Source organism: Shewanella algidipiscicola, from assembly GCF_003605125.1.
Classification (GTDB): Bacteria; Pseudomonadota; Gammaproteobacteria; order Enterobacterales; family Shewanellaceae; genus Shewanella; species Shewanella algidipiscicola.
Genome location: NZ_QPQT01000009.1, coordinates 57,672 through 115,342, shown reverse-complemented (window position 1 = coordinate 115,342; position 57,671 = coordinate 57,672). Strand labels below are relative to the sequence as shown.

The following is a 57,671-nucleotide window of genomic DNA, read 5'->3' as shown; positions in this document are numbered from 1 at the left end:
GTTTCATCATCAAAAACGCCTCGCTAAAAATGACTTTTACATGGTCTATCTGAGTGGCTTTTTCTTCTATTTGGTGCTGTTTACCCTGCTGGTGTGGTTGGGTTAAGCAGCTAAATCGCCTGTTTTAACTGCTTAACTAAGATGCGGTGCTTATCAGGAATAATGGCTTAAATCATCGGCGCGACAATGATGCCTAACTGGCGTTCTCGTAATGATTGCGCTCACTTGGGTTATCACTTACATATTGGACAAACTCCACTTCAAATCCGTCAGGGTCAATAAAATAGACATTGCGGCGGTGTGGATTGCTCACGCCTTCTTTATCGACAGCAAACCCTGCGCGGTTTAAGCGGTCGATGATGCCATCAAGATCATGAGTGACAAAAGCAAAATGGGCGAGCCCCACTTGATGACCCGTCAAATCGCGATTTTCTGCTTCACCATCATCATTAAAGGCCAAGTATTGGTAGTCATCGCCAAAGTGGATCCAGTGGCGCGGCTTGCCATACCAAGTTGCTTCGCCACCACCGCGGATAGTCCAGTGAGGCAATGCCGCCTGATAGAAGGCTAGGCTGGTGTTGATATCTTTAACGACTAAATTCACATGCTCTAAATGGATCATTGTCAACTCCTTGTGTATATGACTTGAGGCTACATGCCGTAGCTGTATTCCTGCTGTTTGGGGTAAGCTTGATGCTGGTGGTTATGGCGTATGGTGGCTAATGCCAGAGCGTATTGATGCAGCATGTGCAGGCTGTAATCGACTCGCCCCCTCAGTTGTTGTTCTCGCGCATCTTGCGTACCTTGTTGCAGCACATTTTCACTGTTTCTAATGATGAGGTGATCGGGAATGGGCACCAGTTTGTTGTTCTTTAGTGCATTCATTTTGAGCTCGGCAATCGGGTAGGCACCACTAATACCGCTCGATACCGCCACTAATAGCACGGGTTTGTGTGCGGTGTCTTGACCATCACACAGCAGCAGAAAATTCTTTAATATGGGCGATGCCATGCCGCCCCATTCTGGCGTGATAAGCACTAAGGCATCGGCTTGTATGACCTGCTGGTTAATGCTGTGCCAGTCGCTATCGAGTAATGCAGGGCTCGCCCTGTCACCATCCCAAAAAGGTAGCTGATACTGACACAGTTCAACATGGTTAATGGACTGAAATTGAGGACTATGCTCTGCGATATATCGTGCGACATTGGCGCTCTGAGATGGGGTTCTTTGGCTGGCACTGACGATGAGGAGATTCATATTGTAAACCTTTTTGTTTATTTAATATTTTATAAGGTAATCGCTTTATTTAATTTTGTAAAGTATAAAGTAAATAAAAAAGTTTACTTATTGGTTGGCTAGACATGATTGATCGCAGATAATAGTCAGATAGCAGTCTGAGCCAGGAGCCGAGAGTGACCAAGAAAACCAGTGAAAAAATAGTCGATTATATTAAAGTGACTGGGCCGTGCACCGCCAAGGCCTTGGCTGAACAGTTTTCATTAACCACCATGGGGGTGCGCCAGCATCTGCAAGGGTTAGAAGAGACCGGGATGCTGATCTTTGACGATCGCAAGGCCAGCCGTGGTCGGCCGACACGCTATTGGTCTCTCACCAAAAAAAGCGACGCCTTATTCCCTGATAAACATGATGATTTAACTCTCCAACTGATTGAGTCGGTTAAGGTTGTTTTTGGTGATAGTGGACTAGAACAATTGATCAGCCATAGAGAAGAAGCCAGTAAAGTGCTCTATCAAAGTGCATTGGCGCATCATGCCAGTGTGCTCGATAAACTGCATGCACTTGCCAGACTAAGAACCGATGAGGGCTACGTTGCCACGGTTGAGCAGGAGGATAATCACTTTTGGTTGCTGGAAAATCATTGTCCTATTTGCGCCGCAGCCAGCAGTTGTGTCAATTTTTGCCGCTCAGAGTTACAGCTTTTTCAATGGTTATTTGAGGGGGTTGCGACAGTCAGCAGAGAGGAGCACATTATTGAGGGCGCGCGTCGCTGTGCCTATAAAGTGACGCCTGTAACTGGTCTTGCTGGTGAGTCATAATGCAGTCTAAACGGGCAAGATTAGACAGGTTTATTAGCAGCCATACGCAGATACCGAAAAAGCAGATACGGCTAATATTGGCCCAAGGACGGGTGACGGTTGACGGCCAGTTAGCACGTGACATTGATTTAAGGGTCGACCAATTTAGTCATATCGTTTTTGACGGCCAAGTGCTGCAGCAGCGCCGCGCGTGTTACATCATGTTGCACAAGCCTGTGGGGGTGGTGTGCGCCACCAAAGATGAGCAGCACAAAACGGTCATCGACTTGCTCGATGGCACAGATAATAGCGATCTGCATATTGTGGGCAGGCTCGATCTCAATACCTCTGGTCTAGTGCTACTGACCAATGATGGCCAGTGGTCTAAACGTATTATGGCGCCAGACCATAAAGTGGCTAAAACCTATTTAGTGACCCTTAAAAACCCCTTGAGTCAGGAGTATATAGAGGCCTTTGCCCAAGGGTTTTATTTTGCATTTGAAGATATCACCACCTTGCCAGCTCAGTTAACCATAGTGAACGCTGCACAGGGGCATCAAGCATTAGTGACCTTGTATGAGGGGCGATATCACCAAATTAAGCGTATGTTTGGTCGTTTTCGCAATCCCGTCGTAGCACTGCACCGTTTATCGGTTGGCACCTTAGCGTTAGATGAATGCTTGCAACCAGGCCAGAGCCGTGAGTTAACACCGCAAGAGGTGGCGACAATATAGTAGGGCGCTATCAACAGGTGACATGGCTGCTTTGCAAGATAAAGATCGATACCACAATTATCACAAAGGTTAATGTTTTGTTGCGAAAGATGTGATCCCCCCGCTAGTGTGGTGATGAATCGTTGTGCTATAAACATGAGATGACCCACCTAGACAATAGCGCCGATGACCAGTCAAACCTTAAAAAAAATCAGTGAGCTCGATGTGTTCTGCTTGATGGTGTTTAAGGTGATCTTTCAAACCGGACACGCCAACGTCGCCGCCAAACAACTTAATGTATCAGCGCCTAAAATTAGCCGTTGTTTGAATATGTTACGTGCAACCTTTGATGATGAGTTGTTTTATCGGCGTCAACTGGGGTTAAAGCCCACTCCCATGGCGGAGTTTTTATACGAGCCTGTCTGTCAGTTTTGTGATGCGGTCTTAAAAATAGAGCAATCGGTGGCCGATCAAAGTTGTGAGCCAAGCCGAGATAGCCTCAAAGTGGCGGTGATCCCCAGTATTTTAGCCAGCTTATCGTTAGCTTTTTCACAAAGTGAGCATCAACAATTAATGGGGCGATTACAGTTTGTGGCTTGGGACTGTGAATCGGCTGACTTAATCCATAATGGCGAGCTTGATATGGGCATCGCCTTTGCCGCCGATAGCGAGCATGCGCTCAGTATTGAGTCGGTTGGGGGGTTATCACGCCTGTGTGTTGCGGCTCAAGAGAGGCATGCTGTTTGGGAGGTAAGCTCACAACTTACCTTAGAGTCCATCTGCCAATATCCGTTTCTGTGCCTAAATGGCAAGGGCTTTAATGACAAAATCGATCCATTAGAAGTGTTTGCCCGCCAAGCGGGGATCCCTCTCGATGGTATCGACAGAGTCAGCTGTCGAGATGAATGGTATAGTCACCTGCTGACCATGGGGTCTTTGTCATTCTTACCTTACTCTGAGGCGCAGATCTGCAGCGCCTTACCTGGTATCAAAGTGATACCGTTACCCAGTGAACAGGTGCAACGCTTGCATGGCGATAGCATGTCACCGCAATACCTGCTGATCGAAAACGCGCTGGAATATCGGCGTTACTCAATCGAGCAACGTGAGTTAATTATTCAATTACTCAAGCAATTACTTGCTAGTCATCCTGAGTGAAATGTCAGTTCTGTATATTGAAATTTACCGTTGCAGATTTCGAAATTTCCATTCATGAATCTATAAATTGCAGTCACAACTCGAGCACAATTTACTAACAATTTAGTTTCTCTCCCTTATATTTGGGTAACTGCAATAGCAGCAAATACCTAGAAAGGGATATGGCGATGAAAAAAAATAAAACAACATTATTAGCCGTGGCACTCATGTGTGCCATTGGTGTGAGTGCATGTAGCGATGGTGATGATGGTCAAGACGGTGCACCTGGCACCCCTGGTACGCCGGGAACACCTGGAACCCCAGGAACTCCAGCTGGGTCTGTTGTGAAGACGGTCAATTCAGCAGCAGACTTCATGCTAACCTTACAACCTGCCGATATCGTCGTTGTGGGCACAGAGGCTTTTAGCCTTAAATTCGATGTGACCGGCAAAAATGCAAAAGGAGAAGAGGTACCTTTTACTGGCTTAGACAAGATAGCCTTATATGTCACCAATGAAGTGGTCAACACTACCGATGTTGGCGCGCCCATGTTGTGGTCAAACAACGCGTTAGTTAATGAGTTTGGCTCGAGTATGTACTGTACATTGACGGGTAAAGCCACGGCTCGTGGCGGCGCAGAAGTCGATGCGTGTACCTTAGTTGAAGATCCTGCCAACCCAGGTAGCTATACCGGTACTTGGACACACGATGGAAATGCTCCTGTTGTCTCTGCCGCAGGCGATCCTAATAGCCTGTTTAGGGTGATGATCCGTAGCTATGATGTGACTGACGCAAGCGGTGAGGATATCTCAGATAAGTTACTCTCGGCTCCGCTGGACTTCATTCCAGCCACGGGTGAGTTAGCCGTGTCGACCAAAGATGCGGTATCTAATGCCGCGTGTATTCAGTGTCACAGTGAGCTGAAAGGCTATGGTGACAGCGATATGCGCATTGCCAATATTGGTGCTCATCACAACTATCAAAAAGTTGAAAACTGTGTCGCGTGTCATAATCCAGCATATGCCGCCGATCAAAACGATCCTGAAAAAGGTTATAACCCTAACTTCAATGCCATGATCCACACCATTCACGCGGGTGGTCACCTTGCAGATTGGGGCGTGTTAAAAGGGGATGCGTTAGATGAGTTTGGCGAGATCCACTTTCCTGCGGAGCTGAACGAATGTACCGCATGTCATGATAACGGTGAGCAGTGGAATGCTAATGTCTACCGTGAAGCGTGTGTGGGCTGTCACGTTACCGTTAACTTTGAAACCGGTGAAGGCCACTCTGAATATCAATTACCACAAGCAGATGATTCAGCCTGTATGACCTGCCATGTTGGTGGACTCAGCCCAGCAGTTGCCCATAAAGTGGGTGTTAGAGCCATGGCAACCGATTCTATTGAGATTGCAGTGAGTTCAGTTGCTTATACTGAAAGTGCAACGGCAGATCTTGATGAAATAGTTGTGACCTTTGATGTGACTGTCGATGGTACTCCTGTTGCCGATGGCTTCGAATTCACAAATTATACTAAGTATGATGAGATGAAGACGGGTTGGGTTGATGCCGATGGTACTTATTACACTAGTGGTTCGGTGTTCCTTAATGGCGTAGTCGCAGCCGGTGGTAAGCTGGTGGTGACTCAACAAGGAGAATTCAATCTCGATGGAAAGAGTATTGCCATTACGCCTCGTTTCTCTGTCTGTACTGATGCAAAAGGTAAGTTAGCGCCATGTGCAGATGCCTCTACCGCGATAGAGTATCTTGCTATTACTATGGAGCCCACCTACTGGAACCTTGCTAATGCCGACGGAAGTGGTGCAATACCTTCTCGTTTCGCCGTACCAGAGCGCGTGACTGCTGATGAAGCTAAATGTAATGCTTGTCACACATCTTTAGGTATTGCTAAGCATTACGGTAATGAACGCTTCGACCAGTGTGTAGGTTGTCACAATAGTACTTGGGGCGGTTCATATCACCCAATTGTCGAATATAAGAGTGATGAAGTGGATGCCGATGGTAAGCCAATCTTTAAGACTGTTGAGGGATTAAAATATAGTACTCGCGACCTGTTTGCTGTAGCACATAGATTCCATAGCGGTCTTTGGGATGACAACCGTGGCTTCCCCGCCATTCACTTAAACTCTGATTTGGAAACTGTTGGTTACCCTGCCGTTGCCACTGAATGTACTGCTTGTCATAAAGATGGTGTTAGTTTATTTGCCGCCGATGGTGGGTTAGCTTCAGGTAAACGCGCAATTGCTGTTAATGCCGGTGCTACCGAGTTTATTAGCCCAACAGCTGAAGCATGTCGTACCTGTCATGCCCACTCTTCAGAAGCGGCTAAGGCTCACTTCAAGAGTAATGGTGCGACAGTGGATGGCTCACCCGATAATACGGCCAATCTTCCCGTTGAGTCTTGTGCAACTTGTCACGCTGAAGGTAAGACTTATGGTATTGATAAGGTTCATATGGGAGGCGCTCACTAACAGGTATGTGTACCCAAGATAGCCATAACAATAAATCTCGTTAAGTGGGCTCATCCCTGCTAATAGCTCACTGAGATAACGCAGTTTTTGGGGACCTACGCGGTCCCCTTTTTTATGGCTCGTTTTTATAGCCGGTTTCTATGGTTGAAAGTGAGCATTTAGCGTGCGGTAGTTTATGCCTACTCAATTGATTAAGTGAGCAGATATTCACGCATTGGTAATCACTTAATGCGGCGACTTAGGGAGTAATACAACGTAGGGGAGTTGCCGATAAGGTCATGAATATGAGCCCGCGATTTAATTTTATACCCTAGGGGCTGTTGATCTTTTAAGGTTGTTTTGCAGTGAATGGTTGGGTATTTATACAAGGCAAAGGCAGAAGCTTTGTGGTGTAGTTATTCTACATAAAAAAGCTGAGAACGCAGGAGAAATACCCAACAAACGCTGCCCGAAGGGTTCGGCTAAAAACGTTTTACTCTTTGTTAAGTGAATTTTGCTTAGATGACTAGACTGCAATCCACTCGCCTCGATTATAACGTTTTTGTCTCGAACAACATTCAACCCGCAAAGATCAACAGGCCCTAGGTATCATGGCAAAAAATATAGAGAGCCGCTGGGATACTTAGTGAGTAGGAGTGCTGACATCAGTCAGAATACATCGATGAGCTGTGGAGGTAAAAAGGGGCGAATACGGCCCCTTTTTATGTCAATCACAACCTGTAAATCATCAGGTGTGAAACACTTAAACTACTGACTTTGTTGTAATTTAAGTAGCCATTTACCGTAAAGGAAAATCCCCACAGCCGAAATGGTGCCGATTGCCGCGATGATATACCACGCCATACCGATATTGTGAGTGTTATACAGTAAGGTGGTGAGCGATTGCGCCGACTCGCCGGTATAGCTCACCAACGTGGTGAAGGCTTCACCCTGTGGGATCGCCGCCACATCGTTCACACTCATGCCGCGCTCAGCTAATAGCTCTCTGGAGAAGATCTCTTTTGAGGCGTAAATTTCATATAATTTAGGGCCAAAATAGCCTTCCAATCCCCAGCCTATCCCTTGGGGGAGCATCACAAAGCCTAAATACATGGCTTTTTTACCTTCGGGGGCGATGTTGCCCATAAACTCGTTCTTTTTCGGGCTAATCATCATCTCACCGAAAGAAAACATGGCGATGGCCAGTACAATCATCCAGGCCGCATTGGTCGCACCAATAAATACAAAGGCTAAGATACTCAATAAGCAGCCACCTAACATGGCGGTGGTGATACGGTATTTAGCGGTCAGCGCTGCGACTAAGAAGCAACTGGTCATGATCATACCCGCGTTAAGGTTAAGCATGCCTTCTGGCATCACCTTAGTGCCGCTGTTATCGAGCCCGAGCCAGAACTGCAATATTCCGTTTGAGGTGCCCTCAGGGCCAAACAAACTGGTAACAATCACGCTAGTATCGACCCATTCGGCAATGTGGATAGGCAGCACATCAAATAACGAGTTAAACAGAAACCAGAAACCAGCAAACACCAACATATAGTAGATCACTACCGGTTTTTTAAGTTCATGCCAAGCGTCTTTCCATAGGGCTTGTTGCGTCACTTCACCATTTTTTATCTGAAGGTTACGCGCTAAACGCTCATCTTTCCCCGGCTCTTTATAGGCCAATAAAAAGAGAAAGTTGAGCGAAATAATCGCGGCGCAAGCATAAAACACATTGTCCCAAGAGAGCTGGCGCATATGCACGGCAACGAGGGGCCCTAAGAAACCACCGATGTTGACGACCTGATAAAAAATCCCCCACGCCATTGAGGTGTTTTGCCTCCCCGTCGATAGCACTAAGGTGCCTTGAATACCGGGCTTAAAGATGCCGGTACCACCTGCTAATAACATGGCACCAAATAGGAACCCCCAGAAATTGGGGAATAAGGCCATCACTAAATAGCCGCCTATTTTAATTAGGGTGGAGGCGAAAATCGTTTCCTTATAACCGACCCGATCGGAAATGCCCCCGGTAAACACAGGAATAAAGGTTTGCATCAAGGCCCAAATAGAGATGATAACGCCATAGTCGTGCAAGCTAATGCCCAAACCGCCTTCAGACACCGGCGCTTTGGCATATAGGCCAGCACTGGCTTTGACGCCGTAGTAAGCGATACGCTCTACCAGCTCCATGCCGCCGACAATCCAAAAAATATAACTTAAGCTGGCAATGGAGGCCCACATACCCAGCTGTTTCACTTCACGCAGGTCATTATCTGCATAAGTATTGTTGGAATCGCTCATACCTTTCCTTCTTAATTCTTATCCCAGTCCCATTAATGGCGTGCTGTTGACTAATGGCTAAAATGAACGGCTGCGGTATTGTTATTTTCGCAATTAAAATAAAGCGTTATCTTAATGTTTATCGGCTCATTTTTTATCATCAGTAAAGCATGTGTTTATGTAATGTGATGGGCACTCTTTATTGTTGTTTTATACGCAACGATGTTGATATTGCGCTAATGGCTTGTGATGTCGTGGCACACTTTACCTAAATTTCGTCCTAAAAACCAAAGTGATTATCTTCAAGGGCGGGCTAGCTTAGGATTAGGGGCTCTGGTTCAGGGTTTGGTACTGGATTAGGATTAGGCTCAGGAGCCGGTGTGGTAGGTGGGGCGTAGGCGGGATAATACCACCTGTGCCACTGTCTGGTGGGCTAGGGGCGGTGTTTTCTTCGCCACCACAAACCATCAATCCCAATACGAGTAGGGGTAACCATTGTTTCACCATTAACATTCTATGATCATTTAGGCGCCATTCATTTAGGCGCCATTGTGATGGTATTGAAATGATAAAGCAGTTTTAATGTGAATTAACCAATAAAAACAATGCTTAACTGTATTTTTTGACGCTGATTAAATTATTACTGCCGTGATATTTAGGGTTTTTATCCGTCATTAGTATTACTTTTTAGGTATAAAACATTGTTTTTTATGATGATAATTGTTAATAATATTGGGGGGAATTGATGGCATTGCTCTCCCTCCAAGGGAGTAAATACCGCGTGTGTTATGCAGATAAGCCTGTACATACATCATCAGCTATCTGTTATTTTTGAATATGGGTGAGTCGAGGAAAATAGGTATGTCTAGGTTAAAAAATGAATCGTTGCAAGCCACTACACAGGCTACGCCATCTCAAACTCATGGCTTTTTCGAGCGTTTTAAATCGGTTCGCTTTCAATTAAAGCTTAATGTGTTTTTAGTCATCCTCTCTTTTTCTCTATTGGGTTATAAGGGGATAACCGGTATGCAAGATGCGGGCGACTCCATCAGCGACTTATACAGCCAAGGCATGCAGCACAGTATTCGCGCCGGTAAAATTTTAAATGCCTTAGAAGGGGCGCGCAGTGCCTTATTACTGGGGTTTCAGCATGATCCTTCGAGTGAATTTGCTACCATGCACAATCATCCTGCGAGTCAGCATGTTGAAGATAGCCAAGCGATGCTGGCACGCTTGCATGATGTGGTCGATAACGAAATCTTAGCCTCAGATTTAGCTCCAAAAGAGCATGAGTTAGTACAGCAGCTGGCCACCTCACTGGATAAAGTGACGAGTGCGGGTTTTAACCCCGCCATCGCCGCGCTCAGCCAAGGCGACTATACGCAATCGAATCATATATTACTCACCCAAATTAATCCCATGTTGAGCGAGATCACCCGCCAAGCGCAGGCTTTTTTAAACCTGCAAATTAATGAAGGCGAGCTTAGCTATGAAACATTTCAAGACAATATGGCACTGTATATTCTGTTAGTGGTGCTTTTTTCCAGTATCAGTATGTTAGTGATCGTATTCAGTGCCACGCTGATTATTCGCAGAGTAAATCAGTCGGTTGTACAACTTGAACAGACCGCCGATGATATTGCTAGTGGTGATTTAACCCAGCGTATCGCGTTAGGGGGCGATGATGAGTTTGCCCATATAGCCAATTATGTCAATCGGATAGCCGCTAGGTTTCAGCAGGTGGTACAAAATGCCCATGGGTCGACAGCGCAACTGGCCAGCGCTGCTGAAGAAAACTCTGTGGTGGTGACTCAAACCCAGCGTAGTGTGGTTGAACAACAGCAGCAAACCCAACAGGTCGCCGCAGCGATACATGAATTTACCGCTACCGTTCGCGAAGTTGCAGCCAATGCATCCGAAGCAGCCCATGTATCCGCAGCCGCCAATGACGCGGCTCACCATGGTCAAACCGTGGTCAATGAGAGCATGGCGGTGATCCAGACCTTGGCCACCGAGCTTGAAGGTGCCAGTCAGGCGATGACCCTGCTATCACAGCATTCAAATGAGATTGGCAGCGTGATTGAAGTGATCCAAGCCATATCTGAGCAAACTAATTTACTGGCACTGAATGCGGCGATTGAGGCTGCGCGAGCGGGTGAGCAGGGGCGTGGTTTTGCCGTGGTAGCCGATGAGGTGCGCTCGCTTGCGAGGCGCACACAGGATTCGACCGAAGAGATCCAAAAGATGATCCAGCGTCTGCAGCAGGGGGCTAAAGACTCTATGGTGATGATGGAACGCGGCACCGAGCAGGTTAAATTAAGTGTCGATAAGTCGCACCTGGTGGGTAATGCGCTGCAGCAAATTATGCAAAGTATTGAGCAGATCAATGGCTTAAATGCACAAATTGCTACCGCATCAGAAGAGCAAAGTGCGGTAACCGAAGAGATTAATATTAATATCACCAGCATCAATGATATTGCAGAGCAGACCGCCGCAGGCGCCGAACAAAGCAATGCCGCGACCCAAGAGTTGGCAAAGCTGGCCGAGTCGATGGCGCAAGAGATTGCTTATTACAAGGTGTGAGCCTTTTTGGCTCAACCTCTAACGCCATAGCTTTAGACTTAAGCCATAAAGGCGTTAGGCAATAAAAATGTCGACAATAAAAAAGGCAGTCTTATGACTGCCTTTCTTGTTAAGCGGTTATTGCTATCTATGTCTTCAAGTCTTCAAGTCTTCAGACCTTCCAGCCTTAAAACCTTGTAGCTCGCAAACGGGGTTAAGCTTCTAGCTTGGCAAGCTCTGCTTTTTGCTCGGTGAGCTTGTCCATATCACGTTGGTATTCTGCCTGCTTAGCGCGCTCTTTTTCAATCACGGCAGCAGGGGCTTTCGCCACGAAACCTGGGTTAGACAGCTTACCTTCGATACGCTTAAACTCGCCGGCTAGTTTCTCAAGCTGCTTGTCGATACGCGCCATCTCGGCCGCCACATCGATAAGACCCGCCATCGGGATCAGTAGCTCCATGTCACCAATCAACTGCGTGGTTGACATAGGTGCGGTGTCGTCGTCGCCAAGAATGGTCATGCTTTCAAGTTTAGCCAAGGTCTTAAAGAAGGCTTGGTTAGTCTCAATACGGGCCTTGTCGCGCTCGCTCACGCCACGCAGCAGTGCATTAAGCGGCTTGCTTGGTGCGATGTTTAGCTCAGCGCGGATGTTACGTACCGCAGTGATCACTTGCTTCACCCACTCAAGGTCTTCCATCGCAACTGCATCGACTTTGTCCGCCTGATACTCAGGGAACGCTGCCAACATCAAGGTGTCGCCTTCAACGCCTGCCAGCGGTTTAACGCGCTGCCAAATCGTCTCAGTCAGGTAAGGCATCATGGGGTGCATCAGGCGCTGCATCGCTTCAAGGATGGTCACCAAGGTATGGCGAGTACCACGCAGCTGGGCGTCAGTGCCGCTTTGCATCACAGGCTTAGTGAGCTCTAAGTACCAGTCACAGAACTGGTTCCAAGTGAACTCATAGATGGTGTTTGCCGCTAGGTCGAAGCGGTAGCTTTCCATATGCTCGTCATAGGTTTTCACGGTTTGGTTAAACAGACCGATAATCCAGCGATCGGCTAATGACAGCTCCATTTCACCGCCATGCTGGCCACAATCTAATGGCTCGCCTACTGCATCATCTGCAGCATCATCGGCTTGTGCTTCGGTGTTCATTAACACGTAGCGTGATGCGTTCCAGATCTTGTTACAGAAGCTGCGGTAACCGTCGAGACGCTTCATGTCCCAGTTGATATCGCGGCCAGTAGAGGCCATTGATGCCAAGGTGAAACGCAGCGCGTCGGTGCCGTGGGCTTCGATGCCTTCGCTAAACTCTTTGCGGGTGCTCTTCTCAATCTTAGCCGCCAACTGAGGCTGCATCATGTTGCCAGTGCGTTTTTCGACTAAGGCTTCAAGGTCGATACCGTCAATCATATCCAGAGGATCGAGCACGTTACCCTTAGACTTAGACATCTTGTTACCCGCTTCATCGCGGATAAGGCCGGTCACATAGACCGTCTTAAATGGCACTTGTGGTTTGCCATTTTCATCTTTAATGAAGTGCATGGTCATCATGATCATGCGCGCCACCCAGAAGAAGATAATGTCAAAACCTGTCACCAACACGTCGGTTGGGTGGAAGGTTTTAAGCGCCTTAGTGTCTTCTGGCCAGCCTAAAGTTGAGAAGGTCCATAACGCTGAGCTGAACCAAGTGTCCAGTACATCAGGGTCTTGGCGTAGCACAAGGGTGTCGGCTAAGCCGTGCTTAGCACGTACTTCAGCTTCGTCGCGGCCCACATACACTTTACCTGCTTCGTCATACCAAGCTGGAATACGGTGTCCCCACCATAGCTGACGCGAGATACACCAATCTTGAATGTCACGCATCCAAGAGTTGTACATGTTCTCATACTGCTGCGGGACAAATTTGATATCGCCATTTTCAACCGCTTCCATGGCAGTTTTCGCCATTGGCGCAACCGCAACATACCATTGGTCGGTAAGAAGTGGCTCAATCACCACGCCCGAGCGATCGCCATAAGGCACTTTTAATCCGTGGGGATCAATTTTGCCCAGCAAGCCTAAGGTTTCAAACTCTTCAACAATGGCACTACGGGCTTTAAAACGGTCAAGGCCGGCATAACGCTCTGGCAGAGCGTTGTCTAACTCGTTGTTGGCGGTGCCGTCGCTGTTAACCACTTCGGCCGTTGAGCGGATCGCCGCGTCCATGGTTAAGATGTTGAACATAGGTAGGTTGTGACGTTTACCGACTTCGTAGTCGTTGAAGTCATGGGCTGGGGTGATCTTCACACAACCGGTACCAAATTCCATGTCGACGTAATCATCGGCAATGATCGGAATACGGCGGTTAACGATAGGCAGTAGGATAAATTTGCCAATCAGTGATTGATAACGCTCATCATCAGGGTGCACAGCAACGGCACTGTCACCTAGCATGGTTTCAGGTCGCGTAGTGGCCACTTCAAGGTAGTCTTTACCGTCGGCGGTCAGTGCGCCATCGGCCAGCGGGTAGCGAAAATGCCACATGCTACCTTGCTTCTCTTTGTTCTCAACTTCGAGATCAGAGATCGCGGTGTGCAGCTTTGGATCCCAGTTAACTAGGCGCTTACCACGGTAGATGAGCTCATCTTCATACAGACGAACAAACACCTCTTGTACCGCTTCAGACATCCCTTCGTCCATGGTGAAACGCTCACGATCCCAATCAACCGATGCGCCAAGACGACGTAGCTGTTTAGTGATGGTGCCGCCCGATTGGTTTTTCCAATCCCAAATACGCTCGATAAAGGCATCGCGACCTAAATCGTGACGGCTCTTACCCTCTTCGGCTTCTACTTTGCGCTCAACCAGCATCTGGGTGGCAATACCCGCATGGTCGGTACCCACCTGCCAAAGGGTGTTTTTGCCCTTCATGCGCTGGTAACGGGTTAACGTATCCATGATGGTATCTTGGAAGGCATGGCCCATATGCAGACTGCCCGTCACGTTTGGTGGCGGGATCATGATGCAATAGTTGCCTTTTGACTCATCGCCGTGCGGCTTAAAGTAACCTTTCTCTTCCCAGTTTTGGTAGAGGCTTTGTTCGATTGACTGCGGGTTGTATGTCTTTTCCATAGGAGCGTGTGCTTCTCAACTAATTAATTGGTTGTTGGGTCGTCAGGGGGATCCCTAACTGGCGATACTGACGATAGCGATCGCGGGCGGTCGCTTTCATGGCTGCATCGTTAGCAACGAAGTCGATAATCTGGCCAAAGTTTACCGCAAATTGCGGCGCTTGGTCTGCAAGATTTATCAGAAGATGACGATTTTTATTGGGGCCGAGCTTATCAAAGCCAATTTCCACTGGCGCGCCGCCCGTTGGCCCTTCACCTTTTAGGTTGTGGGGCACGAATGCTGTTGGCTCAAATTGCCATAATATTTCGTCAATGGCATAGGCTTGCTGCTGATCGTTGCAATGAATATACACCAATTGCTGGCAAGCAAACGCTTGCTGCGCAAGTTGACACGCCAAACGGTAAACATCATCGAGCGCCGATGTCACCGTAGCTGCTGCGACAGCAGGTTGCCCAGCTTTAGGAAGTGTTTGCGGCATCAGGTAAAACAGGGCGTTTGGCATTATCTGGCTCTATGTTGGCTGAGTCTGACTTGATGATTGACGAAAGGGGAGATTTTACACTAAAAGTGAGTTGTTAAACCAGAGGGGGAGGGGATTTGTCGAATAACAAATTGGGTAATATTGGGGTTTTGTTGGCCAAGGCCTTTTAGGGGTTAGCGAGCCAACTGTTTCGTTAGCTTTCATGGTTATCAATCGCCTGTCCGGCGGGGAATGTGCAGATACTTCTGCTCCACGCCGTAAATCCGTCCGTGGAGGCTCGACGATGGCATCCCTGCCATCAACGTCCGCAGCCGCATCTGCACAGGGTTATTAGCTCTCTTCGATTTACCTTGTGAGAGGTTTTGGAGGCTTTGTTATTGATTTAGTGTGTTTGAAGGTCGCACCTTCGCTGTTATCTATCACCTGCGGTGGGCTTATGTGCAAACACATTTTTGACACGCTACGAGCACGTCCTTGTGAGCTCTGCCTCGGCATCCATGCCTCGGAAGGTCAAAAATGTGTTTACACTGGGTTATCCATCTCTTCGATTTGACCTTGTGGGAGGTTTTGGAGGCTTTGTTATTGATTTAGTGTGTTTGAAGGTCGCACCTTCACTGTTATCTATCACCTGCGGTGGGCTTATGTGTCAGCAACACTTTTGGTGCGGTGAGAGAATGTGTTACTTCATTTTGTTGTTTAAGCATCTAACTGATTCAGCTACTAGGAGGGGCGCTTTAAACCATAGCTTCATGGTTAATCAATTGCTTGCCGCAGGCCTTTCGTGCAGGTACTGCTGTGACACGGAGAGTGAAGCGCTGCTTCGAGCCAACGAACGAGAGGCATGGATGCCGAACTGGCTCTTAAACAGGGATGTTGTTCAAGTACAATCCCTGCAGGCTCTGCCGTGACATCCTTGTCAAGGAAGGTCTAGCCGTAAAATCATTATGGGAAATGCTCTTTTGCCGAGTGTTTACTCTGCCCCACTAATTTTTTGGTAAAAATAACGCCGCCATAAGCGGAGAGTAATAATTGGCTAAAATATGCAGCGAAGCGGAACCAAGCCAACTGTTACGAAACCGACTTGATGGCCTTGCTAGCACTTTTATCAAACATGGTGACGACTGAAAAATCATTGTCATATTGTTTTTCTATAGACTCTATCGCAGAGACTAAATCTTCATTAGAAATCGTTTCGTCTTTTTCTGAAACTATTCTTTGTTCAATGACTACATCTTTTGTTATCAATCTATATCTATCACCTTCAATTTCTTCAACGCTGCCAGTAATAACTAGAATAACTCCAAAAATATGACTACCAATTGGAGTCGTAACCAAAAATATACAGGCGGTTTCTTTACTTGGGTCATATCCGTCACCATTCACTCCAAACTCTACTTTGAATAAATTTGGAGATGAAGCAAGCATATCTTCCATTTGACATATCTGAGTCTCGTAGCGAGAAACCTCATCAAATGAAATATCAACAAGATCTGTGACCTCAAAATCTGACATAATTTTCACTGCACTATCGAGTGCTTTTAGTTCTCTTGAGAAGTCAAACTCCAGATCATTGCAACCAGCTCCAAATTCTAGCTTAGGTAACCCATCAAAAAGCAGTTCGACGAAGACCTTTTTCTCTGATTTACTTATTAAGTTTAGTAGCTTAACTGCATTTCTGAATTTTTTAACTTCCATCCTTATTCCTTCACCAAACGAAAATGAGTAACTAGCTGCGCCAGTAAAAGGGTTGAATTTCAAATCAAAAAACTCTCCTTCAACTCTCATTTTCTTGAGCTCATCTGGAACCATCTGATTAAAAGGGGAATTGTAAAACTTACTTTCGAATGATAATCCAGCAGAGAGCCTATCTTCTTTAAACTTAATTTTACCTTCTGCTGTTGGCTTTAAGTTTGGCATTGCTAGCTTTCCACCATCAGAATCAAATGATGGGTTGCTGGTTAAAATACCAAACCGAGTATCGACACCTCTAAATTTTGCTATTTCTACTTCATCTTTAATACCAAGAGAAACATCTATTAGAGATTTTAAATTTTCTTCTCCCTCGGTTGTAAAAGTAATTTGAGCAAACCCGTCTTCATAGCCTGTAGATTCTAGGTGAGACTTTTTATTTGCAATATATTCAGAAGTGTCATCACCTATATAGCCTAAAAAACAGTTCTTTAAGCTATTGCCATTAGACATTTCAAGAAGATTACTATTATCATAGTGAATTGTCATTGTTCGCTTATTGAAAGCGTTATCCTCTTCGCTGTGCTCAATTTTATGTAGTCGTTTTAAAACCTTTGATATGAGCTCGTTGTCCACATGAACAACATAAGTTCTTTGGGCTACTTCTTTTTTATCGAATTCAATAAAAACAAAAAAAGCAGGCATTTGAGCAGTAATTAGACGCCTTAAATTTGAGAGAGTAATTGGTAACTTTCTACAATTCTTATCTGTGGCTTTAACTTGAACTTTGCATTCAAACGCAGGCTTATGAATTTTTTGGGGAGACAGATCTGAATCAAATGGAAACTCAACAAAAAAATCCCATCCAGTTCTATCAATCTGAGAGCCATTTGGAATTAAACCTACTTCAGCACACCATAGACTGAATGTACTTTCTCCCATAAGACCTAAATCTCTCATACTGAATACCCTGTAGTGTTAACGCGGAGAGTATCGGCGCACTTTAGCGTGTCCGAGTGACGCAAATTGTTATAAACTTTCTTGGACAAACTGCTCAATACTGAGATGCCGTCCCTTACTTTGGTAATGCCCATCTAAGGCGTAGGCCATCTTTTCTAGCGGAGCGTTATCATACCCAAAATCTTGAATCTCTCGAATGTAGCGCTCTATGAAACCTTGAGGCGCGAGCTCACGCCATTGCAGCACATGAACCAATTCATGGAAGTGAAGTCGAAGCTCGTTTGCAGCTTCTTTCTTTACGTAATAGGTATCGTTGTAGGTAATACCATCCACGTCCATGTCAATGAAGCCTCCTAAACCTGCTTCCCTGAGTCCTAGAAAATCAGGCTTCGGGATTTCGTCGGTAACAACGAAAAACGCTGTCTTCAGAAATTCAGGCGAGTAGAAACCGTTGAAATGTTCTTCAAGGACGGAGCAAGACCGACGCACTTCCCTATGTGAGGAATTCACTCGATGTATCCATTTCTCGATCTCTTCGATCATTACTCCTCCTATTTATAACAACTTATTAGTGAGACCTTGCAAGGTACGCTACCTTGTAAGGTTGGAGACCAAGCATGTAAATAAATGGGGTCAGAGTTAACTTTTTAAGGGAGGTGATTGGCGCTTTGTAGCTGGCTTTTTCATTCCCTGAATGGCGTGGTCGATGTTTGATTCGATTTGGCCTAGCTCTGTCCTTGATTGGTGATACTTTAATCTATCCGGCTGGTTGTAATCAACATGTTATGTCACATTTTGGTGTGATTTTTTACGTAAAAATAACAGCTTGCATCAATGCCTAGTAAATGAAGTCAAATCGAAGAGAGTTAATAACCCAGTGTAGATACGGCTGCGGACGTTGATGGCAGGGATGCCATCGTCGAGCCTCCACGGACGGATTTACGGCGTGTAGCAGAAGTATCTGCATATAAGCCCACGGCAGGTGATTGATAACTGCGAAGGTTAACGCTTAATCAACCCTCACCGCAGGTGATAGATTGCCATGAAGGTACAACCTTCAAACACATCCAATAAACAAGCACTCAGTTAAATGTTCGCTAGTACGTCACTCACCTTACCCAATGAAGCTACATCGAAGAGAGTTAATAACCCAGTGTAGATACGGCTGCGGACGTTGATGGCAGGGATGCCATCGTCGAGCCTCCACGGACGGATTTACGGCGTGTAGCAGAAGTATCTGCACATATGCCCACGGCAGGTGATTGATAGCAGCGAAGGTTAACGCTTAATCAACCCTCACCGCAGGTGATAGATTGCCATGAAGGTACGACCTTCAAATCTCCTGTAAATACAAATTAGGCCAAAGATTCCTTCCCAATCGCCCACAATAGAGCCAAATCGAAGAGACGAAATGACCCAGTGTAAACACGATTTTGGCCTTCGAAATCATGGATGATTTCGCAGAGCCCACATGGATGTGCTTGCGGCGAGCCAAAATAGTGTTTGCACATTCCTCGCCGGACAGGCGTTAAGTAGCAATGAAGGTACGACCTTCAAACACATTCAATAAATAAGCACTCAGCTAAATGTTAGCTAACACGTCACTCACCTTACCCAATGAAGTCAAATCGAAGAAAGTTAATAATCCAGTGCAGATGCGGCTGTGGACGTTGATGGCAGGGATGCCATCGTCGAGCCTCCACGGACGGATTTACGGCGTGTAGCAGAAGTATCTGCACATAGGCCTGCGGCAGGCAATTGGTTAAAGCGAAGGTTAACGCTTAATCAACCCTCATCGCAGGTGATAGATTGCCATGAAGGTACGAGTTTCAAACTGTAGTGGCACATTAAATTTGGCCACTACTACAAGGCATGTATCAATACCTAATTTGGCACTACACGTAGGTTATAAGCAGAAAATATTAACCATTGAGATTGAACTCGCTTCATGAAAAACTTCTGTTCTACAACCGTAGGATTTGATTGAGTGTTATATGTGACATTCACAAAGGCCCTTCCGTCGACGGGTTTGTTTTCTAACAACTCAACTTTTTTAATCTCCTTGATCTGTTTATCAAGAAGCTCTTGCACATACCGATCACTATATTCTCTACTTTTAACTAAATAACCCGATAAGGCATCATCAGTTAGCTTACCTGCTTTTAATTTTGTAAATAGCTCTGAGAGCACCTCATCGGGTTGCTTAGCGATCTTATCTATATGACTCTGCTGAAGCTGTTGGTATTTTTCGTTGAACTCGTCGATAGCGAGCAACAGCAAATCATGTTCATTTTGGGGAAGTGGATAAGCGTATAACAATGGATTTTTGGCGGTGCGTTTACTGCGTAATTCTGCCCATTTTTTTAGATACGAAGAATCGCTTGCCATGTCTAACAATATGGGCTTGTCTTTTTCTTCATAATGTCGAAATTCGGGAATATTCTTCAATAAATCAGCGAGTACTGTAGATTGCATATCGACTCTTACTGACTTGCTCCATGGAAAGACGCTAGCTTGCATAATGTTGTTGAATCTAACCCCATCAGGATCAGTATAAATTATGTCAAACTGAGGTAGTGATGCTTGCTTGCTCATCGACATCTTAAAGTTTTGTTCTGCAGTGACTTCGGACGTACATTTGAAACCACTTATTTCTAATGTACCCGAAGAGTCAAAATTGGCAGGCAACCCTACCGAAACATCTACCAGAAAATTTCTTGCCTTCAGACTAGAATGATATTTAACATCATGCTGGCAATCGACAGCCAAAGTATTTGCGCTGATCAATAACGATAGCGTCAATAAGGCATATTTACTGAGCGTATTTTTTTCTATCCTAGAGTTACATTGATGCATACCATTTCCCTTGATATTTAGTAAAGCGTGGTTGTCTTGGCGCTTCGACTTCTATGATTGCCTGAGACTCACCAGTTCTACCGGTAAAGAATTTGATTGAAGCGTGCTCTGCATTCGATAACATTTCTAAATACTGCTGAAACCTTTCATTCTTAACATCAAAGGCTTGTAGCATTTTATTCCATTTTTTACGTTCACCGTTAGCACCGGAAACAACATGAAGTCTTTTTAAGTCGGCTGGTAAAAAATAATTGTATAAGTATGTTTCTGCAGAAAAATGAGTATCTTTGCCATCAGCATATAAGTGGTGTAGCAGGTTGCGTATCTGTGCTTTATCTTCGGTATGCTCATCGATTGATGTTGCGTTGGCTGCATTGGCAACTAACAGTAATCCAAGCATGATAAATCGCATCATATAAAATTCCTTTTTATATCACTTGTAGCTAAATAAGCTAATTAAATAAACAGGGTCAATTAAACAGGGGCAGAGCAAACTTTCTTAGGAAGTGGGATGGCTTTTATTCCCAGAATGGATGGTCAATGTTTGAGTCGAGTTGACCAAGGCCTGTCCTTGAGTGGTGATACTTTAATTTACCTTGCTGCTTGTAATCAATATGTTACGTCATGTTTAAATATACTTTTCCCGAAAAAATAATAATTTGTATCAACCAGTAACAAATGAAGCTAAATCGAAGAGACGTTAGATATAGGTGTAAACGCGGCTGCGGCCTTTGTCTGCATGGCCGCTCTTTGACATCCCTGTCATCGCGGCATTTGTGAATCCATTCACATCAGATGCTGGCGTAGAGCCCACAGGGATTGCGCTTGAACAACGTCCATGTCTAAAAGCCAGTTCGGCAAAATATATCCATATACAAATGCCAGTTCGACATCCCTGTCTCTCGTTCGCGAGTATATGGCTGTCGCCAAGCTCACCCTGTCTCTCGTTCGTAAGCACGAAGCTATGCTTCACTCACCGTGCCGCAGAAGTGTTTGCACAGCCCTCGCCGGACAGGCGTTAAGTAGCAATGAAGTTACGACCTTCAAACACATCCAATAAATACGAACTCAGCTAAATGTTAGCTAACACGTCACTCACCTTACCCAATGAAGCTACATCGAAGAGAGTTAATGACCCAGTGCAGATGCGGCTGCGGACGTTGATGGCAGGGATGCCATCGTCGAGCCTCCACGGACGGATTTACGGCGTGTAGCAGGAGTATCTGCACATATGCCCACGGCAGGTGATTGATAGCAGCGAAGGTTAACGCTTAATCAATCCTCACCGCAGGTGATAGATTGCAATGAAGGTACGACCTTCAAACACATTCAATAAATAAGAACTCAGCTAAATGTCAGCTAACACGTCACTCACCTTACCCAATGAAGCTACATCGAAGAAACGAAATGACCCAGTGTAAACGCGGTTTTGGCCCTTGGCGACAGGATGTCGCCGTGGAGCCTCCCTGGATGGAATCTCGGCGAGCCAAAAGAGTGTTTGCACATTCCTCGCCGGACAGGCGTTAAGTAGCAATGAAGGTACGACCTTCAAACTCACGCCCCTGCCGAACAGGCGTTGTATTAACTCTCGGTCGATGAGATAAGAATATCGAACCTTGGGTTGTCTCTTAGGTTCGCAAAGTCGGCTTCATTGGCGGCTACCTCTCTAAAGGAGACACTGTTCTCGATGGCTTGCTGCAGATCCGACAAGGCGCGATCTTCCTGCCCTAGGCAGGCGAAGGCGCAGGCACGTTGATAGAGGGCATGGGCATTATTAGAGTCGACTTCGAGCACGCGATTACACAGGCTGAGCGCCCAGTTAAACTCGCGCATCTCCATGGCGGCATCGGCTTTGGAAGTCATGGCTTCGAGATCGCCCGGGCGAATGGTTAAGATCTCATTGTACACCGCGATTTTTTGCTCTGGGGTTTGCGCGCCTTGGGCGTGTAACCACAGCGTATGAATTTCATTAATAATTTCAATATCACGGTTGTTCTTGGTGATGATGCGGCTCTTACGTTTAAGCTCGTTTTCCAGTTCCTTAAATTTAGATTCATATTGTTCGGTAATATTATCGAGCTGGTCGGCTGCGAGTTTGGCGGTATTCATTTTTATCTCGCGCAGTGATTGCCAGCCGATAAAGGCGATAAGCGAGGCGACGCCAGCGATAATATAAAAGAAGTAGGTTACGGTCACGTTGGCATAGTTAAGCGACTTGTCGGCAACCGACAGTTCGCGGTCGGTAATGCTCACTATCATGCGACGCTCAAGGTCTTGTTGCTCGCTTCTTAATAGCTTGAGTTCATCGAGAATATAGCGCTCAACCAGAGGCCTATCGAGAATATCGGTTTGGGAGTGAGTCAAAGGGGCCGTTGATGTAGGAGTGTCTACCGTTTCATCATTGTTGGCGGCATTAACCTGTATCGCAAATGTCATGAAAAGCAGTGTGAATAAGGGGAGTAACAGACGTGACATAGGTGATTCCTTTGAGCAAATATAAAGAGGTAGCATCAAACAAGGTTTGAGCGCATCACACCCTAACAATTTCCACAGTCAGATGCCAACCCAATGGCAACAAAGATACCCGTTTAGCTCACATTTATGCGGCGATGCAGTAGATAAAAAAGGGCAGCCCTTACAGGCTGCCTAAATGCAGAGATAATAAACAGATGATAAATATCGACACATTAAACCGTATTTGGTGTATCACCTCCTTTGGGGGCCGAGCTGAAGATATCAGCTGAGCTCTGTTGTTGCGTCTGCCACCCGTTGGCCATCTTCATCTGGGCCGACTCTATTGCGCCAATTGAGGGCTGACTTGTTTTGTTAGGCTGGCAAAACCACCTTTGAGTACTTTGACATTGTCGTAACCCAGATGACGCAGCGCCGTCGCTGCAGCCATGGCGCGAAGGCCCGATTTACACACTAATACCACAGGTTTATCGGTTGGGATCTTGGCGAGATTGTCAGGGGTAAATAGCTCATTAAGGTTAATGGCGCTTTGGTGGTTTATCGTTAGACCAAAGATGCCGCGCTCCTCGGGAGTACGAATGTCGATGGCAAGCATTGGTTTATTTGATTGCGTTAGCTTGATAAAGGCGTCTGGGCCCATCAGGCCGATGGCTTTACCGACAGCGGCACCTTTGGCGTTGTTAAATTGCTGCTGATAGCTTTGAGCCAATGCTGCATCAAAAGCCTGAGCTTGAGCGCTGAGGCTTAATGCAATGCAGATTAAGGCGATATGTAGACCAGATTTCATTGAGTAAGACTTCCTTAAATATGCCATGAAGCTCATGACGTGATCAGACAATTATTCGTGTTATCTATTGCACATTCGCGCCATAAGACAATGACCCTTAGAGGCATTGGCTCTGGGTATAGCGACAAACGTTGTCTCTCATGGAACTCAACCAATACGGGATTCGGCGATGAAAGCGTAAGCGGCAAGGAGTGCATGAGTGGCGTTATTATGAGGCTAGCTTTTTTGACGTATATTGAACTTAATCACACTGTTTTGGCCGCTGAGAAATCAAAAAATATCAATCAAAATATCAGCAATACGCTTGGCTGTTTATCGTGCAATTTAATAAATACTTGGTGTATATCACTGTTGATTTCGCTGACTGTTAGTGGCTTGTTTCGCCCCTTGAGATGTTATGAAACCTAAAGCAGAGATATCGAGGGCATATCAGGATTATTCAATTGTAAAAAAGTGGCTCGAGAGTAAAACAGGGGGCGTTAATGGTCGTGAGCGTGCTTAACTCGTGTTTTACCTTGCGTGTGGCTTACTGTGGTTATGGCTTTTGGGGCGCAGGCAAACGGTTGATTGGTGAGTTGATGGCTCGCTTATGAGAGTAAGCTGAATAGGGTTATGGTGGCGCAAAGGCGCGACTTCATGCCGCGCGATAGCAGACTCACTCATACAGTCCTAACGTTGAGGCCTAACGATGAGGAAGCCTTGGTTGCTCTCTTAATCTTAGATGGCGATTGAGGCGTTAAAATTGTGAAAAGTCGACGTGTGGCAGGTGCTCAAATCCCGGTTTGGCAAACAGGTAACCCTGCATCAGGTCAATACCAATATCACGCAGCCAAACCATCTCTTCGACAGTTTCTATGCCTTCGGCTAAGCAGGTGATGTTGAGCTCGTTAAACATATTAAGGGTATGTTTTACAATCGCTTGGCGCGCAATGTCTTGGTCGATATTGCGGATAAGATCCATGTCGAGCTTAATGATATTAGTCTGAAAATTGGCTAATAACCCCAGTCCAGCATGCCCGGCACCAAAGTCATCGATTGCTGTGATAAATCCCAGCGAGCGGTAGTATTCGACTATGCGCCGAACGTGATCGCCATCTTCGATTTTTTCCACTTCGGTAAATTCAAACATGATTTTATCGGTGGGAAAGCCATACTCTTTGGCGGCGGCAAGAGTGGTGCGAATACAGCGTTCGGGCTGATAAATTGCATTGGGTAAAAAATTGATGCTCAGCATGCTATCAAGCTCAAGCTTGGATGCTAATGCAATGGCCTTCACGCGACACGCTTGATCGAAGGCATAACGATTATTTTCAGTGATTTGGGAGATAATGGAAAAGGCCGATTCATTATTTAGGCCCCGCACTAAGGCTTCATAGCCAAATATCTGCTGTTGCTTAATATTAATAATGGGCTGAAAGGCCATGGTAAAATCAAAGCATAACTGGGTGTTGTTGGCACAATTGCGACAAGAAAATTTGTCGAGATTAAAGTCTGAATTCAAAATGGTATCTTCCACCAAACATCCCTTGTCAGGTCTCATTGTTGTTAAGGTTAGTCGCTTTACTGTACATCTACAAGTGGTTGGAAATGACAATAGATTTTGGTGACTTTTCGCTATCTTAGCATACAAAAAAGTGAAGCTGAGTGCTTCACTTTTGTCTGTGATGATGACCCTGTTACGATGTCAATTACTCGCCTTGTTCAACACCAGCACGATTGATCAAAAATTGGGTGAGCAAAGGAACAGGGCGACCCGTTGAGCCTTTATTCGCGCCACTGTTCCAAGCTGTGCCTGCAACGTCGATGTGGGCCCAATTGTACTTTTTGGTAAAGCGCGACAGGAAGCACGCGGCGGTGATAGCACCTGCTGGGCGGCCACCTAAGTTGGTCATATCGGCAAAAGGGCTTTCAAGGTGTTCTTGATACTCATCCCACAGTGGTAAGCGCCATGCGCGGTCACCACTTTGCTCACCTGCATTAAGCAGCTCGTGCGCCAATGGATTATGTGACGAGAACAATCCAGAGGCATGTTTACCCAGAGCGATCACGCAGGCGCCTGTTAGGGTCGCGGTATCGATCACCAGCTCTGGGTCGAAACGCTCAACGTACGTCAGCACATCACACAATACCAGTCGACCTTCGGCATCGGTATTGAGTACTTCAACGGTTTGCCCCGACATAGTAGTAAGAATATCGCCCGGACGGTAAGCATTGCTCGACGGCATGTTTTCGCAGCCCGCTAAGATGCCGACCACATTGATGGGGAGTTTAAGCTCACACAGAGCTTTCATTGCGCCAATCACACCGGCGGCGCCACCCATGTCGTATTTCATTTCGTCCATGGCTTCGCCAGGTTTGAGAGAAATACCGCCAGAATCAAACGTAAGGCCTTTACCTATCAGTACGATAGGTTTTTCTGTGCTGTCGACCGACCCTTGATATTGCATCACCGTCATCACAGATTCGTTGGCACTGCCACGGCCAACAGCCAGGTATGAGTTCATGCCTAGCTTGGCCATTTGCTCTTCACCTATGGTGCTGACACTTAAGGTGTCGTGGTGCTCGGCAATTTGACGTGCCTGTGAGGCAAGGTACGCGGGATTACAGATGTTGGGTGGCATATTGGCCACGTCGCGGCACAGGTGCATACCCGAAGAGACAGCCATGCCGTGTTCGATAGCACGTTCGCCTAAGGTGAGCTCGCGGCGTGTCGGCACATTAAAGACCAATTTACGTAGCGGACGGCGGGTTTCGCCTTTGCGAGTCTTGAGTGCATCGAAGCAATATAGGCTGTTTTGAGTGGTTTCGACCGCTTCACGGACTTTCCAGTAGGTATCGCGCCCTTTAACATGTAGCTCTGTTAAAAAGCATACCGCTTCCATCGAACCCGTTTCATTTAAGGTGTTAATGGTTTTGGTGATGATCTGCTTGTATTGGCGCTCATCGAGCTCGCGCTCTTTGCCACAACCCACCAATAGTACGCGCTCACTTAGCACGTTAGGTACATGATGCAACAATAGCATCTGTCCTGGTTTACCTTCTAAATCGCCACGGCGTAAAAGGTTACTAATATAGCCTTCACTGATTTTGTCGAGTTGCTCAGCAATACCAGATAGGCGTCTAGGTTCATAGACACCAACGACAATACAGGCTGACCGTTGTTTTTCTGGGCTGCCGCTCTTAACGCTAAACTCCATGAGCTCTCCTAGATTCTTAAAGACAAATTTTAATATTTATTAGATAATGTCTGCTTATGTCCAAATCGGTTCTAAAAAATGGTACACCACTGTTAATTTTATGGGTGTTCTTTTGCCATTTTTAGTTAAGGTTTGGTCACAAAACTACCAAAAGTAGACAGTCTACATGAAAAGTGGGCTGACACCAGCATAAATATAAGTTTAGGGACTGGATCCTGCCTGTGATTGTATTTAGATACTTGATTCGAGAAGTTTTAAAAGCGCAAATGGCGGTACTGCTAGTGTTGTTAGCTATTTTTGTTAGCCAACACTTTGTTCGCGTACTTGCCGATGCATCCGAAGGAGAGTTCCCAGCTTCCTTGGTCATGACCCTGCTTGGCCTTAATCTGCCTTATCTTGCCGTGCTGGTGGTGCCCTTAAGTCTGTTTCTTGGTATTTTGGTCGCGCACGGGCGGATGTACGCTGAAAGTGAAATGGTGGTGTTGCACGGGGTGGGGGTAAGCGAGTGGTATATCACTCGGGTTACCTTGTTGTTGGCATTAGCCAATATGCTATTTACGGGCATATTATCGATTTACGTGACGCCTTGGGCCGAAGAGGCGCAAAACCGCGTGTTAGAACATGCCCAGTCAGAAGCGGGTCTTGCGGCAATCACTCAGGGGCGCTTTCAAACCAGTCCTAATGGTCGGGCGGTTTTGTTCGTTGAACGTATTGGCCGAGACAATCAATTAGATAAAGTATTTGTGGCTCAATTGCCTGATCCAGAAGATGACTCTGGGCAGTCCAACATCGTCGTTGCCCAAGGCGGTAGCGTGGTAGAGGATGAAACTGGGGCACAAAGACTTAAGTTAAACGATGGCACTCAGTACCAAAATACCCCCAATCAGCTCGATTATCAGTTGGTTGAATTTACCGGGTACGAGATGCAGATTAAAGAGCAAGAGGTGGATCAGCGTAGGCGTAAGTTATCGGCTTTACCTATCGATCAGCTAATGGCAACCGAAGGGCCTGGCGCCGTCGCCGAGTTTCATTGGCGTTTAGCCATTCCGTTGGCGATCCCCTTTATGACCTTAATTGCGGTGCCCATGGCACGGGTTAATGTGCGTCAAGGTAAGTTTGCCAAGATGTTCCCGGCTATTTTGCTTTACTTAGGCTATTTTGGTTTGATGATTGCCGGACGTAAGGCATTAGAAGACGAGGTTATTCCAGCTTATTTAGGCATGTGGTGGATCCATGCCTCGGCGCTCTTCTTAGGCATACTGTTGCTGGGTAAGGAGCGACCATTTGGGGCCAAACTTGCCGGTCTTCTTAAAGGTAAGAAGGTGGGCGCATGAGAATTTTAGATTTCTATATCGCCCGCACGTTGATCACAACCTCGGCATTGTGCTTGCTGGTGCTTACCGGTTTATCGGGCATTATTAAGTGGGTCGATCAACTGCGTGTTGTGGGGCGCGGCAGTTATTCCATGGTGGATGCCGGCATTTACGTGCTGTTTTTGATCCCTCGTGATATTGAGATGTTTTTCCCGATGGCGGTGCTACTCGGGGCATTGATAGGCATGGGCATGCTGGCCTCTAATTCTGAATTAGTGGTGATGCAATCAGCAGGATTATCGCGATTTCAAATTACCTTATCGGCGATGAAAACCGCGGTGCCACTGATGCTAATTGTGATGGCATTGGGGGAATGGGGCGCACCAGTTGCCGAGCGTCATGCTAAAGAGCTGCAAGCGGTTAAGATTTCTGGCGGCAGTTTGTTTAAATCGAGCCGCGGGATCTGGGCCAAAGATGGCGATCTGTTTGTTAATATCGGCGAAATACAAAGTATTGATAGTTTGCGTAATATCGTGCTGTATGAGTTTGATGCCGAGCTACACCTAATACGCACTATTGCGGCGCAGCGTGGAGTCTATTCGGGCGACCATTGGCGCCTTTTAGATGTGCGCCAAACGACGCTTAATCAAGATCGAGTCACTTCTACCAATTTAACCCTTTATCGCTGGGAGTCTACGCTCACGCCAGATAAGCTCAGTGTGGTGTCGGTGAAACCCGAAGGGTTGTCTATCGAAGGTTTGGTGGATTATCTGGACTACTTAAAGATCAACAACCAAGATTCCGGCCGTTATGAACTGGCGTTATGGCGCAAAGTGATGCAGCCGGTGACGGTTGCAGTGATGATGTTGGTGGCGCTATCATTTGTGTTTGGGCCGCTACGCACTGTGACTATGGGCGCTAGGGTATTGCTAGGCGTGATTGCCGGTTTTAGTTTTTATATCTGTAATGAGATATTTGGCCCCATGACCTTAGTGTATGGTTTACCGCCTATCCTTGGAGCCATTACGCCGCCGCTGATCTTCAGTAGCTTGGCAATTTACTACATTCGTAAATAGCCTTGAGGCTAGTTTGAAGGCAGGGAAGCTATTAGTGCTTCAAGGCTGAAAGGCTTTAAAGCTGTTGTTAGAAACTTAAAAGCTAGTGCTCTGTAGCTAGCACAAAAAAGGACCATTAAATGGTCCTTTTTTGATACTGGCGTTGAGGGTTAGACCCCACGCCAATTACGCAGTTGGTTGGCTTCTTTAGACAGTACTACCACTTCTGAGCGGGTCATCATATCTTGCAGCGCGAGCTTGTCGCCATTGATTAAAATCCACAAATTACCTATGCCGAGCAGTGACCAGACTAAACGCGCCGCCGCGGTGATCATACTCAAGCTTTGGCCGTTAGGGTGCTGGATCTTAAGACGCCAGGCGCGCATGCCAAGGGTTTGGCCGCCATAACTCCAAAATAGGATATAAAACAGACCGACACATAAGGCGATCCACAGCTGATATAGTCCCTTGTAAAGCGGTGTGCCGTTGAGCAGATCTGAGACATGTTCAAAGCCATTCATCGCCAAGAGTCCCGACGAGCTTAATGCGGTAAAGACGCCAAAGCCGATGGCGCCTGCGATCATATATACCGCCACGGCCAGTAATAAGTCATAAACGATGGCCCCGAGGCGGCGAAAAAATCCCGCTCGAGGAAAGTTAGCGTGTTCACTATTGGACATTAGAGTTCCTACATTTACAGGTTAACTAGGGCTGTTATGCTGCAATGAAAGTCGGATTATTCGACTTCATCGCGAATAAAGTGAATCTTGGTAAAGCCAAAGCGCTCAAACTCTTTTAAGCGATAATCTTTTACGGCTTGTGAACCTTTAGAGGTCATCGCCACTTGGGCTTCCATCGCATGATAACGGGTTAAATCGACGCCTTCGGCGGCGGCTACCGCTTCATACATGTCGTTGTACTTGTCGTAAACGAAGTTGATCTCTTTGTACTGCTTGTTAAAGGTGTAACCGACTCTACGGGCCATATTGCTCTCTTAAATATGTAATTAACTAATTTTTCATCGACTTACAGACCCAGCTCAGGCTAATGGATACACCATATAGCAGGCATCAGCGGGGTAGCCGTCGAGGGATTTGTCGATTATACGCGATTTAAAGCCTAATCGTTGCCAATATGTGTGGGCACCGCCCACAGCCACCAAAGAGATACTGGTCACATTGTGCTGTTTGGCATTATCGATTAAGCGCTTAAACACCTGCTCACCCGCCCCTAAGCCTCTGGCCTTGGATGATAAGGCGATGTCATGCAGATACAGGGTATCGCAGTGGCTAGGTTGGCTTACTACCTGCTCTAATGTTGGCGGCTGATCCAATTGCCAAGGATGGGCGAGGCAATAGCCAATCAATTGCCCGTTACGCTCGATGGCGTAGCAAGAGTCTGGTGACAGTTGTACCTTACTGTGTAGCGCCTGTTGTGATTCGGGTTCGATATTGGGGTAGCACTCATCTTGGATCTGCAATATCACGGGCCAGTCAGCGGTGTGAATAGGACGGATAATCATGGCGGTGTGCTCTATGAATGGGTATCTTTTAATGGATTATTGCTAACGATGGTCTCACAGCTGGCTAGGCTAATCAATTTGGGCATTACCCGCCGCCCCATGATGGCAAGTATAAGGTGATCACGGGGCGGTTTATCTGGATGCCATTACACTAGGCAAATCACCTTAGGCAAACAAGCTTAGGTAAATTACGCTGTGCACATTAGAGATAGCGAGTCATTAAATGCTGCTTAAAGTGCGCAGGGTTTAGTGTCTCGCCAGTAGCGGCAATGACTAACTCATCGGTTGTCAGTAATGCGCCCTTTGACCAAATGTTGTCCTGTAACCATTGGGTCACTAATGTCAGTTCGCCCGCGGCAATTAAGGCATCGATACTGCCAATTTGGTTTTGCATGCTGGCGCTAAACTGGGCTGCATACATGGCGCCTAAGCTATAGCTTGGGAAGTAACCCAGTTCACCCACTGGCCAGTGAATATCTTGCATACAGCCGTTGCGGTAATCCCCTTGGGTGGATAGGCCTAAGAGTGATTGCATCGCTGCGTCCCAAAATTCGGGCAGATCGGCTACCGTTAAACGCCCCTCAATCAGACCTTTTTCCACCTCATAGCGCAACATGATATGGCAGGGATAAGTGACCTCATCGGCATCGACGCGAATGCGCCCCGGTGAGACTCGAGTGAGCCAATGTTGTAGCTCAAGTTCACTGATCTGGCAGCCTAAATGGTGATTAATGCGTTGCTGTAATAGCGGCAATATGCCCGTGCCGCGCGCCATCTGCATCTCAAAAAATAGGCTTTGGCTTTCATGTATCGCCATGGAGCGTGCATTACCTGCGGGCTGGCCGCGCCACTCAAGGGGTAAGCCTTGCTCGTATCTGGCGTGGCCGGTTTCATGGATAGTGCTAAAGAGTGCAGTTAAAAAGTCATGCTCATCGTAGCGGGTAGTGATGCGCACATCGCCCGGAACCCCGCCTGAAAAGGGGTGGCTGCTGGTATCGAGTCGGCCCTGCTTAAAGTCAAACCCCAGTAAGGTCATCACATCTAGATTGAGGGCTTTTTGCTGGGCGATTGTCGCGTGCGGCAGCGCCTTGGTTGGCCACGCTTGCTGCTTGGCCTGTACCTGCTGGATGAGCGAGGGTAGCCAGATTTTGAGGTCGCCAAACACGCGATCAATTTGCGCCATAGTGGTACCGGGCTCAAATTTATTCAGCAGTGCATCGTAGGGGGCAAGCTGCTGCGCCTCACCTAAGATCTGCGCCTCTTCTCGCACCAAGGCGATAACGGCTTCTAAATTTGGTTTGAACCCTTGCCAGTCGTTTTGTTGTCGTTGGGCGCGCCAGGCATGTTCACAAGCATAGGTTAATTGCGTTTTCGCCTGTACCAACTTGCCCGGCAGTGCGGTCGCTTGCCGCTGCTGATAGCGCATTTCACGCAGGTTAGCCTGTTGCGCGGCAGATAAAGGCTCGTCGGCCGCGTGGGCCAAGTGTTCCGCTAGGCTGGGAGCGGTTTTTAATGCATGAATGTGCAAGGCTAATTGCGCCATCGCTTCACCCCGCGCCTGACTGCCGCCCGCTGGCATCATGGTGGCTTGATCCCAGTCACCAAGAGCTTGTAAGTGCTCAAAATGATAGATGGTTTTAAACTGCTGGCACAGGGCATGGTAGTGTGATCTTGATGTCATGGGCTGTCTCGTTAGCTGGCTATCGGGGCTATTTGAGTTATTTGACGAGCAGGGCAAGCGCCGGCTGTCGATTATTAGGATAGAGCTTATAGGCCTTATGATGCTTAATTAAGCTGGCTTTTTTATTACCAGCGCTGAGCAACAATTGATGCTCGGTGGCTAGCTTAGCTAGCGTTTGTTCATCACTGCGCACATAAAGGGTAATAGGTTGTAGTAATTTACCCTCGGCAATATGTTGCTCATATTGCTCCACAGAGATGATTAAGCTGTTGCGGCCATCGCTGTCGAGCTTGAGTTTGCCACTGACTTCGCAATCCACAATCACTAACCAGTCATCCTCGTTGAGAGAGTCGAGCATAGTTTGCAGCGATGCCCCAATGGTGTGGTTGTCCATCGCTGCGCGGTATTGCTGGTCGATACGAGCCAGTAACCCCGGCAGATTAGCTGCGGCGCCCATGCTACGTCCGTCGCGGATCCAGTGATTTAGATCGTCAGCCACCAGTTTTGAAAAACGGCGCTCCTTTAGCGACTGCGCCATCCAACTGCAGATAAAGTGACTCTCGGCCGCGGCGGTCTTAAGGGCGTTGGGGCTGTCGGCGCGTGCTGCCAACGCGGCCAGTCCTGCTTGCGCTAATTCAACGAGGGCTTGATTATAGGTTTGCTCTGTCATGGTTTCTCCGAGCACAAAAAAATCGGGCAATTTGCCCGCAGAGTATATCTTAAGCTGTGGCCAACTCCCTATAGCTACGGCGCTGTGAACAAAGGAGAGAAAACAACCTTGCGTTAAGGGGGGCGCCATAGAGAGCGGTGCACATCTTCGCAGGAGCCCATGGTTGCGATGCATCATTAAGCGCAGCGCACAAAAAAGGCACTGTTAAGTGCCTTAATTGTTTGGTCAATAATTTTGTGACCGTACGTCGATTATTTTTGCTTCTTAATTTTAGCGTTAGAAGAGTTCTTCAACTTGACTCGGCGAGCCCCTAAATTTTTCTCGGCGACAACTTGGGCACCGACATTGTCGCTGCGTTGTTGTTTCTTGGCGAAACTGCGACGCTTCTGCAGCTGTTTAATCAGCAGCTCACGACTGCCCACTTCATAGCCCGGAATAGTGATGCGGCGGATCTTAGTGCCGATCAATTTTTCGATATCGGCTAAGGTGCGCTCCTCTTCGCGGCTTACCAAAGAGATGGCGACGCCGCTACGACCGGCACGGCCTGTACGGCCAATACGATGCACATAGTCTTCGGCGAGGAAGGGCAGATCATAGTTAACCACATATTCCAGCGCTGGGATGTCTAAGCCACGAGCGGCCACTTCGGTCGCAACCAATGCGCGTACCTTGCCCTCTTTAAATTCGCGCAGCGCACGGCGGCGATTGCCTTGGGCTTTTTCGCTGTGGACCACGGCCGCAGGAATGCCGTCAAGGTTGAGTTCTTTCACTAAGGTGTCGGCCGCTTCACGGGTGGCGGTAAACACCAACACCTGTTGCCAGTTTTTCTTACCGATAAGCTCAGACAGTAATTCACGCTTGCGGCGTTGCTCTACCGGATAGACCACTTGGCTGACGGTTACCGCTGTGGTGTTTTGTTTGTCCACACTGATAAGCTTAGGTTTAACCAACATTTCGTTAGCCAGTTGCTTAACGGCATTAGAGAAGGTCGCCGAGAACAGCAGGTTTTGGCGCTTGCTGTTCACCGCTTGTAGGATTTTTTGAATGTCGCTGATAAAGCCCATATCCAACATACGGTCGGCTTCATCGAGTACCAAAAATTCCACATTCGACAGGCTCAAGTTACAGGCTTGGATATGCTCGAGTAAGCGTCCGGGCGTGGCGACAATAATGTCGGCCCCTTTTTTCAGCTTTTGCGCTTGGGTATCCATCTTGACGCCGCCATAAATGGTCAGCACAGAGATAGGCAGATAGCGGCTGTACTCTTTGATATTGTCAGCCACTTGAGCCGCCAGTTCTCGGGTGGGCGCTAAAATTAAGGCGCGGGTGTTTGAGCGTTGGGTTTCGCTTGGCTTATCAACCATCTTTTGCAGTATCGGCAACGCGAAGGCCGCCGTTTTACCGGTACCCGTTTGCGCGCTGGCAAGTACATCTTGACCACGGCGAATAGCCGGAATCGCTTGCTGCTGAATAGGCGTCATTTTTTGATAGCCACAATCGGAGATAGCACGCACAATCTCTGGAGCAAAACTAAAAGATTCAAATCTCATTGGGGTATCCTGTTTTTACCTATTCAACATATCGACAATATAACAATTTAGTTTGGTCTGTTTAATCAGTAGAGAACGCATCGCTAGATTAATGACCGACGCCAAATGGCGGCCGCGGAGTATAGCAAAATTTTTGGTTAAAACCTGCACTTTTATTGTATTGGAGCAAGTGCGTTTAATAAAGTTCGAGCCTTGGATGTAATGCGAGGTAAGCCTTGAGTGAGTTTTTATCAGTACAAATAAAAACAGCACCTAGATTCGGTGCTGTTTATCGATATTTTTTACAGAACAGTGGTCATCACTTGAAGGTAGCTTAAATCGCTTCGGTTGCTTGTAATAGCCAAGCTAGCGCGTCACCTTGCATCAATGGCGATAAGGTGTCACGCACTCGTTGATGGTAATCATTAAGCCAAGTGAGCTCCTGAGTTGTCAGCAACGGGCGCTCAACTAGGCGCGTATCAATGGGGATTAAGGTGAGCGCATCAAACTCATACATCTCTCTTTCAGCCCCAGCCAATGCTTGGCATGGACGAATGGCGACTAAGTTTTCGATGCGAATACCAAACGCATCGGCGCGGTAATATCCCGGCTCATTGGAAAGTACCATGCCGGGTAATAAAGCCACATTGTTGCTGTTTTTGCCTATTCGCTGTGGCCCCTCGTGCACACTTAAGAAGTGGCCGACACCATGGCCGGTGCCATGATCATAATCGAAGCCGTGCTGCCAGAGGTATTGGCGCGCAAAGCCATCGAGCTGTTGCCCTGTGGTGCCTTTAGGGAAGCGCGCTTGATCGAGTGCGATATGGCCTTTAAGCACTAAGGTGAACATCTTACGCTGCTCATCGGTGACATCACCAATGGCGATCGTACGAGTCACATCTGTGGTGCCATCGAGGTATTGCGCGCCAGAGTCGACCAGATAGAGACTGTTCATGGTCATCATTGCGGGCGTGCCATTGTTATGGTTGTAATGGCACATGGCCGCATTCGCGCCTGCGGCTGAAATGGTATCGAAACTCGGCTCGCGATAGCGCGGGTCGGTTAGGCGAAAGCTTTCCAATTTATCGGCCAGTTGGCCTTCATCATAGAGACGTTTGGCGGCCACTTCCTTGTCTAACCACGCTAAAAATTGGCTGACGGCCACACCATCACGGATATGGCTGGCGGTCATGCCGGCTAATTCTGCTGGATTTTTCTGCGCCTTAGGCAAGGCGACTGGATCGTTACCGGCGATAAGTTTAGCGCCATGTTGCTTGGCAACCAGTTGCATCCAAGCGTTGGTGTTGTTGGGGTCAGCCAATAGCTTAACACCATTAAGTTGGCTCAACGCCGTCTCTAATTCGCTTTCAGCGTTAAAGCTGACGCCTGTGCCTACGTGTTCGTTGATGCCCGCGGGCAGTTTATTGATGTCGGTAAACAATACCATATCGCCATTGGCATGCAGCAAAGCGGTGCCCAGAACCACAGGTAGACGCGGCACATCGCGGCCACGAATATTCAGCAACCAGCAAAATGAGTCCAGTGCGGCGATAAGCGCCGCATCGGCGCCGGCTTGTTTAATCAATTGGCCAATGTGGGTGCGTTTATCGTGGCTGCTGGCTCCGGCGCTTTGTTGATCAAATAAAATGATCTCATGGGTCGATGCCGCAGGGCGATGATGCCAATGCTTGTCGATAGGGTTGTCGCTGACACAGACCAGCTCAATGCCTGCGCGTTCGAGCTGGGTCTTGGCATCTTGATACCAACTCAGTGAATGCAAGCGAGCATCGACGCCGACCTTAGAACCACTCGGCAGCTGTGTTATTAACCAAGGGATCTGCGGCGTGTCGGTGAGGCTTTGATATTGAAACAGCGTCTCATCGACTTGTTGTTTAACTTGCACTGTGTAACGGCCATCGATAAAGATGGCGGCGTGCTCTTTTAGTACGATAGCCATACCGGCAGAGCCGGTAAAATGGGTTAACCAGTGTAAACGTTCGTTGCGTTCTGGCACATATTCGCCGAGGTATTCATCGGCTCGAGGGACGATAAAAGCATCGATATTAGCGGTCATCATCTCGGCGCGTACGGCGTTAAGGCGTTCTGAAATCGGTTGGGTCATTATGGCTCCTGTTATTACCACAATCCTGTGGCGTCGGGCTTTAAGTGCAAGGATTATCGCAGTTGCTGGCGTGGGTTGGAAGTGCCGTTAAGGATTTGTACTAGAATGCAACGGCCATACTGGTTTATCTTGTATCGATAATAATGACAACTAAGATAACTGAGCGGGAAGTAAGCTAATGCCGAGAAATGTATGGGTATTAACCTTGGCGCAGGCGTTCGCGATGAGTGCCACGCCTATGATGATGTTGCTAGGGGGCTTAATTGGTGTCGAGTTGGCCCCAAGCCCGGCATTAGCGACACTACCCATCGCCATGATGGTGATAGGCGTAGCGTTATCTGTGATCCCGGTGAGCCGCTTAATGCGCCGTTTGGGGCGTAAAAAAGTGTTTATTTCTGGGGCATTGTTAGGCGCTTGCGCCGGTGTCGTTGCGGCGATGTCCACACAGTTACATTGGTTTGGCTTATTCTGTGTGAGCGGTTTTATGCTGGGCGCTGCCGGGGCCGTGGTGCAGCAGTATCGATTTGCGGCGATGGAGTCGGTGGCGGCCGTTGATGGGGCTAAAGCCGCATCGCGGGTATTGGTCGGCGGGCTGGTGGCGGCGTTTTTTGGCCCCGAATTAGCAGTATTAGGATCTGAGCTGATAAGCCAGCCTTACGTGGGCGCTTTTATCTTTTTAACCTTAGTCTGCCTAACGGCTGCGGTGATATTAAGCTTTTATGAAAATGTCGATGAGCCTATGGGGCGTCAGGTGGTTAAGCGCGGCGACGGTCGAGACTTAAAGCAGATCTTGTTGCAACCCCAGATTTGGACCGCCATCGGTGCGGCCACCATAGGTTATGGCATGATGAGTTTTATCATGACCGCGACACCACTGCATATGCACCATGTTGAGCACCATTCGTTAGCCGATACTAAATGGGTTATCCAAAGTCACATCATTGCGATGTATTTCCCCTCGTTATTCAGTGGTTATTTAATGTCAAAATTTGGTCCCAAGCCTATGATGCTGGTGGGGCTTGCCGCTTATGGGATCACCATTGTGGTGGCCTTGCTGGGGCATGATCTGCTCAATTATTGGGTAGCCTTGGTGTTACTCGGGGTAGGTTGGAACTTTCTCTTTGTTGGCGGTACGGTATTGCTACCGCAGTTTTATCATAGTGATGAGCGTTTTAAGGTGCAGTCATTTAACGATGCCTTTGTCTTTAGCGCCCAAGCGGTGGCGTCACTCAGCGCTGGCTGGGTGTTACATAATATGGGCTGGGAAGTGATGCTTGTGACCTGCATTCCGCTGATCGCCATGCATTTGTTGTTGATGGCGTGGGGGCGAATAACGGTAAGCAAAGAGCAAAAGCTTGAGTCATAGCGTGAGTCTTAACGCGCTTATCGTGTTAATCGCAAGTGTTAAGACACAGTCTTTATTATTGGGGCTGCGGCTTTTTATCTAACCTAGGTTAATAATGGGCCACTCTTTTATTGCTTATTGCGGTAAGTGGGTCAACGGCGGGGCATTATTTGCCATTTAATCGCGGCCAAACTTTTGTATACTTTATGCCAAATAATTATCCCTTCATTTAATCAGATGAGTGGCGCTAACAGGTCTCAGGATAGCGCCGATGCATCAAAGGTAGTGTAATGACAATAACGACGACAAACGGTATAGGTGGTTCAACGCCTGCGCAAGAATTAGCCAAGCTTGTTGATATGACTCAAGGGGTTGAGTCAATAGGCCACGCTGAATATCAGGCGAGAATTGCCAAGGCGCAAGCATTAATGCAAGCGCAGGGGATAGATGCCATCTACCTTAATGCGGGGACTAATCTGTATTATTTTACCGGCACACGCTGGTATGCCAGCGAGCGCATGGTGGGGGCCATCTTACCGGCTAACGGTGCGCTGCAATATATCGCGCCGGCATTTGAATTATCGACCTTACTCGGCTTTATGGTGATTGAAGGTGAGGTCAATACTTGGCATGAAGATGAGAGCCCTTATGCCTTGTGCGCTAAGGTGTTAGCGCAGATGGGCGTGGCGCAAGGTAAGGTAGGTATCGATGAGTCGGCGGCCTTTTTTATCTTTGACGGTTTACGTCAAGTGGCGCCGCATCTTGAGTATGTCAATGCCAAAACCATTACCGCGGATTGTCGCATGATCAAATCGGCTCAGGAGTTAGCCCTGCTGCAACGGGCTAAAGAGATGACCTTAGCGGTGCACCAAGCGGCGGCGCGTATCTTATATGAAGGGATCACGGTAGCCGAGGTAGAAGCCTTTATCAACGACGCACATAAGGCGGTCGGCATCGCTGCTGGATCTTATTTTTGTATTGTGCTTTTTGGTGAAGACACCGCTTACCCCCATGGGGTGAAATCGCCTAAGGCGTTAGCATTAAATGACACTGTGCTTATCGATACTGGTTGCCAGTTACATGGGTATAATTCAGACATTACTCGCACCTATGTGTTTGGCACGCCAAGTGCGCGCCAGCGACAGTTATGGCAGTTAGAGCAAGAGGCTCAGCTTGCGGCATTTGATGCGGCTCAAATTGGTGCAACCTGTGCAAGTGTCGATCGCGCCGCGCGTGATGTGCTGGAGGCCGCAGGTTTTGGCCCAGGATATGACGTGCCAGGATTGCCTCATCGTACCGGTCACGGTGTTGGACTCGATATCCATGAGTGGCCCTATTTGGTATTAAACGATCACACAGCACTGGCGGCAGGAATGTGCTTTAGTAATGAGCCTATGCTGTGTGTGCCGGGTGAGTTTGGTGTGCGTCATGAAGATCACTTTTACATGACCGAGCAGGGCCCGGTATGGTTTACCGAGCCTGCTCACTCAATCGATAACCCATTTGGGTACTAGGGCCTGTTGATCTTTTAAGGTTGTTTTTGCAGCGAATTGCTGGGTATTTATACAAGGCAGAAGCTTTGTGGTGTAGTTGTTCTACATAAAAAGCTGAGAACGCAGTAAAAATCCCCAACAAACGCTGCCCGAAGGGGTCGGCTAAAAACGTTTTACTCTTTGTTAAGTGAATTTTGCTTAGATGACTAGGCTGCAATCCACTCGCCTCAATTAAAACGTTTTTGTATCGAACAAAATTCAACCAGCAAAGATCAACAGGCCCTAATGATTAATGCATAAAAAAACGCGCCTTGGGGCGCGTTTTTTGTTGAGCGAGTGATACTCTTGCTGCTAGTTGTCGATACTGATGAGTTCAACATCAAAAATTAGCACCGAGCCGCCCACAATTTTACCCGTTGAGCGAGTGACACTCTTGCTGCTAGTTGTCGATACTGATGAGTTCAACATCAAAAATTAGCACCGAGCCGCCTACAATTTTACCCGTTGAGCGGTTGCCATAGGCGAGTGTGCTTGGGATAAAGAAACGATATTTATCGCCAACACTCATCAATTGTACTCCTTCGGTCCACCCTTTAATCACCCGATTAAGCGGGAAAGCGATGGGCTCACCGCGCTCAACTGAGCTGTCAAAGACAGTGCCGTCGATTAAGGTGCCATGGTAATGCACCGTCACGGTATCGCTGGCTTTGGGATGGGCGTTACCCTCTCCTTTAGCCAGTACCTGATATTGCAGGCCTGATAAGGTCTCAACCACACCCGGTTGGTTTTTATTGTCGGCTAAAAATTGCCGGCCAATTTCGATATTTTCTTTGGCCGCTTTTTGGTTGTTCATACTGGTGTAGAAATAGAACAGCACACCTGCGATAACGACAACCGCTAATAATACTCTCATAGTCAATTCTTCTAGTGAACCCTGGCGCCATGATAACCAATCTCTTGGGCTAAATATAGTTATCTCATTGGGGTAAGCTATTGAAAAAGGGTTACCTTAGCCATTGCTTGAGCATAGCTTGGCCGTTATCTGTTACCAGCCAGATGAGCAAGGTGCTGTTTAATAGCACCATTAACCATAAGCCAAGGCGAAAGGTGACTTTTTTAGATTTGTGCCTCAATGAATGTTGTCCGAGCAGTGCTCCAGGCCAGCCGCCAATGAGTGATAAGAGCTGTAAACTATTTTCTTTGATGCGCCACTGACCAGTTTGCGCCGCCTGTTTATCTTGGGCGTAAGCAAGGTAGGTGATTAAGCTGGCAAGGAGATAATAGAGTATTAAGCCTATGGGTAAGCGTTGCATTAGGCTGGCAAGGAAGAGGCCGATAAACAAGGCGCTGATCAGCAGTAACCTAACCCCAAGTTGGCCGCTAACGCCTGATGCTGCCTTGCGCTTATGGTGTTTGGCTTTGGTGTTAACCTTGCTTCTGCGCTGATACACGGGGGCGCCCTTATCATCGACGATGAGAGCGCAGCTGCGCCCCTGCTTGTCTTTTGATGTCTGGTAATGCAGCTTTACACCGAGTTTGGGCGTTGTTGTCTGCGGTCCTAAACTACTGATATGTACAAACAGTCGTTCGCTGCCATTGTCGGGTTGAATAAAGCCATAACCCTTGTCGTTATTCCAATTAACGAGTGTGCCTGTTAGTGGTTTCAATGGGGATACCTACATCCTGTATGGGGAGATGGGGCTATGAGTGCTCAAGGTGTATCAGCTCAATAATGAATATCTGGTTAATCCTTGGGAGCAGAGCAATCAGTCGCCTGTATATGGGTTAATCTACTGATAGCGTGCGATTATATCGCGATAACCAACCCGTCGCCATGGTCAGGGTTGGCATCTTTAGCGAGAGCAGCGGGCGCGTGCGCAAGGTGAGTCGTTAGACTATCTGGCCTTGTGGTGATTAATGCGCACCGTGACATAATTACTTTTTTAACAACAGCTTAAGCTGATGATTTGGCTGGTTTGGCCGAGATCCACAGTTTGATATGCCCTTTAACAACGACAACATCATGTTGATCATAAGCGGTTACGGGCACTAATAGATCGCCCTCTACCCATTGCTCGGGTTGTACCACAGCTTCGCAGCGGATATCACTGCCCGCCTTTGCGGTATAGTCGACACTCATCCCCTTGGGGATCCACCTTAAGTGCGCCGGAATAGAGGCCTCAGCCATCACACCCATGGCCATTTCTAAGCCATTACAGATAGCGATAACATGCACGGTCTGAATATGATTATGCACCGCCTTACGTTTTTTGATCAGGCATTGGCAGTAATTGGGGCGTAACTCGGTGATCAACGGGCGTATCGTGCCAAAATAGGGGGCCATGCGCGCCACCATGATGGAGAAAATCTTATTGCCAAGAGGGAGCTTGGTTAGCCTATGGTAGAGGCGCATAACTTTGGTGGGTTTCTGTTTCATTATGAGTGTCTATGATGATATTTATCTGGTCTGATGAGTGACTAGATTAGCCTAATCACAATTAGTTAACAATAGGGGCGCTGTAGCGCGCGACAGTGACGATAGGGATGAATGAAGCAAAGTTCATTTCCACTTGCATCGAGAGCATGGGTATAATCCCCTCATTAGAGGCTCAGAGCCTAAGCGATAATCATTAACATAAGGATTTTGAGTGAAATACCTGCTGACTTATTTAAAGGGCATGGCGATGGGCGCCGCCGATGTGGTGCCGGGCGTTTCGGGTGGCACGATTGCATTTATTACCGGGATTTTAGACACCTTACTAGAGAGTATCCGTCGCATTAACCCTAATCTGATTAAGTTAGTTCGTCAGCAGGGAATTAAGGCCGCATTTGACCATATCAATGGCCCATTTTTACTAGCGGTGTTTGGTGGTATTTTGACCAGCATCTTCACCTTGGCTAAATTGATCACCTATCTTTTGGTGGCTCATCCAATTCCTGTGTGGTCATTTTTCTTTGGTCTGATCATTATCTCTGTGGTGCATATGTTAAAGCAGGTGCAAGGCTTTAGTCTGGTGCGTTTAGCCTTGTTTGCGATTGGCGCTGTATTTGCGTGGGGCATCACCATGCTCAACCCTATCGTGATGGAGATGACCTACTTAAATATCTTTATTGGTGGTTGTATTGCGATTTGTGCCATGCTTTTACCGGGGATCTCTGGCAGCTTTATTTTGCTGCTGCTGGGCTTATATACCTCGGTGCTGAGCGCAGCTAAAAATATCGATATAGCTGTATTGGCGACCTTTGCTGCAGGCTGTATTGTTGGTTTGCTATCATTTAGCCATCTCTTGTCGGCATTACTGCGTAAGTACCATGACGCTACCTTGATTTTTTTGACCGGTTTGATGCTAGGCACCTTAGGTAAAATTTGGCCATGGAAACAAGTACTCACTTGGCGCACTAACTCTGATGGTGAGCAAGTTCCACTGCTAGAACAAAACCTATCCCCTATGCAGTTTGAGGCCATTACCGGCCAGCCATCACAATTAGTGTGGGCGCTTGTCGCCATGTGCGCAGGGATCGGTTTGGTCTGGGCGTTAGAGTACTTTGCTGGACGGAAACGTTGAGATGAAGCATCAGCCATTAACCACTGTTATCTTAATGTTGCTCTCGCTAGGACTATTGATGTTAACTGCTTGCATAAGCCCTATCACTGTTGAAGTTGAACAGGATACTGATGATGTGCCTGTCGAGATACAGGATCCTATGGCGACAGACAATCAGCGGATCATCGATGAGGCGCGTCGTGATGGTCGGCTGTACCAATAATAGGCTTTCCCCCCTAACGCTCAAGGTTAACTTGAGCGTTAGGGGGCCGAGTTAAGCCTTACTTGATTAACCCGCTTGGCGTGATTTGTCGATGGTTTTTTTATCATAGTATTCGAATGGAAATACATTGCGAATACGCTGGGTAATACTATCGCCCACATTGGCTGAGACATGTAAGCGAACCTCGCCGGCTTTTTCTGCACGCACCACACAGGTGAGTTTTTCTGCCTTAGCGATCGCCTTACATTCACGCAGAAACTTTTCGGGGATTTTGCCTTTGTGTTCGGTCATGCGTCCCTGTTTAAAATGCATCTCAAACAGAGTAAGTCCTTTCTTACCACTAAAAATAAGCTTATATATCAATATTAAACCGACAAGAATAAAGATAACTTTGAGTACTGTCGCTGTCATGCTAGCTCCTTTTTGCACTTTTTAATCAAGATACTCCCGCTGGCGGCTTTTTCATAGCGCTGCAGATCAACTTTTTAAAAGATGACTATACTTATTTTTGACCTGCTGGCACCAGTGGCTTTTAGTGGCCAACACCAATAGGTTAAGAGGTGTTAATCGTCACTAAGGCCAGGTACCTGAGAGGTCTGTACTACAATGTTATCGCATCTGTAGTGGTGTTAGCTAAATGGGTGATTATCAGGGATCGATTTATATCAGTTAAGGATGACATTATGCAGCTTTCTAATGCACGCCGCTGGGCGCGTTTATGTGAACAACAAGCTGAATTGGTAGAGCGTTTATCTACGACTTTTCCAGAGCGAAAACAACATCATGAGCAACTAGGGCAGGAGTGGCGCTTACTGGCCGATAAGATCCGTAATGGTGAAAGCCCTAAATTAACCGACTAGTGTCGGCTTATGGTAAATGCGTTACAGGTAAATGTATTGAGTGATAGTTAAAAACCGCCAAATGGCGGTTTTTTTGATGGGCAATGAGTGCTCTGCACTTCATATCAGGTTAAGTGCTTAAAAAGCGTAACTTGCCGAGACTAAGAAAGTGCTGTCATTACGGAAGCTGCCTTCATCAAATTGGTACTCGCTATCGATATCGTTATCTAACCAAGCGGCAGATAAGCCGATGCCAGCAAGCTCTGTTGAGACACCAATTGAGTAGTCGACATATTTACCCATATCATCATCAGGGGCATCGCCAAAGTTGTAGCCTACATGCAGGTCTAGGCTCCAGTTGTCGGCAAATTCCCAACCGTAGTTTAGCTCAGTGTAGTGATAATCTAAGTCGCTCCCACCATAGTCATTAGTATACCAATAGGCTGCATGGAAGTTGGCAAAATAGAAGCCGACAGAGCCTTCAAGGTAATCTTGCGAGACATCATCACCTGGGTAGGTGTAGTAAAGCAAAGTTACGTCATATTCGACTTCTTCACCAATGGCTCCCGCGTAGCCTGCATAGAGATCGACCTCTATGTCGGCACCATTACCATCTTCTGGATCATCAAAGTCGACATTACTGCCCCAAGCGCCAACGAAGAAGCCACTGTCCATGCTGTAATCGATACTAGCTTGTATGGCAAAATCGCCAGCCGATTGTGACACGCCACGAAAGCGGTAGTCGTTAGTGACACTGACTTCGCCAGATACTTCAGCTTGCGCTAATGGTGAGAGTAAGGTTGCGGCTAAGGTCAAACCTGCCACTTGGGCAATCCGTTTCTTATTAAATTTTTTATGCACGGTAATATCTCCATTTCACTTTGTTGACATCGGTATTATTAAACGAGTAAAAATACCAAATTTAGCCAAACAACAGCTGCAATTGCTGAGACAGCATGGCGATTACTCACAATCGAACTCAGTTACTTCGGTTCAAAGATGACGTAAATTTTTCTACATTGTTCAATTACTTTCCACACTCCGGCGAAGCCTGCTGGGATCACAAAGCGATCGCCTTTTGTCACGGTAATGCTATTGCCTAAGCTGTCGGTGATCTGGCTGCTTCCCGCTAAAATTTCGCAATATTCGTGCTCAGTGTAATTGACCTTCCAGCTGCCTTGTTCGCCTTGCCATACACCAGTGTGAAACTGATCGCATGGGCTGGAATAATGGTTTTCGAGCTGTTGTTTTGGGTCACCAGAGATCACTTTCTCTTTGGCCACCTCATAGTGCTCAATCTTTGCAGTATGCTGAGCTAGGTTAACGATGGCATCGACTTGTGTTGTCATTACATCTCCAATTGTTAAACATATACAGGTGCAGTGAGAACTTCACCTGTTTTTTAATCGTTTTATAGGTTTATTTCATTGTCGGCATAACAAACTCAGCCTGCGCCTCTTTCGGTTTAGGCCAGCGAGCGGTGATCGCTTTGCGCTTGGTGTAAAAACGTACGCCATCTGGGCCATGCATGTGCAGTGGTCCAAATAAAGAACGCTTCCAGCCGCCAAAACTGTGGAACGCCATTGGCACAGGGATAGGCACATTGACACCGACCATTCCCACTTGAACGTGATGACAGAAGTGGCGCGCCGCTTCGCCGCTTTGGGTAAAGATGGCGGTGCCGTTACCAAATTCATGCTCGTTGATCAGCTGAAGGGCTTGGGCATAATCTTTAACGCGTACAATTGCCAGTACTGGGCCAAAGATCTCCTCTTTATATATGGTCATTTCTGGTGTGACGTGGTCAAACAGGCAGCCTCCAAGGAAATAACCCTGCTGGTGATCGGCAACGCTCAATTGACGGCCATCGGCAAGCAGTGTCGCGCCTTCGGCCACGCCGATATCAACATAACTGCGAACCTTGTCAAGATGCTGCGCCGACACGAGCGGCCCCATATCCATATCCGTTTCTAGGCCATTACCCACTCGTAACGCCTTAATTTGCGGTAGCAGTTTGTCGACTAATGCATCACCGGCGTCACCTACAGCGAGTACTACCGAAATGGCCATGCAGCGCTCTCCTGCAGACCCGTAAGCCGCGCCCATCAATGCGCTTACGGCTTGGTCAAGATCGGCGTCTGGCATCAGTAACATGTGATTTTTAGCGCCGCCTAATGCTTGGACGCGCTTGCCATGTTTCGAGGCGGTTTCATAGATGTATTGCGCTATAGGGGTCGAGCCTACAAAACTCACTGCCTGAACATCTTGGTGGGTTAACAGGGTATCGACCGCCTCTTTATCGCCATTGACGACATTAAATACGCCATCAGGTAAACCCGCTTCGCTAAGCAGTTCGGCCATGCGCATCACTGAGCTAGGATCTTTTTCTGACGGCTTCATGATAAAGGTGTTGCCTGCGGCGATGGCGATAGGGAACATCCACATGGGCACCATAACAGGGAAGTTAAAGGGCGCAATGCCGGCCACCACACCTAAGGATTGATTCAATGTCCATGCATCGACGCCACCACCCACTTGCTCGGTATGTTCGCCTTTTAAAAGGTGGGGGATACCACAGGCAAATTCGACCACTTCTAAACCACGGATGATTTCGCCCTTGGCGTCATCGAGTACTTTGCCGTGTTCGCGGGTGATCATCGCCGCGAGTTCATCCATGTTGGCTTCGACTAAGGCTTTAAACTTAAATAAGATGCGTGAGCGATTCAGCGGCGTCATCTGTGACCAAGGGCCATGGGCTTTCTTCGCCAGCTCAATGGCGCCGGCCACTTCTGCAGCGCTGGCTAAAGAGACACTGGCTCTTTGTTCGCCGGTGGCGGGTTCAAATACGGCGCTTGAACGCTCACTCTGGTTGCTGTGCTGTCCGTTGATGTAATGGTTTATCTGTTGCATAACACTGGTATTCCTAAAAATGGTATATAAAGATGGATTCGATGGACGCTGGCCGACTAGCCCACCGCAGTGATGGCATCACTGAGCGTATTGACCATGTGGTCTATTTGCTGTTTATCGACAATCAGTGGCGGTGATAGGGCGATGATATCGCCGGTCGCTCTGACTAAGGTGCCGTTATTAAAGCAGGTCTCAAAAATGCCAAAGCCGCGTTTGCCTATGCCTTTTTCGCTTGGGCTAAATTGCAGGCCTGCGACTAGGCCGGTATTACGAATGTCGATAAGGTTGGGCAGCCCTTTTAAGCTATGCACCGCCTGTTCAAAATAATCTTCAAGTGAGCGCGAGCGGGCAAAGAGTTGCTCTTCTTGATAAATATCGAGCGTGGCTAATGCTGCTGCCGCGGCCACTGGGTGGCCTGAGTAGGTGTAGCCATGGAACAGCTCAATGGCACCTTCGGGGGCATCCATGCTGGCATCATAAATCGCATCATCAATCAGCACGGCGCCCATGGGAATGGTGCCATTATTGAGTGCTTTTGCCGTGGTGATCATGTCGGGTTTGACATCCCAGCGCTGGCTCGCAAATGCATCACCTACGCGGCCAAAACCTGTGATCACTTCATCAAAAATTAATAAGATGCCATGCTTTTTAGTGATTTCACGTAGTCGTTTAAGGTAACCCTGTGGCGGTAAAATCACCCCAGCAGAGCCTGACATAGGCTCGACAATCACAGCCGCGATATTTTCAGCACCATGCAAGGCAACCAATTGCTCTAGCACATCGGCTTTTTCTGCTCCGGTTTCGGGCAGTCCTTTGCAAAAGGCATTGGTGTTGATGTCTAAGGTGTGAGGCAGGTGATCGACCCCTTGGAGTAACTGCTGGCTAAAGGTGCGGCGGTTACCGCCGATGCCGCCGACCGAAATCCCACCAAAGCCGACGCCATGGTAGCCCAGCTCACGTCCGATAAAGCGGGTGCGAGTGGCTTCACCTCGGGCGCGATGATAATTGAGGGCAATCTTCAATGCCGTATCGACTGACTCAGAGCCTGAGTTAGTAAAGAACACTTTATTGATGCCAGGGGGCGCGATGTCGGCAAGGCGCTCGGCTAGTTGGAATGCCAGAGGATGGCCCATCTGAAACGAAGGGGCGTAGTCCATTTCGTGGATCTGTTTACTCACCGCCTCAGAAATGGCCTTGCGGCCATGTCCTGCGTTGCAACACCACAGGCCTGCAGTACCATCGAGCACTGCACGGCCGTGCACATCGGTGTAATACATACCTTCTGCTTGAGCGAGTAGTCGCGGGCTCTGTTTAAACTGTCTGTTAGCGGTAAATGGCATCCAATAGTGGTCGAGTGTTTGCCCTGTCTTATTATCGTGTTCCATATCATCTACCTTGATTCGGTTTATTTGTTGTTTTTTTGAGTGGTCGATATTTGCTATGCTATGTCAGAAATAATGAACATGAAAGTGATTTGTGCGTTATTTGTAGCAAAAAATATCTTTTTGTAAAAAATATTGAAATTTTATTAACGAAAGGCGTAATCTAGGCAGCCAGACGCGTAGCTATTTTTAATAGCGCGCTGCAAGTTGATTGCAAACGTTATGATGATTTATCACCCGCTAAGAGGTCAGAATGAGTACTCCCCAAAGTCGAGAACAGTGGCAGCAGATGGCAGATTCGCTATCAATTAATGGTCAGGCATTTATCAATGGCGAATATTGCGCTGCGGTGTCTGGTGAGACATTTGATTGTATTAGCCCTATTGATGGCAAGGTGTTGGCGCAAGTGGCCAGTTGCGATCTTGCCGATGCCGATATTGCCGTGGCAAGTAGTAGAGCCGTGTTTGAACGCGGTGATTGGTCACAGATGGCGCCCGTTAAACGTAAGCAGGTAATGATTCGTTTTGCCTCACTGCTTGAGCAACATCAAGATGAATTAGCCTTATTAGAAACCTTAGATATGGGTAAGCCTATTCGCTATTCCACCTGCGTGGATGTTGCTGGTGCTGCTAGAGCGCTGCGATGGTCGGGAGAGGCGGTTGATAAAATTTACGATGAAATTGCGCCAACGGCTCATAACGAAATAGGCATGATCACCCGCGAAGCCGTGGGCGTTGTCGCGGCCATTGTGCCGTGGAATTTTCCGTTGTTAATGGCCTGCTGGAAACTCGGCCCTGCGCTGGCAACCGGTAACAGTGTGGTATTAAAACCATCAGAAAAATCGCCGTTAACCGCTATTCGTGTGGCACAGCTAGCCATCGAGGCTGGGATCCCTAAGGGGGTGCTCAATGTGTTACCAGGGTTCGGGCACACTGTGGGTAAGGCATTAGCCTTGCATATGGATGTTGATACCTTAGTGTTTACAGGCTCAACTAAAATAGCTAAGCAATTAATGATTTATGCTGGCGAGTCTAATATGAAGCGAGTCTGGTTAGAGGCGGGGGGCAAGAGTCCCAATATCGTCTTTAACGATGCGCCTAATTTGCAAGAAGCGGCCATTGCCGCAGCATCGGCCATTGCATTTAATCAGGGTGAGGTGTGCACCGCTGGCTCTCGTTTGCTGGTGGAAGCTGGGGTTAAGGATGAGTTGATAGGCTTGATCGCCGCCGAGATGCAAGCATGGCAACCGGGTCATCCTCTCGATCCTGACACCACTTGTGGCGCGGTTGTTGACCAGCAGCAGCTCGATAACGTATTGGCCTATATCCGCTCAGGTGTTGCCGAGGGGGCAAGCTTAGTGCAAGGCGGCGAGCAGGTGATGGCTGAGTCGGGTGGTGTGTATGTGGCTCCAACCATCTTTGCCAATGTGAACAATCAGATGACCATCGCTAAAGAGGAGATCTTTGGTCCTGTGTTGTCTGTGATAAGTTTTGAGGGCATGGATGACGCCATTCGTATCGCCAATGACACTATCTATGGACTGGCTGCTGGCGTATGGACGAGCGATATCAGCAAGGCGCATAAAACTGCCAAGGCACTGCGCAGTGGCATGGTTTGGATTAACCATTACGATGGCGGTGATATGACGGCGCCATTTGGTGGCTATAAACAGTCGGGCAATGGTCGTGACAAGTCGCTGCATGCCTTTGATAAATACACTGAAATCAAGGCCACTTGGATTGCGCTTTAAGTCAAAAGCCTTAATTAACACCGCCTGTCGTCCAGCCACTCGCTAAGCGTTGCTGGCGATAACCCCGTAACCGCACGCTATCATTATGCATAGTGTGCGGTTTTTTATGGGGCATTTACTTCCCACTAGGCAGGGGCGCAGATTGTAGCCCTACAATTGATACCAAGACTGTTGTTGGTCTTTTTTTGCTTGTACCGAGCGAGGTTATTCGTATATGTTGCCAAGCAATCATGATTTTTCAATTGGCACAGCCAGTTTGGAGTCACAATGCAATACCCTTTAGTTAGCACTGCCTGGCTTGAAGCCAATCTATTTGAAGCAGATGTTATTGTTCTCGATGCGAGTATGGATAACGTCATAGGCAAGACGCCTATTGTTTATGATAAATTTATCGCCATACCTAGGGCGCAGAAAATCGATTTAGAAACGGTGTTTTGCGATACCAGCGCTGCACAAGTGCATGCCATGCCTAGTGTCGAACAGTTCAATCAAGGTATTGCCAATCTCGGTATCGACAGTGATAGCACTGTGGTTATCTATGATAACCAAGGTATTTATTCATCACCACGCGCCTGGTGGATGTTTAAAGTGATGGGGTTTGAGCGTGTGTTTGTGCTCGATGGTGGCTTACCGCAGTGGCTGCTTGAGGGGCGCATGACGGCTGAGCTGTATCACCAACACCAGCGTCAAGGTCACTTTAAGGGGCAATATCAAGCGGGTTTAGTATGCGATATGGCTTATGTATTGGCGCGATTTGATGCCGACAATGCACACGTGTTTGATGCCCGCGCCGCCTCGCGTTTTAATGGTGAAGTGGCTGAACCTCGCCCCAATGTGCGCCGTGGTCATATTCCTGGTTCGATTAATCTGCCGTTTAGCGAGGTGCTTGATGGGCATAAATTACAAGCAACGCCAGTGTTACAGGCGTTATTTGCTCAACAGGACGGTGGTGATAATATCGAGCGGATATTTACTTGTGGCTCAGGCATTACAGCTTGTATATTGATTTTGGCCGCTGTGGCATCGGGCTGCAGTAAAACGCTGCTTTATGATGGCTCTTGGAGCGAATGGGGCCGTCATCATCACTTGCCCATTAGCCCTTGTGAACCTGGTGTTTCCCCCGATGCTTAACCGCTTCTCTTATTAATTGAAGTCCTCGTTAAGCCGTCGCAATAAGAGTCGTAAAGCTCAATTTAACAATCATAAAAAAGGAGCTCATAGCTCCTTTTGGCGATTGTATTAAATTGCATTTCAGCTAGCGAAAATCGTTATCGATTAAAACAGATCTTTAAATCTATGGTAGAGCATACCGGCTGCCAGCATGGGCGATCTGAAGGTCGGCCCACCAGGAAAAGTCATATGCTGCACCTTATCAAAAATATCAAAGCGCTCAGCCTGAGCCGTCAGTGCTTCACTGATGAGCTTGGCCGCCATATGAGTGGCGTTAACCCCATGGCCTGCATAGGCTTGCGCATAGAGAATATTGGGGCAGTCGGGTAGGCGTCCTATTTGCGGTAAACGATTAGCGCCAATGCCTATCATTCCTCCCCATTCGTAGTCAATTTTGACCCCTTTTAACTGCGGAAAGACCTTTTCTAAGTTGGGGCGCAGTGCGGCATTGATGTCTTTAGGATCTTTACCCGAATAGGTGCACAGGCCGCCAAATAGTAAGCGATTATCTTGTGATAAATGAAAGTAATCTAAGTCGATACGCAGATCGGCAAAGGCCATGTTTTTGGGGATTATCTCGTCACACTGGGCCTGAGTCAGGGGCTCTGTCGCCAGCAAGTAACTGCCTGCAGGTAGTACTTTTCCGCCGACATAACTTTCGAGTTTATGGCCAATATAGGCATTGCCTGCCAACACCACATATTGGCAATCCACTTGTCCCTGCTCGGTGATGACGGTCGGGCGTTGGCCCTTGATAATTTTTGTAGCGGCACTGTATTCAAACATCTGCACCCCTAAAGCACGAGCCACTCGAGCCTCGCCTAACGCAAGATTGAGTGGATGTAGATGACCACTGTTCATGTCAACCAATGCGCCGCTATAACAGTCGGAGCCAATCACCTCTTTGATTTGGTGCTTGTGTAGCAAGGTAAATCCTTCACCGCGCCCTTGAGCAACCATCTCTTGGTAATCCGCTTCAAGCTCTGTCATATGACGAGGTTTGATGGCGAGATCGCAGTAACCCATCTGTAGGTTACAGTCGATATTATGTTGTTTAATACGGTTTTTGACTATGTCGACGGCTTCAAACCCCATCTCATGGATCGCCTGTACCCCCTCGGCTCCTATCTCATTGCGAAACTGCTCCACATTATGGCCTATGCCGCGAATAAGCTCACCGCCATTTCGCCCCGATGCCCCCCATCCAATGCGTTTGGCTTCAAGCAAGGCCACGCTAAAGCCCTTTTGAGCCAGCTCAATGGCAGTGTTGATACCGCTAAAGCCACCGCCGATAATGCAGACATCTACTTTGATGTGTTCGGTCAGTTTAGGTTGTGGCTCTAATGCGTTAGCCGTGGCGAAGTAGTAGGACTGGGGGTAATGATCACTGTGGATAGGCGGCTTACTGGGCATTTTGGCTCCTAAATCGGGTTTTATTGTTGTTATTCGACTTAATCTACCCGACGAGTAGTGTACTTTTAGCCTTCGGGTTAGTTATAATTCACACTTGTTGATTATATTTAACATGCTTTTTTGTTTGATACAAACTAGTATGACAAATTGTTTTGCCGCCAATCGGCTGGATAGGAGATGTTTTTTGGATATAGGTGCAAATCTCAAAGCTGTTCGGAAAATGAAGGGGTTATCCCAACGAGAGTTGGCCAAACGCGCAGGCGTAACCAATAGCACTATCTCTATGATAGAAAAGAACAGTGTGAGTCCTTCGGTCAGTTCATTAAAGAAAGTATTATCTGGGCTGCCTATGTCATTGGTGGACTTTTTTTCTATCGAAACAAGCCAGCCGAGTGAACAAAAGGTGGTTTATCGCGCAGGCGAACTGTTGGACATTGGTGACGGTAACCTCGATTACAAATTGATTGGTCGGGATTATCCTAACCGCGCCATGTCAGTGATGAACGAAGTATACCCCCCTGGCGCCGATACCGGTGAAGAGATGCTGCAACACGAAGGTGAAGAGGCTGCTATGGTGATTGAGGGGCAAATTGAGGTCACCGTTGGCGATGAAGTGTTTGTTCTCTGCGCTGGTGATAGTTACTACTTTAACAGTGAATTACCCCATAGATTTCGCAATCCATTTGATGTGTCATGTCGTATCGTGAGCGCAACTACCCCCGCAAATTTTTAGGCCAATATACCCTATGAGCGTTACTTTATATTGTCAGTAACGCCATTTTCCTTTTTGTATCAGCCCATTTTTCGCTTTATGTGTAAATAATTTTGCCCACTTACTGTGAGGGTAGGGGACGGCATTATAGAATGGTAAACGATGCCTGATACTATGGTTTGCTTCGAACCATTAGCCGCTGCAGCTGCGTTAAACAATCTGTTTAGCGATCGTTTTGTTGTTTTGATTCGGTTTTAATAGTTTTGTTGCTCGAGTGTTTATTTTTTGTGTGCAACACCTGTTGCCTCGTGTTATTTTTCAGTGTAGTGTGTGAAAAAATGAACATAAAGTTAGTCTTTGCTCATTATTAACAACTATAAGAAAAATAACTACATCAACAGGTGATCTATGTCTGAGGAAGGACTTGCTGTTATTGGCGTGACAGCTTGTAATCAACAACTAGGCCTACATCCGTTTAATATTGTAGGCGACAAATATCTACTAAGTATTGCCGACGCAACCAGTGCTTGGCCACTGGTTATCCCATCTTTAGGTCACTGCCCCGCGGCGGCGATCCTGCCTCGTCTAGATGGCATTCTTTTTACCGGGTCCCCCTCAAATATTGAGCCTCATCATTACGAGGGGGCACCAAGTGCCCCTGATACATTACATGATCCTAAACGCGATGCGACCACATTGCCTTTGTTAAAGGCGGCGATAGCAGCTGGAGTGCCCGTGCTGGCTATCTGCCGAGGATTTCAAGAAATGAATGTGGTTTATGGTGGCTCATTGCATCAAGAATTACATCAAGTGGGTGATTATATTGAACACCGCGAAGATAAAACCGCACCAGTAGAGATTCAGTATGGGATATCGCATCCGATCCAGATTGAACCCGGAGGACTGCTCCACGAGGCATGGGGCCGCAATTTAGCAGAGGTTAACTCTGTACATACTCAAGGTGTCGACCGCTTGGGCATTGGATTGCGGCCAGAAGCTTACGCTCCCGATGGATTAGTCGAGGCGTTTTCGGTCAAAGATGCGAAAAATTTTGCGCTAGGTGTGCAGTTTCATCCGGAATGGAAGGTATTAGACAATCCTTTTTATCGCGCAATTTTTACCGCCTTTAATAAAGCCTGCCAACAAAGAGCAGCGCAACGAACGAGATAATAAAAATGAAAAAGTTAATCAGCTATTTAAAAGAAAATAAAATTACAGAAGTTGAATGTGTTATCAGTGATATGACGGGGATTGCCCGTGGCAAGATAGCCCCAGTAGCCAAGTTTATTGACGAAAAAGGCATGCGTCTGCCTGAGAGCGTATTATTGCAAACGGTGACGGGTGACTATGTCGATGATGAAATTTACGACTCTTTACTCGACAAAGCCGATATTGATTTTGTTTGTGTCCCCGATGATAAAGCCATTTTTATGTTGCCTTGGTGTGTAGAGGCCACCGCGCAAGTGATCCACGATACCTATGACAAAATGGGCAACCCGATAGAATTGTCACCGCGTAACCTGCTTAAAAAAGTATTAAAGCTTTATGAAGATAAAGGCTGGAAACCCGTTGTCGCGCCGGAGATGGAATTTTATCTTACCAAGCCCAACGAAGATCCTGATATCCCATTGAGCCCACCTATTGGTCGAAGTGGACGCCGTGAGTCTGGTCGTCAGTCGTTTTCAATCGATGCCGCTAATGAATACGATCCACTGTTTGAAGATATGTATGACTGGTGTGAAGCGCAAGGCTTAGATATCGATACCCTGATCCATGAAGAGGGCACAGCCCAAATGGAGATTAACTTCAGTCACGGTGATGCGTTATCACTGGCAGATCAAGTGTTTGTGTTTAAGCGTACGTTACGTGAAGCCGCACTGAAGCATAACGTGTGTGCCACCTTTATGGCGAAGCCGGTTACCGATGAACCAGGCAGTGCGATGCATATTCATCAAAGTGTGGTCGATGTTAAGACAGGTAAAAACATTTTTACCAACGAAGATGGCACCAAGAGCGCTAAATTTTTAAGTTATATCGGTGGCTTACAAAAATATATTCCAGAGCTGTTACCTTTGATGGCGCCCAATGTGAACTCGTTTAGACGCTTCCTGCCGGGGACATCGGCCCCCGTTAATTTGGAGTGGGGTGATGAAAACCGCACCTGTGGTCTACGTATTCCTGAGTCATCGCCACAAAACCGTCGTATCGAAAACCGCATAGCCGGCGCCGATGCTAACAGCTATTTGGCCATCGCAGCGACACTACTGTGTGGTTTTATGGGTATGGTTGAAGATGTGAAACCATCGACGCCAGTGCAAGGGCGCGCTAACGAGAATCGACTCGGTAATAGTTTGCCGTTAACACTGGAAGAGGCCTTAGCTGTAATGTCTGAAAGCCTAGCGGTGCGTGAATATTTAGGTGAGGCATTCACCAATGGCTATATTGCGGTCAAGCAAGCGGATTTGGAAAACTACCGCCGCGTGATCAGCTCTTGGGAGCGTGAGTTCCTGTTACTTACAGTATAACTAATAGTGTCATGGGCGCCTCCCGTTGGCCATAAGCAAACCCAGACGCAACTCTAACCTATGGCGCTTTTAACGCAAAAATAATCGCGCCGTAGCGCCTTAATCTAGGAGAGGATACAAAGAGGGCTGAAACAGTTCGATGCGGATGTAAGCTGTAGCATTGTAGATAATAACCACGCCAAGGTTGCCATTGTGCGGCCTTGGTCCATAACGATAAAGGTTACAAGCAAATTGGCTATCACTATGACAAACAGTCTTACCCGTGAAAGCGGCGTAGCAAGGGAGAAAACGATGACATTATTGAAGCGGGTAACCGCATCTTGTTTGATCGCATTATCGGCATTGGCTAGCGGTGCGGTCTACAGTGAAGAAGTGTTGAAAGTGTATAATTGGAACGATTATATCGCCAAAGATACCTTGGATAACTTCTACAAAGAAACGGGTGTCCGGGTGATTTATGATGTGTTTGATAGCAACGAAATGGTCGAAGCCAAGTTGTTATCGGGCCATTCAGGCTACGATATTGTGGTGCCATCGAATGACTTTCTCGCCAAACAGATTAAGGTCGGTGCCTTTGCCCCACTGGATAAAAGTAAGCTAACCAATTTAGGTAATCTTAACGCCGATTTGATGACACAGCTTGAAAAAGCCGATCCACAGAACCGTTATTCGGTGCCGTACCTCTGGGGAACCACAGGCATTGGTTATAATGTCGATAAAGTCAAAGCGGTATTAGGCGACGATGCGCCGGTGGATTCCTTAGCACTCATTTTCGATCCTAAATATGCGCAAAAGATTGCTAGCTGTGGCTTGTCTATGATGGATTCTGCCGACGAAATGATGTCGCAAGCTTTATCTTACTTGGGGCGCGATCCTAACAGTACCGATCCTGATGATTATCAGGCTGCCGGTGAAGCCATTGAGCGGGTGCGTCCTTACGTTACCTATTTTCATTCATCGCGCTATATCACCGATTTAGCCAATGGCGATACCTGTGTGGCATTTGGTTTTTCTGGCGATGTATTTCAAGCTGCGGCGCGCGCCGAAGAGGCAGGCAATGGCCAAGAGGTTGAATATGCCATAGCCAAAGAGGGCGCCTATTTGTGGTTTGATATGTTGGCGATCCCTGCCGATGCAGAGAACAAGCATAATGCGCATCTGTTTATCAACTATCTGCTGCGTCCAGATGTGATAGCTGAGATCTCTAATTATGTGGCTTACGCTAATCCAAATGATCCGGCGCAAGCCTTGGTCGATGAGGCGATCCGTAATAATCCGGGGATCTATCCTAGCGACGCGGTGCTGAAAAACTTGTATATACGTGAGGTTCGCCCTCTGCGTGTTCAGCGGGCTATGACGAGAGCCTGGACGAAAGCTAAATCTGGTCTCTAATTCATCTAGTAGGTTGATAAATATATTAATTTATTAGATTTTGTAAAGTGTGAAGCAATCTACCGATGCGTTTAACTGGCTGTAGCATTGGATAATTATAACAACGAAAGCCGTCATTCTCGGCCATGCAACGGCAGTAAGTCTTGATGACATTACTGGCAAGCTAAATAAGGAGATAGCATGAATCTTTTAAAGAAAATGTCTACGGTAGCCGTCGTCACGGCTGGTGTGTTTGCCTGTTCGATGGCTAATGCAGAAGAAGTAGTACATGTGTATAACTGGTCTGATTATATCGCCGAAGATACTCTGGCTAATTTTGAAAAA

Annotated in this window: 50 protein-coding genes (2 of these 50 cut by a window edge); 20 read left to right on the top strand and 30 right to left on the bottom strand. The window is 47.4% G+C overall.

Annotation, left to right across the window (positions count from 1 at the left end; translation table 11 throughout):
* Nucleotides 1-106: the final stretch of a hypothetical protein gene (locus DVO77_RS11555; protein WP_110455992.1), read on the top strand. It extends 143 nt beyond the left edge of the window; the window shows 106 of its 249 coding nt (coding positions 144-249); its start codon lies off the left edge, out of view; it ends in the stop codon at nt 104-106.
* A gap of 87 nt (nt 107-193) precedes the next feature.
* Here DVO77_RS11555 and DVO77_RS11550 read toward each other — a convergent pair whose 3' ends face one another.
* The gene (locus DVO77_RS11550; RefSeq protein ID WP_119978444.1) at nt 194-622 is read right to left on the bottom strand and encodes a VOC family protein; all 429 of its coding nucleotides are present in this window, start codon (nt 620-622) and stop codon (nt 194-196) included.
* 29 nt (nt 623-651) lie between these two features.
* Nucleotides 652-1,257 carry an NAD(P)H-dependent oxidoreductase gene (locus tag DVO77_RS11545; protein WP_110455994.1) on the bottom strand — a complete coding sequence of 202 codons (606 nt, stop codon included), beginning with the start codon at nt 1,255-1,257 and terminating at the stop codon, nt 652-654.
* Nucleotides 1,258-1,412: 155 nt separating this feature from the next.
* Between DVO77_RS11545 and DVO77_RS11540 the strand changes: the two genes are divergently transcribed.
* From DVO77_RS11540 to DVO77_RS11525, 4 genes are all read left to right on the top strand, one after another.
* On the top strand, nt 1,413-2,057 hold the full coding sequence (locus DVO77_RS11540) for a helix-turn-helix transcriptional regulator (protein WP_119978443.1): 645 nt from the start codon (nt 1,413-1,415) through the stop codon (nt 2,055-2,057).
* A complete protein-coding gene (locus DVO77_RS11535) occupies nt 2,057-2,770 on the top strand; it encodes a pseudouridine synthase (protein WP_119978442.1) in 714 nt (237 codons plus the stop codon). The genes DVO77_RS11540 and DVO77_RS11535 overlap by 1 nt, the downstream gene beginning before the upstream one ends.
* 165 nt (nt 2,771-2,935) lie before the next feature.
* Nucleotides 2,936-3,907 (top strand): LysR family transcriptional regulator, encoded by a 972-nt coding sequence (locus DVO77_RS11530; protein WP_119978441.1) that lies wholly within the window; start codon nt 2,936-2,938, stop codon nt 3,905-3,907.
* Nucleotides 3,908-4,074: 167 nt separating this feature from the next.
* Nucleotides 4,075-6,375 carry an OmcA/MtrC family decaheme c-type cytochrome gene (locus tag DVO77_RS11525; RefSeq protein ID WP_119978440.1) on the top strand — a complete coding sequence of 767 codons (2,301 nt, stop codon included), beginning with the start codon at nt 4,075-4,077 and terminating at the stop codon, nt 6,373-6,375.
* A 747-nt stretch (nt 6,376-7,122) separates the two neighbouring features.
* On the opposite strand, the gene DVO77_RS11515 is transcribed toward DVO77_RS11525, so the two are convergent.
* Both DVO77_RS11515 and DVO77_RS19035 read right to left on the bottom strand, forming a co-directional pair.
* Nucleotides 7,123-8,658, bottom strand: a complete 1,536-nt coding sequence (locus tag DVO77_RS11515; RefSeq protein ID WP_119978438.1) for an MFS transporter — start codon at nt 8,656-8,658, stop codon at nt 7,123-7,125.
* A gap of 303 nt (nt 8,659-8,961) precedes the next feature.
* Nucleotides 8,962-9,144, bottom strand: coding sequence for a hypothetical protein (locus DVO77_RS19035; protein WP_162924184.1), 183 nt, complete (start codon nt 9,142-9,144; stop codon nt 8,962-8,964).
* Nucleotides 9,145-9,498: 354 nt separating this feature from the next.
* Here DVO77_RS19035 and DVO77_RS11510 point away from each other — a divergent pair, with 354 nt between their 5' ends.
* A complete protein-coding gene (locus DVO77_RS11510; RefSeq protein WP_119978437.1) occupies nt 9,499-11,220 on the top strand; it encodes a methyl-accepting chemotaxis protein in 1,722 nt (573 codons plus the stop codon).
* 193 nt (nt 11,221-11,413) lie between these two features.
* On the opposite strand, the gene DVO77_RS11505 is transcribed toward DVO77_RS11510, so the two are convergent.
* From DVO77_RS11505 to pepA, 10 genes are all read right to left on the bottom strand, one after another.
* Nucleotides 11,414-14,314 (bottom strand): valine--tRNA ligase, encoded by a 2,901-nt coding sequence (locus DVO77_RS11505; protein WP_119978436.1) that lies wholly within the window; start codon nt 14,312-14,314, stop codon nt 11,414-11,416.
* Nucleotides 14,315-14,333: 19 nt separating this feature from the next.
* Entirely contained in the window at nt 14,334-14,816 is a 483-nt protein-coding gene (locus tag DVO77_RS11500; RefSeq protein ID WP_119978435.1) for a DNA polymerase III subunit chi, read from the bottom strand.
* Nucleotides 14,817-15,863: 1,047 nt separating this feature from the next.
* A complete protein-coding gene (locus DVO77_RS11495; protein WP_119978434.1) occupies nt 15,864-17,444 on the bottom strand; it encodes a DUF4365 domain-containing protein in 1,581 nt (526 codons plus the stop codon).
* A 69-nt stretch (nt 17,445-17,513) separates the two neighbouring features.
* Nucleotides 17,514-17,987: a hypothetical protein gene (locus tag DVO77_RS11490; RefSeq protein WP_119978433.1), complete on the bottom strand. Its 474-nt coding sequence runs from the start codon at nt 17,985-17,987 to the stop codon at nt 17,514-17,516.
* 1,341 nt (nt 17,988-19,328) lie between these two features.
* Nucleotides 19,329-20,300 (bottom strand): hypothetical protein, encoded by a 972-nt coding sequence (locus DVO77_RS11485; RefSeq protein ID WP_119978432.1) that lies wholly within the window; start codon nt 20,298-20,300, stop codon nt 19,329-19,331.
* Nucleotides 20,287-20,715, bottom strand: a complete 429-nt coding sequence (locus DVO77_RS11480; RefSeq protein WP_119978431.1) for a hypothetical protein — start codon at nt 20,713-20,715, stop codon at nt 20,287-20,289. Before DVO77_RS11480 ends, DVO77_RS11485 begins: the two co-directional genes overlap by 14 nt.
* Nucleotides 20,716-21,881: 1,166 nt before the next feature.
* Nucleotides 21,882-22,775: a tetratricopeptide repeat protein gene (locus tag DVO77_RS11475; protein ID WP_249038159.1), complete on the bottom strand. Its 894-nt coding sequence runs from the start codon at nt 22,773-22,775 to the stop codon at nt 21,882-21,884.
* A gap of 319 nt (nt 22,776-23,094) precedes the next feature.
* The gene (locus tag DVO77_RS11470; RefSeq protein ID WP_119978430.1) at nt 23,095-23,559 is read right to left on the bottom strand and encodes a rhodanese-like domain-containing protein; all 465 of its coding nucleotides are present in this window, start codon (nt 23,557-23,559) and stop codon (nt 23,095-23,097) included.
* 736 nt (nt 23,560-24,295) lie between these two features.
* Nucleotides 24,296-25,075, bottom strand: coding sequence for an EAL domain-containing protein (locus DVO77_RS11465; RefSeq protein ID WP_249038158.1), 780 nt, complete (start codon nt 25,073-25,075; stop codon nt 24,296-24,298).
* Between the two features lie 172 nt (nt 25,076-25,247).
* Nucleotides 25,248-26,756 (bottom strand): leucyl aminopeptidase, encoded by a 1,509-nt coding sequence (gene pepA / locus DVO77_RS11460; protein ID WP_110456010.1) that lies wholly within the window; start codon nt 26,754-26,756, stop codon nt 25,248-25,250.
* A gap of 221 nt (nt 26,757-26,977) precedes the next feature.
* On the opposite strand from pepA, the gene lptF reads away from it, so the two are divergent.
* Together lptF and lptG are read left to right on the top strand one after the other, a co-directional pair.
* The gene (lptF, locus tag DVO77_RS11455; protein WP_110456011.1) at nt 26,978-28,090 is read left to right on the top strand and encodes an LPS export ABC transporter permease LptF; all 1,113 of its coding nucleotides are present in this window, start codon (nt 26,978-26,980) and stop codon (nt 28,088-28,090) included.
* Nucleotides 28,087-29,145, top strand: a complete 1,059-nt coding sequence (gene lptG, locus DVO77_RS11450; RefSeq protein WP_110456012.1) for an LPS export ABC transporter permease LptG — start codon at nt 28,087-28,089, stop codon at nt 29,143-29,145. The genes lptF and lptG overlap by 4 nt, the downstream gene beginning before the upstream one ends.
* A 149-nt stretch (nt 29,146-29,294) precedes the next feature.
* Here the strand turns inward: lptG and DVO77_RS11445 are convergent, their stop codons facing one another.
* The 7 genes from DVO77_RS11445 to DVO77_RS11415 all read right to left on the bottom strand — a co-directional run bounded on the left by DVO77_RS11445 (nt 29,295) and on the right by DVO77_RS11415 (nt 36,648).
* Nucleotides 29,295-29,804: an RDD family protein gene (locus DVO77_RS11445; RefSeq protein ID WP_110456013.1), complete on the bottom strand. Its 510-nt coding sequence runs from the start codon at nt 29,802-29,804 to the stop codon at nt 29,295-29,297.
* A 56-nt stretch (nt 29,805-29,860) separates the two neighbouring features.
* Nucleotides 29,861-30,109, bottom strand: coding sequence for a DUF2960 domain-containing protein (locus DVO77_RS11440; protein ID WP_110456014.1), 249 nt, complete (start codon nt 30,107-30,109; stop codon nt 29,861-29,863).
* A 54-nt stretch (nt 30,110-30,163) separates the two neighbouring features.
* Nucleotides 30,164-30,646: a GNAT family N-acetyltransferase gene (locus tag DVO77_RS11435; protein ID WP_119978428.1), complete on the bottom strand. Its 483-nt coding sequence runs from the start codon at nt 30,644-30,646 to the stop codon at nt 30,164-30,166.
* 202 nt (nt 30,647-30,848) lie between these two features.
* Complete coding sequence (locus DVO77_RS11430) at nt 30,849-32,327, bottom strand: carboxypeptidase M32 (protein ID WP_119978427.1); 1,479 nt, start codon at nt 32,325-32,327, stop codon at nt 30,849-30,851.
* 37 nt (nt 32,328-32,364) lie between these two features.
* On the bottom strand, nt 32,365-32,997 hold the full coding sequence (locus DVO77_RS11425) for a DUF2913 family protein (protein ID WP_119978500.1): 633 nt from the start codon (nt 32,995-32,997) through the stop codon (nt 32,365-32,367).
* A gap of 251 nt (nt 32,998-33,248) precedes the next feature.
* Entirely contained in the window at nt 33,249-34,547 is a 1,299-nt protein-coding gene (locus DVO77_RS11420) for a DEAD/DEAH box helicase (protein WP_110456018.1), read from the bottom strand.
* A 313-nt stretch (nt 34,548-34,860) separates the two neighbouring features.
* Nucleotides 34,861-36,648 (bottom strand): aminopeptidase P family protein, encoded by a 1,788-nt coding sequence (locus DVO77_RS11415; RefSeq protein ID WP_119978426.1) that lies wholly within the window; start codon nt 36,646-36,648, stop codon nt 34,861-34,863.
* A 178-nt stretch (nt 36,649-36,826) separates the two neighbouring features.
* Here DVO77_RS11415 and DVO77_RS11410 point away from each other — a divergent pair, with 178 nt between their 5' ends.
* Both DVO77_RS11410 and DVO77_RS11405 read left to right on the top strand, forming a co-directional pair.
* The gene (locus DVO77_RS11410; protein WP_119978425.1) at nt 36,827-38,014 is read left to right on the top strand and encodes an MFS transporter; all 1,188 of its coding nucleotides are present in this window, start codon (nt 36,827-36,829) and stop codon (nt 38,012-38,014) included.
* Nucleotides 38,015-38,283: 269 nt separating this feature from the next.
* Nucleotides 38,284-39,507, top strand: a complete 1,224-nt coding sequence (locus tag DVO77_RS11405) for a M24 family metallopeptidase (RefSeq protein WP_119978424.1) — start codon at nt 38,284-38,286, stop codon at nt 39,505-39,507.
* Nucleotides 39,508-39,925: 418 nt separating this feature from the next.
* Here the strand turns inward: DVO77_RS11405 and bamJ are convergent, their stop codons facing one another.
* The 3 genes from bamJ to DVO77_RS11380 form a co-directional block, all read right to left on the bottom strand.
* Nucleotides 39,926-40,399, bottom strand: a complete 474-nt coding sequence (bamJ, locus tag DVO77_RS11390; protein WP_110456023.1) for a BamJ family beta-barrel-assembly machinery protein — start codon at nt 40,397-40,399, stop codon at nt 39,926-39,928.
* A gap of 91 nt (nt 40,400-40,490) precedes the next feature.
* Nucleotides 40,491-41,153 carry a cold shock and DUF1294 domain-containing protein gene (locus DVO77_RS11385; protein ID WP_119978423.1) on the bottom strand — a complete coding sequence of 221 codons (663 nt, stop codon included), beginning with the start codon at nt 41,151-41,153 and terminating at the stop codon, nt 40,491-40,493.
* A gap of 287 nt (nt 41,154-41,440) precedes the next feature.
* A complete protein-coding gene (locus tag DVO77_RS11380; protein WP_110456025.1) occupies nt 41,441-41,923 on the bottom strand; it encodes a hotdog fold domain-containing protein in 483 nt (160 codons plus the stop codon).
* Between the two features lie 211 nt (nt 41,924-42,134).
* On the opposite strand from DVO77_RS11380, the gene DVO77_RS11375 reads away from it, so the two are divergent.
* Both DVO77_RS11375 and DVO77_RS11370 read left to right on the top strand, forming a co-directional pair.
* Nucleotides 42,135-43,052 carry a polyprenyl-phosphate transporter gene (locus DVO77_RS11375; protein ID WP_119978422.1) on the top strand — a complete coding sequence of 306 codons (918 nt, stop codon included), beginning with the start codon at nt 42,135-42,137 and terminating at the stop codon, nt 43,050-43,052.
* Nucleotide 43,053: 1 nt separating this feature from the next.
* Nucleotides 43,054-43,254: a hypothetical protein gene (locus DVO77_RS11370; RefSeq protein WP_119978421.1), complete on the top strand. Its 201-nt coding sequence runs from the start codon at nt 43,054-43,056 to the stop codon at nt 43,252-43,254.
* A gap of 66 nt (nt 43,255-43,320) precedes the next feature.
* On the opposite strand, the gene DVO77_RS11365 is transcribed toward DVO77_RS11370, so the two are convergent.
* A complete protein-coding gene (locus DVO77_RS11365; RefSeq protein WP_110456028.1) occupies nt 43,321-43,665 on the bottom strand; it encodes a DUF3634 family protein in 345 nt (114 codons plus the stop codon).
* A gap of 272 nt (nt 43,666-43,937) precedes the next feature.
* On the opposite strand from DVO77_RS11365, the gene DVO77_RS19030 reads away from it, so the two are divergent.
* Nucleotides 43,938-44,114 carry a hypothetical protein gene (locus DVO77_RS19030; protein ID WP_162924183.1) on the top strand — a complete coding sequence of 59 codons (177 nt, stop codon included), beginning with the start codon at nt 43,938-43,940 and terminating at the stop codon, nt 44,112-44,114.
* A gap of 117 nt (nt 44,115-44,231) precedes the next feature.
* Here DVO77_RS19030 and DVO77_RS11360 read toward each other — a convergent pair whose 3' ends face one another.
* The 4 genes from DVO77_RS11360 to aptA all read right to left on the bottom strand — a co-directional run bounded on the left by DVO77_RS11360 (nt 44,232) and on the right by aptA (nt 48,388).
* Nucleotides 44,232-44,954, bottom strand: coding sequence for a TorF family putative porin (locus tag DVO77_RS11360; RefSeq protein WP_119978420.1), 723 nt, complete (start codon nt 44,952-44,954; stop codon nt 44,232-44,234).
* A gap of 122 nt (nt 44,955-45,076) precedes the next feature.
* Nucleotides 45,077-45,442 (bottom strand): cupin domain-containing protein, encoded by a 366-nt coding sequence (locus tag DVO77_RS11355; RefSeq protein WP_119978419.1) that lies wholly within the window; start codon nt 45,440-45,442, stop codon nt 45,077-45,079.
* Nucleotides 45,443-45,512: 70 nt separating this feature from the next.
* Nucleotides 45,513-47,003 (bottom strand): CoA-acylating methylmalonate-semialdehyde dehydrogenase, encoded by a 1,491-nt coding sequence (locus DVO77_RS11350; RefSeq protein WP_119978418.1) that lies wholly within the window; start codon nt 47,001-47,003, stop codon nt 45,513-45,515.
* 56 nt (nt 47,004-47,059) lie between these two features.
* Entirely contained in the window at nt 47,060-48,388 is a 1,329-nt protein-coding gene (gene aptA, locus DVO77_RS11345; protein WP_119978417.1) for an omega-aminotransferase AptA, read from the bottom strand.
* A gap of 250 nt (nt 48,389-48,638) precedes the next feature.
* On the opposite strand from aptA, the gene DVO77_RS11340 reads away from it, so the two are divergent.
* Together DVO77_RS11340 and DVO77_RS11335 are read left to right on the top strand one after the other, a co-directional pair.
* On the top strand, nt 48,639-50,135 hold the full coding sequence (locus DVO77_RS11340; RefSeq protein ID WP_119978416.1) for an aldehyde dehydrogenase: 1,497 nt from the start codon (nt 48,639-48,641) through the stop codon (nt 50,133-50,135).
* A 267-nt stretch (nt 50,136-50,402) separates the two neighbouring features.
* A complete protein-coding gene (locus DVO77_RS11335) occupies nt 50,403-51,266 on the top strand; it encodes a sulfurtransferase (protein WP_119978415.1) in 864 nt (287 codons plus the stop codon).
* A 144-nt stretch (nt 51,267-51,410) separates the two neighbouring features.
* On the opposite strand, the gene DVO77_RS11330 is transcribed toward DVO77_RS11335, so the two are convergent.
* Nucleotides 51,411-52,718, bottom strand: a complete 1,308-nt coding sequence (locus DVO77_RS11330) for an NAD(P)/FAD-dependent oxidoreductase (RefSeq protein ID WP_119978414.1) — start codon at nt 52,716-52,718, stop codon at nt 51,411-51,413.
* Nucleotides 52,719-52,902: 184 nt separating this feature from the next.
* Here DVO77_RS11330 and DVO77_RS11325 point away from each other — a divergent pair, with 184 nt between their 5' ends.
* From DVO77_RS11325 to DVO77_RS11305, 5 genes are all read left to right on the top strand, one after another.
* Nucleotides 52,903-53,451, top strand: coding sequence for a cupin domain-containing protein (locus tag DVO77_RS11325; RefSeq protein WP_110456036.1), 549 nt, complete (start codon nt 52,903-52,905; stop codon nt 53,449-53,451).
* Between the two features lie 387 nt (nt 53,452-53,838).
* Entirely contained in the window at nt 53,839-54,600 is a 762-nt protein-coding gene (locus tag DVO77_RS11320; RefSeq protein ID WP_119978413.1) for a gamma-glutamyl-gamma-aminobutyrate hydrolase family protein, read from the top strand.
* Nucleotides 54,601-54,605: 5 nt separating this feature from the next.
* On the top strand, nt 54,606-55,955 hold the full coding sequence (locus tag DVO77_RS11315; protein WP_110456038.1) for a glutamine synthetase family protein: 1,350 nt from the start codon (nt 54,606-54,608) through the stop codon (nt 55,953-55,955).
* A gap of 291 nt (nt 55,956-56,246) precedes the next feature.
* Nucleotides 56,247-57,347 carry a polyamine ABC transporter substrate-binding protein gene (locus DVO77_RS11310; RefSeq protein WP_119978412.1) on the top strand — a complete coding sequence of 367 codons (1,101 nt, stop codon included), beginning with the start codon at nt 56,247-56,249 and terminating at the stop codon, nt 57,345-57,347.
* Nucleotides 57,348-57,527: 180 nt separating this feature from the next.
* Nucleotides 57,528-57,671 carry the 5' end (the start) of a polyamine ABC transporter substrate-binding protein gene (locus DVO77_RS11305; protein WP_119978411.1) on the top strand. Its footprint extends 957 nt past the window's final position, so 144 of the gene's 1,101 nt are visible here — the first part of the coding sequence; its start codon is at nt 57,528-57,530; the stop codon falls past the right edge of the window.

Coding starts and splice junctions, on each gene's coding strand:
- pepA (WP_110456010.1), bottom strand. CDS start 26,756: ATGGAGTTTAGCGTTAAGAGCGGCAGCCCAGAAAAACAACGGTCAGCC.
- aptA (WP_119978417.1), bottom strand. CDS start 48,388: ATGGAACACGATAATAAGACAGGGCAAACACTCGACCACTATTGGATG.
- DVO77_RS11310 (WP_119978412.1), top strand. CDS start 56,247: ATGACATTATTGAAGCGGGTAACCGCATCTTGTTTGATCGCATTATCG.
- DVO77_RS11320 (WP_119978413.1), top strand. CDS start 53,839: ATGTCTGAGGAAGGACTTGCTGTTATTGGCGTGACAGCTTGTAATCAA.
- DVO77_RS11525 (WP_119978440.1), top strand. CDS start 4,075: ATGAAAAAAAATAAAACAACATTATTAGCCGTGGCACTCATGTGTGCC.
- DVO77_RS11430 (WP_119978427.1), bottom strand. CDS start 32,327: ATGACATCAAGATCACACTACCATGCCCTGTGCCAGCAGTTTAAAACC.
- DVO77_RS11440 (WP_110456014.1), bottom strand. CDS start 30,109: ATGGCCCGTAGAGTCGGTTACACCTTTAACAAGCAGTACAAAGAGATC.
- DVO77_RS11355 (WP_119978419.1), bottom strand. CDS start 45,442: ATGACAACACAAGTCGATGCCATCGTTAACCTAGCTCAGCATACTGCA.
- DVO77_RS11380 (WP_110456025.1), bottom strand. CDS start 41,923: ATGAAACAGAAACCCACCAAAGTTATGCGCCTCTACCATAGGCTAACC.
- lptG (WP_110456012.1), top strand. CDS start 28,087: ATGAGAATTTTAGATTTCTATATCGCCCGCACGTTGATCACAACCTCG.
- DVO77_RS11515 (WP_119978438.1), bottom strand. CDS start 8,658: ATGAGCGATTCCAACAATACTTATGCAGATAATGACCTGCGTGAAGTG.
- DVO77_RS11510 (WP_119978437.1), top strand. CDS start 9,499: ATGTCTAGGTTAAAAAATGAATCGTTGCAAGCCACTACACAGGCTACG.
- DVO77_RS11490 (WP_119978433.1), bottom strand. CDS start 17,987: ATGATCGAAGAGATCGAGAAATGGATACATCGAGTGAATTCCTCACAT.
- DVO77_RS11475 (WP_249038159.1), bottom strand. CDS start 22,775: ATGTCACGTCTGTTACTCCCCTTATTCACACTGCTTTTCATGACATTT.
- DVO77_RS11315 (WP_110456038.1), top strand. CDS start 54,606: ATGAAAAAGTTAATCAGCTATTTAAAAGAAAATAAAATTACAGAAGTT.
- DVO77_RS11500 (WP_119978435.1), bottom strand. CDS start 14,816: ATGCCAAACGCCCTGTTTTACCTGATGCCGCAAACACTTCCTAAAGCT.
- DVO77_RS11435 (WP_119978428.1), bottom strand. CDS start 30,646: ATGATTATCCGTCCTATTCACACCGCTGACTGGCCCGTGATATTGCAG.
- DVO77_RS11335 (WP_119978415.1), top strand. CDS start 50,403: ATGCAATACCCTTTAGTTAGCACTGCCTGGCTTGAAGCCAATCTATTT.
- DVO77_RS11330 (WP_119978414.1), bottom strand. CDS start 52,718: ATGCCCAGTAAGCCGCCTATCCACAGTGATCATTACCCCCAGTCCTAC.
- DVO77_RS11350 (WP_119978418.1), bottom strand. CDS start 47,003: ATGCAACAGATAAACCATTACATCAACGGACAGCACAGCAACCAGAGT.
- DVO77_RS11365 (WP_110456028.1), bottom strand. CDS start 43,665: ATGACAGCGACAGTACTCAAAGTTATCTTTATTCTTGTCGGTTTAATA.
- DVO77_RS11545 (WP_110455994.1), bottom strand. CDS start 1,257: ATGAATCTCCTCATCGTCAGTGCCAGCCAAAGAACCCCATCTCAGAGC.
- DVO77_RS19030 (WP_162924183.1), top strand. CDS start 43,938: ATGCAGCTTTCTAATGCACGCCGCTGGGCGCGTTTATGTGAACAACAA.
- DVO77_RS11425 (WP_119978500.1), bottom strand. CDS start 32,997: ATGACAGAGCAAACCTATAATCAAGCCCTCGTTGAATTAGCGCAAGCA.
- DVO77_RS11480 (WP_119978431.1), bottom strand. CDS start 20,715: ATGATGCGATTTATCATGCTTGGATTACTGTTAGTTGCCAATGCAGCC.
- bamJ (WP_110456023.1), bottom strand. CDS start 40,399: ATGAGAGTATTATTAGCGGTTGTCGTTATCGCAGGTGTGCTGTTCTAT.
- DVO77_RS11485 (WP_119978432.1), bottom strand. CDS start 20,300: ATGCATCAATGTAACTCTAGGATAGAAAAAAATACGCTCAGTAAATAT.
- DVO77_RS11470 (WP_119978430.1), bottom strand. CDS start 23,559: ATGAAATCTGGTCTACATATCGCCTTAATCTGCATTGCATTAAGCCTC.
- DVO77_RS19035 (WP_162924184.1), bottom strand. CDS start 9,144: ATGGTGAAACAATGGTTACCCCTACTCGTATTGGGATTGATGGTTTGT.
- DVO77_RS11530 (WP_119978441.1), top strand. CDS start 2,936: ATGACCAGTCAAACCTTAAAAAAAATCAGTGAGCTCGATGTGTTCTGC.
- DVO77_RS11495 (WP_119978434.1), bottom strand. CDS start 17,444: ATGAGAGATTTAGGTCTTATGGGAGAAAGTACATTCAGTCTATGGTGT.
- DVO77_RS11550 (WP_119978444.1), bottom strand. CDS start 622: ATGATCCATTTAGAGCATGTGAATTTAGTCGTTAAAGATATCAACACC.
- DVO77_RS11370 (WP_119978421.1), top strand. CDS start 43,054: ATGAAGCATCAGCCATTAACCACTGTTATCTTAATGTTGCTCTCGCTA.
- DVO77_RS11415 (WP_119978426.1), bottom strand. CDS start 36,648: ATGACCCAACCGATTTCAGAACGCCTTAACGCCGTACGCGCCGAGATG.
- DVO77_RS11505 (WP_119978436.1), bottom strand. CDS start 14,314: ATGGAAAAGACATACAACCCGCAGTCAATCGAACAAAGCCTCTACCAA.
- DVO77_RS11405 (WP_119978424.1), top strand. CDS start 38,284: ATGACAATAACGACGACAAACGGTATAGGTGGTTCAACGCCTGCGCAA.
- DVO77_RS11445 (WP_110456013.1), bottom strand. CDS start 29,804: ATGTCCAATAGTGAACACGCTAACTTTCCTCGAGCGGGATTTTTTCGC.
- DVO77_RS11340 (WP_119978416.1), top strand. CDS start 48,639: ATGAGTACTCCCCAAAGTCGAGAACAGTGGCAGCAGATGGCAGATTCG.
- DVO77_RS11410 (WP_119978425.1), top strand. CDS start 36,827: ATGCCGAGAAATGTATGGGTATTAACCTTGGCGCAGGCGTTCGCGATG.
- DVO77_RS11420 (WP_110456018.1), bottom strand. CDS start 34,547: ATGAGATTTGAATCTTTTAGTTTTGCTCCAGAGATTGTGCGTGCTATC.
- DVO77_RS11535 (WP_119978442.1), top strand. CDS start 2,057: ATGCAGTCTAAACGGGCAAGATTAGACAGGTTTATTAGCAGCCATACG.